Source organism: Enterobacter cloacae complex sp. SHL018 (assembly GCF_049237905.1).
GTDB lineage: Bacteria > Pseudomonadota > Gammaproteobacteria > Enterobacterales > Enterobacteriaceae > Enterobacter > Enterobacter hormaechei_C.
Genome location: NZ_JBMKJE010000002.1, coordinates 1 through 55967, shown reverse-complemented (window position 1 = coordinate 55967; position 55967 = coordinate 1). Strand labels below are relative to the sequence as shown.

Here is a 55967-nt window from a genome sequence, read left to right as displayed (position 1 = left end):
TTCCCGGCGTGAAGCAAGGGTGTCTGGCGCAACGGGCAACGGATTAACGGAAATCAGCGTCAGCCCGTTCACTCTTTCTGGCGCGTCGGCGGCCATTTGCAGCGCGACAATCGCGCCGAGCGAAAAGCCCGCCAGCAGAAAGCGCGGCGGCAGAACCTTCAATAACCGCCGTGACGCCTGCGGCGCGGACTCAGCACCCGTCAGCGTGATGCACAGCACCGCTGAGACGTTCAGCCGTTCAATGACGGGCTGCCAGAGCCGGGCGTTACACAGCGTGCCGCCAAGCAGCACCAGCGGCAGATCGGTATTGTCCAGAAGCGGATATTCCATTGCATCCCTCACGTAGCCGTCCAGCCGCCGTCAACCATCAGGGCGCTGCCGGTGATCAGCCCGGCGGCATCCGAGGCGAGGAACACCACCGGCCCCATAATGTCCTCCAGCCTGCCTGGCCGGCGCAGTTTGATGTTGTCCAGCACATAGCGGCGAAATGCCGGGTCGGCGAGCGACGAACGCGTCAGGTCGGTTTCAATGAAGGTCGGGCACAGCGTATTGACACGGATCCCCGCATCGCCCAGCTCCAGCGCCATCGTTCGGGTTAACCCTTCAAGCGCGAATTTGGAGGCGCAGTACACGCTACGCTCGGGGCCGCCAACGTGTCCCATTTGCGATGAGATGTGAATAATCGATCCCCCCTTACCGCCCGCCCGCATTCTGCGCGCCACGTGCTGGCTGACAAAAAAGGTGGCGCGCAGGTTAAGCGCCATCACCGCATCGAAATTATCCTCGTTCACCTCAAGAAACGGCTGGTGGCGGGCCAGCCCGGCACTGTTCACCAGAATGTCGGGCGTGGGCAACGTCGCCAGCACACGCGCCACCTCCTGAGTGTCGGTAATATCCAGTTCCAGCGGGTGAAATGCGAGACTGTGTTCCGCTGCCAGACCTGTGGCATGCGCCAGCGCCTCGCGGCCTCGGGCGGCGATCCATACCTCTGCTCCCGCCTGTGCGAGGGCGACGGCAGCGGCGAAGCCAATCCCTCTTGACCCGCCGGTCACCAGCGCGCGTTTGCCGTGCAGGGTGAAAGAGGGCGTTTGCAAAAGCGTCATGGCTTACACCTTTTCCCTGACCGGGGCCGGTGTGGCGTAGGGAACTTCCGTCTGGCCATAACGGCGCACGCGAATATTGGCCTGCTCGGCATGCCCGGCGAACCCTTCCAGCAGCGACAGACGGGAACAATAGCTGCCGATTTCGGCAGTGGCTTCGTCGCTGAGGACTTTCTGGAAGGTGCAGGTTTTCATGAACTTGCCCACCCACAGGCCGCCGGTATAACGTGCGGCTTTCTGCGTGGGCAGGGTGTGGTTGGTGCCGATCACCTTATCGCCGTAGGCCACGTTAGTACGCGGTCCAAGGAACAGCGCGCCGTAATTGGTCAGGTTAGCCAGGAACCAGTCGTCCCGGTCGGTCATCACCTGAACATGTTCGGAAGCGATACGATCTGCCTCCAGCAGCATCTCTTCGTGGCTGTCGCAGACGATGATTTCCCCGTAGTCCTGCCACGACTGGCGGGCAATGTCGGCGGTAGGGAGCTTTTCCAGCAGCCGTTCCACTTCGCTGAGCGTCTCTTTGGCAAGTTGAAGCGAGTTCGTCAGCAGGATGGCAGGGGTGGTGACGCCGTGTTCGGCCTGGCCCAGCAGGTCCGTGGCGCACATTTCCGCGTCAACAGTGTCATCGGCAATCACCAGCGTTTCCGTCGGACCGGCAAACAGATCGATACCTACCCGGCCGAACAGCTGGCGTTTGGCCTCCGCGACGAAGGCGTTACCGGGCCCGACCAGCATGTCGACCGGTGCCAGCGAGTCCGTGCCAAGCGCCATGGCGCCTATCGCCTGAATGCCGCCAAGGGCATAGATTTCCGTTGCGCCAGCCATTTTTTGCGCTGCGACAATCGCCGGGGCGGGCTGACCGTTAAACGGCGGGGCACAGCTGATGATTCTTGAACACCCCGCCACGCTGGCAGTGATGATCGACATGTGCGCGGAGGCAAGCAGGGGATATTTTCCGCCTGGCACGTAACATCCTACGGCGTTAATCGGAATATTTTTATGCCCGAGGATCACTCCGGGACGCGTTTCAATTTCCAGGTCCCGCAGGCATTCTTTCTGCGCGCGGGCAAAATTCGCCACCTGCTGTTGGGCAAATTCAATATCCTGAATATCCTGGCGGCTTAACTGTTTTATGCAGCGTTCAATCTCCGCGGACGTCAGACGATAATCCTGACGGTCATAACGATCGAATTTAATGGATAATTCGCGAATGGCTTTATTTCCACGTTTTTCAATATCCGCAAGTATTTGTTCAACCGTTTCTCTTATTTGCTGGTTGGCTTGCTGGCGCTCTTCGGTAGATTTACCGGTTTTTAATTTCCAGGACACTCGCTTCTCCTTACCTTTTTCAGATGTCAGTTGTCCTCCCGGCGAGCCGGGAAAGGGTGTTTACTTCAGAACGGGTTATTGATCCGGCGCGGCAGCGTACGCACCGTTTTTTAATAATTGGGCTGAGGTTTGCGTTTTACGGGCATATACCCATCGAGCGGACAGCGGCGTGGCAATAGCGGCCACAACGGAAAGGGCAGCAATCAATATATAACCGGACGACAGGTTAATATGTTGCATCATTACGCCCATCATTACCGGCCCGACAAACATGCCGCAGGAATAAATGGTCTGGAATAGTCCCATTCGCGTGGATTGTTCATCAGACGAGGTATTCACTACGCTGAGCGACATGAATGCGGCAAAGGCCATACCGAACGAGAACCCCGCCAGCGCCTGCCACAGGTAAATAACATACATATTGCTGGTAAAGGGAATGCCAAAGGTGGAGATCACCTGTAAAACGATGCCGAGCACGGCGGTTTTTACCAGCCCAAGGCGCTGATAAAACACCGAGCTGCACAGGGCGATGGCCAGCCCGTAAAAAAGAAGGTGAATGTTACCCAGCAGCGCGAGGATCCCCGCCCGGGCGCCAAGCTGCTCGGCATAGACCGGCGTCAGCGTGTCGCGGGTGGCGAAGGGCACCAGAATGACAACGGTCGCCAGGATGCCAATCAGCCAGACGGAACGGTCGGCCAGCTGCTGGCGCGCACCGGTAATGCAGGCTTTAAGCGTGGGGGCCCGAACCGGGTCGTGTACGTCCTGAATGCGGGTCGTCAGGATCAACGCCACCAGGGCGGAGATGCAGGAGACAAAAAAGGCGATGTTATTGGCGAAATAGTGAATCAGCACCGCGCCAATACAGTTACCGAGAAACACGCCGATGGGCCCTGCCAGCGCCAGCAGCGCGACGGCGGCAGGCGCTTCGTTGCGACCGAAGTAACGCATGAACAGGATGTTGTACAGTACCCAGGTCGCCGCCGTGACACCGTCTGCCGCTTTCGCCAGATACAGCGTAATGGCGTTGGGTTCAAGCCAGGCAATCGGCCAGGCGATAATTGGCAGCAGCAGGCCAATCTGGATGAAGATCCTGCGGCTTTTAACCACGTCGGAAATAATGCCTAACGGGAAGCGTATCAGAAGGGTTGCCAGACCGGACGCGCCCATGATGATGCCCATGATCTGTGGCTCAATGCCCTGGTTGATCATCATGGGGGCCAGGAATGCATCAATGCTATGAATGCAGATAAAGAACAGGATGCTGATGATGAAAAAGAGCCGGGCTTCCCGACGGCGTAACAGTGCTTGAAACATGGTTTTGAACCTCTTAAGAATTAATGGGTTATAACCAGTCAGGGACGACGTTTACCGGTTCAATCCTTTGGGCGACTCCTGTTCTCTCCGGTACCATTGACGGTATGAAAACTCTTTGCATACGTATTCAAGATTTGAAGTTACGAAAAGGTTTCACATTTGTAAAGTGATCTCGATCTTGTTGTGAGAATTTTAATTTTTTGTGTTGCATACGCATGCAAAGGTGGTGTAAGTATAAAAAACACCCACTTGCTGAGGTGTTTGAAGCACGTGCAAATGGGCAGGACGTTGATAAGGAATCAGGGGTAATGAAACGTAAGACTTTTGCAGCAGTCACATCCCAACAGGTCGCTCAGCTGGCGGGGGTATCGCAATCTGCGGTGTCGCGAACGTTCACGCCGGGGGCCAGCATTTCACCGGCAACGCGTGAAAAAGTGCTGAAGGCAGCGCGCGAGCTGGGCTATCGCCCGAATGCGATCGCCCGTTCGCTCAACACGGCTCGTTCGCGCATTATCGGTGTCGTCATTTCTTACTTTGATAACCCCTTTTACTCGCAGGTGCTGGAGGCGCTGGCGCAAAAGCTGGATACGCTGAACTATCACCTGCTGCTGTTCGTTGGCGATCGGGAAGGTAACGTAGACCGTATTTTTGACCAGATTATGCAGTACCGGGTGGATGGCATTGTGCTGGCCTCGGTGACGCTGTCGCTGGAGTTATCCGAGGAGTGCCTTGCCGCCGGGATCCCGGTAGTGCTGTTTAACCGCAGCGAAGAGAGTGGCATGGCCTCCAGCGTCAACAGTAATAACGAAGCGGCCGCGCGGCAGATTGCCGAGTTTCTGCTGGCGGGGGAGCACAAGCGTTTTGCCTACGTGGGCGGCGTGGCCGATTCCCCGGTCAATATCGCCCGCCAGCGCGGGTTCATTTCCACGCTGGAAGAACATGGCATCACCGATGTCCGGGTGGTGCACGGGAATTACGACGCTCAGCAAACCACCCGGGCAGCCTATACCCTGTTTTCGACGTCGCCAGCGCCGGATGCGGTCTTTGTCGCCAACGATCATATGGCCGTCACGGTAATGGATGTGGCGCGCTATGAGTTTGGTTTGCGCATTCCGGAGGAGGTCTCCGTTGTCGGCTATGACGACATCGGCCCTTCCGGCTGGCCCTCTTATGCGTTGACCTCGGCGTCGCAGCCGGTCGGCGCGATGGTGGATGCCACGGTGGAACTGTTAATGAAGCAAATTGACAGCGGAACCATAGAGCCTGAACAGATTACGGTGCCTGGTACGCTGGTGATACGCCACTCGGCGCGTCGCCCACGCAGCGGCGTTATCGAAACCAATGGTTTAACGCTATTCCAGTCTAAGGAGCGCACATGACCAGATTGCGGGGCTTCAGCCCTCAATTCGACTCTATCCAGCAGTTCATTTTGACGCTGACGCACGTGGTGTGGGAGCAGAAAGATATCGGCCAGCTGGCGGATTTTTACGCCACGCCGGTGGTTTTCACTACCCCTGAAAAACAGCTGCATGAGCTTTCCCAGTTTATGCGCCTGACGCTTGAGGCGATGCACAGCTTCCCGCAGCGAGCGGTGCTGACGGAGGATATTCTGTGCAGCCAGAACCCGGGGGACGAGTACTATGCGGCGCAGCGTACCGTAGCCCGCATTCAGCACCAGGGGGAGGGATTTTTTGGCCCGCCGACCGGGAAAAATGTCTGGGTCCGCACCTGGGCCGATCGCATCTGTGTTGATGGTGCCGTACGCCAGGAGTGGCTGCTTCAGGATCGTGCCGCGATTGTGGCGCAACTGGGGCTGGATGTCCGCGACTTTGCTTTTAACCTGGCGACCATGCGCCAGCAGCTTGGGCTGGAATCTGTGTCTGCTGAGACGCTGGACGCCCGCTGGGCGGGTGGGCCTGAGGGCGACGACGTGGAAGGGGCGCTGGCCGGGGTCGTTGAGCGCTACTTAACGATGTGGGCGGGCGGTAACAGCGGCGTGGTGCCCGGTCTCTATCACCCGGCGGCGACGCTGTACGCGCCGGGGCACTGCCTCTGCACCGGCGAACAGGAAATTGGCGCACAGCTTTCCGGTTATCGCGCTTCATTTGCCGACAGCGAAACGCAGCTTCATCACCTGATTGTGCGTAAAGATCCTAATGAGCCGATTCGACTTTCATTGCGCTGGTCGTTGTTAACCTGGCATGACGGTTACGGCATATTTGGTGCGCCGACCCGTAAACCCATATCAATTACCGGTATCAGCCAGCTTGAATTACGTGATGGTTTAATTTTCCGTGAATATCTGGGGATCGATGAATTAGCGATTTGGTCGCAAATATTTAATTAATGGGGCGGCAGCCCCCTTATTCCGGCTGCAAAAAATAACCGTGTTTAATTCACCCTCACTTACGGGTGCGGGTTCTTATTGTCTGAAAACAGAGCAGGAGTTTATATGTCTTCCACCGAAGCAACAAATAAAGCACCAGCCGTACCCGAAAAAAGCAGCGTGAAATCGCTGAAAGAGGAACCTGTATTACAGGTGGAGCGTCGTGATTTTGTCGATCTGGTACCGGAAAAAAGACCGCGCGTGCAATCATTACGCGGCTTTGATGACTGCTATACCGATATTGTCGATTATATCGTTCGCTGCACCCATAAAATATGGGACGAGCGCGATGTTGGCTTAATTTATTCTCACTATACCCATAACTGCGTGCTGTATAACGCGCTGGGGACTCTCTATAACCGCGAACAGGTGGTACAGGATACGCTGCAACGCTTAATTGCCTTCCCGGAACGGCGCGGAATGGCAACCCAGGTTATCTGGAACGGAAATGATGTTGACGGTTTTTATACCTCTCACCTGGTGACGGGAAGCGGGCGGCATACCCAGCACAGCCATTTAGGTAAGCCGACGAACCGTACGTTTGTGACGCGTACCGTGGCGGATTGCATGATCCACGAGAATAAAATTTATCGGGAGTGGGTGGTCAGCGACAATATGTCACTGATGAAACAGCTTGGCCTGAATACCGATCAAATCGCATTTAATATGGCAAAGGAGCAGTTCGATAAAGGCTTCCGCGTGATGGACATCGGCGAAAACGGCCGCATGCTGGGGCAATATCCGCCGGAGATGGAGTGCGATGTTTCCATTGCGCACACCGATACGGAGGAGCAGTGCCTGCGCTGGCTGCATGAGATCTACAACCGCCGGATGTTTGGCAAGATCAAAGAAGTGTATGCGCCTAACGTACAGTGGCACGGTCCGCTGATGAAAGAGCTGTACGGCACCGCGGCGGTAACCCATCAGACGCTGGCGCTGGTGGGGATGATCCCTGACGGCGCGTGGCTGCCGCAGCATATTTGTTCCAACCCGTGCGATGAAGGCGGCGTCAAAGTGGCCGTACGCTGGATTATCGAAGGACATCACCTGGGTTACGGCGAACTCGGCAAGCCGACCGGAGAACGACTGTTCGTGATGGGCATGTCGCACTACCACATCGTCAACGGAAAAATTGTTGATGAGTGGGTGGTTTATGACCATCTGGCGCTGCTGGCGCAGATCAAACTCGGCCAAATGGAGGACGCGTAAATGTTAAATCAGGTGAGCTGGATTAAGCGTCCGCAGGGGCAGGATGCGCAGGCCGATCGTTCCCTGACGGAGAAGGTCAGCGCCATTATCGAGCGCGTGAAAACCGAGGGCGATACGGCGCTAAGAGCCTTTTCGCAGCAGTTTGATCATGTCGTGCCGGCGCAGTTTGAGGTGAGCGAGCAGGAGATTGCCGAAGCACTGGAGGGGATGGATGCCCAGACGCGCCGCGACAGTGAGTTTGCCATTAATCAGGTGCGTCGTTTTGCGCAGGCGCAGCTGGCGACCATGCTGCCGCTGGAGGTAGAGACGCTGCCTGGCGTGCATCTCGGTCACCGGATCATCCCGGTGCAGACGGTGGGCTGCTACGTGCCGGGCGGACGGTATCCGATTCTCTCCGCACCCGTGATGTCGATTGTTCCTGCGACGGTGGCGGGCTGTGAACAGATTATCGCCTGTCTGCCCCCGGGCGCCCATCCGGCGATGATTGCAGTTTGCCATCTGGCGGGCGCGCACCGCATTTTCAAAGTTGGCGGCGCGCAGGCCATTGCGGCTATGGCCTGGGGAACGGAGAGTATTCCGTCGGTGGACAAAATCGTTGGGCCAGGCAACGCCTTCGTTAACGAAGCGAAACGCCAGGTGTTTGGTCGAGTCGGCATTGATGCCCTCGCCGGGCCGAGCGAGATTTTTACTATCGCCGACGACAGCGCCGACCCGCGCATTCTGGCCGCCGATATGCTGGCGCAGGCAGAGCACGATATTCATACCCGCGTCGGGCTGGCGACAACCAGCCGGGATATCGCTGAGCGTACCCTGGCGGAGGTTGAGCGTCAGCTTGCCAGCCTGCCAACGGCTGCCACGGCGGGCGAGGCGTGGCGTCGGCAGGGTGAGATTGTGCTCTGCGAAGATGAAGCGCAGCTAATTGCGTTTGCTGACCATATGGCGACGGAGCATTTGCAGGTGCATACCCGCGATCCGCACGCGACGGCAGCGAAGATCCGCAACTATGGCTCGCTGTTTATTGGTCAGAACGCCAGCGTGGTGTTCTCCGATAAATGCTGCGGCACCAACCATACGTTACCGACGATGGCGGCGGCACGCTATACCGGCGGTCTGTGGGTAGGGGCATACGTCAAAATCTGTACCCATCAGTGGATTGACGAGCAGGGTATCCCGGCAATCGCAGAACCGGCGATCCGCCAGAGCCGTACCGAGGGGATGCAGGGGCACCGACGGGCGGCGGAAATTCGTCTGCGTCCGCAGGACATTGATGCCATTACTACCGGCATGCGGGACTAAAACGTATCCCGGGCAGCCTTCTGCCCGGTTTTCAGCACGGGGAGCCTGAGACTATGAAGCGCCTGATACCGCCAGACGACTGTCCGGAGGAAATTGCCCGCCGTCTCGACGTCATACAGCAGCACCGGGCGCTCAACGCGATCCTCGGGGTTAACCCTGACGCCATGTCTCAGGCGGAACAGCATCAGCAGCAGCGTCGGCGTGGAGAGCCGATCGGCCCCCTGCACGGCGTGCCGCTGATCGTCAAAGATAATATTGCCTGCGCGCCGATGCCGATCACCCTTGGCTGCCGTGCGCTGGCCTCACTTAACGCGACAGCGGATGCACGGGTCGTGCAGCGATTGCGCAGAGCGGGGGCGATTATTCTTGCCAGGGCCAATATGTCCGAGTTCGCGTTCGATGTGCGCTCGCGAAGCTCGCTGGGGGGCGATGTGGCGAATCCACTTTGCCCGACACTCACCGCCGGAGGTTCCAGCGGAGGATGCGCCGCGGCGGTGGCGGCTGGAATGGCGGATGGCGCATTGGGTACCGATACCGGCGGCTCTATCCGCATTCCCTGTAGCTATACCGGGCTGGTGGGGCTACGGCCTGCCTTTCGCCGTTCACAGCTGGACGGCGTGGCGCCGCTCTCGCCCAGCAAAGATACCGTTGGGCCAATGGTACATAGCGTTGAGGATGCCGCCTTGCTGCATGCGGTGATCCATGGCCTGCCGCCGGTTGCGCTTCCTGTGCGTTCGCTGAAAGGCGTTCGCTTTGGCGTGGTGACCGCGTTACAGGGAGAGGATGAGGTACAGCTGGAGGTCTGGCAGTCGGCGCTGCACACGTTGCGCCGTGCCGGAGCGACGCTGGTGGAGGTTTCACTCCCCTTTCTTGAAGAGGTGAGGCAGGCCACCTGCCTCAGTCTGTATGAATTTCGCGTGGCGATTGACGACTGGCTTAGCAAACAGCCTGGCGCTCCCTCCGGACTGACAAGCATTGTGGACTCCGGCGCTTTCCTGCCAGAGTTTGCGCCGTTTCTACGTCAGATGCTGGCGAGTAACACGCTGAAAACCCCGCTCTGGCTGGCGGGGCGTCGCTTTCAGCGCCTGTTGCGGCAGAACCTTTGCCAGGTGGCGGAGGTGCAGCGCATCGACGGATTTGTGTATCCCACCGTACAACGATTACCAGAAAGTATGGCGAAGATGCCGCCAGGCTGCGCGCCGGAACTGGCCGCCATCAGCGGCCTGCCTGCCATTACGTTGCCCTGTGGCGTAAGCCGTATCGGGCTGCCGGTAGGGATGGAGATGTTATCGGCGCAGGAGGATGAGACAATGCTGATGACGCTGGCGCTGGCGTGTGAGGGGGCATTGCACAGTAAATGTAAGATATAAAAAGCCCGCAAGGCTTGCACCATGCGGGCTTTAATGCGTTCACAGGATGGATTGAGCCAGCATGTTATGACCGCAAACGCTTACCGGTCTGGGCATCAAACAAGAACATTTTTTCCGTGTCTACGGTGAGGAAGACCTTCTGACCCACGTTGATATCCAGCTTTTCATGGGACACCACGATCAGCTCCTGATCGTTGATACGCACCCGGATCTCCTGTCCTTCCCCGGTCATCTCTATCAGCACGATTTCCGCTGGCATCCCTGACTCGCCGAGCCGGATATAGTGCGGTCGGGCGGCGCAGATGATCTCCATCCCTTCAATATGTGAGCGGAGGGGACAGGGGAAGCGGTAGCCGTTGTTGAGCACAATCTCGCCGTGCTGAATCACGCCTTTAAGGGTGTTAATTTCCGGCGTGCCGATAAAGCCCGCGACAAACAGGTTATCCGGGTTACGGTACAGCTCTTCCGGGGTGCCGACCTGCTCAATATGTCCGGCATTCAGCACCACAATCCTGTCCGCCATGGTCATCGCTTCCGTCTGATCGTGCGTTACGTAGATGGTGGTGCGACCCATCCGCTGGTGGATCTTACGAATTTCGCCGCGCATTTTATGGCGCAGTTTGGCGTCCAGGTTGGAGAGCGGTTCATCAAACAAAAAGGCCTTCGGGTCACGCACCAGCGCGCGTCCCATCGCCACGCGCTGACGCTGGCCGCCGGAGAGATCCCGCGGGAGGCGATCGAGCAGATGCGTCAGGCCGAGGATTTCCGCTGCCTCTTCCACGCGCGCCATCCGTTCCGCTTTTGAGACGCTGGCAAGCTTCAGGGCAAAACTCATGTTGTCCCGCACCTTCATGTGTGGATAGAGCGCATAGCTCTGGAACACCATGGCGATATCGCGTTTTTTGGCGGGCAGAGTGTTGACCACCTCGCCGTGCATCAGCAGTTCACCGGAGGTGATGTCTTCCAGACCCGCAATCATGCGCAGCAGGGTGGATTTCCCACACCCGGACGGGCCGACCAGCACAATAAATTCGCCTTCGTGAATGCTCAGCGAGATCCCTTTAATGATGCTGACGTTGCCGTAGGATTTGCCGAGATTATTTAAAACGATTTGGCTCATGTTACTCTCCTCGCCCGGCGGTGTGGCCTGGCTGCAATAATGGCATGACGTGCTGGCGGTAAAGCGCCGCCGCAGCGAGATCCTGCTGGATAATGCTTTGTGCTGATTCGCTGAAGCGCAGCGCGGCCGTACGCAGATCCAGGCGGTTGGCGCTATCAATACCCGCCAGCACCTCAGGTTCGACAATGGCTTCCCCGTGCAGCGCGCCTAAAATCGCGCCGCTCATCACCCCGATAGAGTCGGTATCACGGCCTGAATTGATGGCGTCTTCCACCGCGCCGCGAAACTCGCCTTCGCGCAGCAGGCAGAAGGCCAGCGCCATCGGCAGTTCCTCAATCGACATCAGACGCGAGGGCTGGTAGGCCATGGTCGGGACGCCCGCTTTTTCCGGGCCGTGCATCAGGTCATCACCCATCGGTGAGAAGGGCAAAAGCGCATCGTGCAGGGCGTCAACGACCTGTTGATAATCCCATGCGGTTCCACGGTAGCGACGCGCGACCTCAAGCGTTGCCGCAATGGCCTGGCGGGTGCCGTCTTTAGCCAGTTTCAATGCGATGTTGGTGATAGCCTCAATGGTGATGCCAGGAATAAATGCCGCTGCAACGCAGGCGGCGAAGACCCCAGCGGCCTCCAGCCCATAGCTCTGCTGATGCCCCTGGGTGAAATTAATGGCTTCCTGGTAAGCTGCCTCAGGGTTGCAGGCATTAATAGCTCCGATGGGGGCGGCATACATGGCTGCGCCGCAGTTCACCATATTGCCCACGCCGCCCTGGCGCGGATCGCAGGCGGCCAGTTGCAGACGATGGAAGATCCATTTTTCCGGATAAAACAGGCGCTCAATAACCAGCGCTTCCCGATCCAGTTCCGGCACCCAGCGCGGTTCCCAGGCAATCTTCCGCACAAAAGACTCCCCCATATCCCACGCATCAACGTGACGGCCCAGCTCGCTGTAAACCTCCATCAGGCAGAGCGTCATCAGCGTATCGTCGGTGATGATACCGTTGCCGCGTACGCGGTTGTTGCGCCGTGCGGACGGCTCGTTCATCCGGTGCCAGCGCTGGTGGATGGAGGTGACGCGGCCATATTTCTCCGCGATTTGCCGGGCGGAGAGTTTCTCAACCGGTCCGCCTAAGGCATCACCGAACGCCACGCCATACAGCATGCCCAGAATGCGGGACGTGAACGATAAATCAGCGGCTTGAGTAACGGTCATTTTAATTTTTCCTCTGCATATTCGGTCATGGCGTTTCCACCTGCGGCTTTCCAGGCGCTGACATACTGATCCCACTTGTCAAATGACGCTTTGCCAGAGACAAACTGGTACGCCCACTGGTTATAAATACTGCTGGTTGAGTCGATGGCGGCGGCAAACGACGCCGGGAAGATAAAGGCGTTATCCGCCGTAAAATAACGTTGTGAATTGTCGATATAGCGCAGCATCGCAGGCGTCCGCCACTCCACCGGCGGCTTCCAGTTGGCGGCCTGGATAAACCGCGGATACCAGGCATTAATTTTTGGCGTCACGTTTATCGTGTTGCCCTTACGAACGTAGTGCGTGTTCTCGAAGCCCATCTGCTCCATCATTTGCCCTTCCGGGCTTGCCAGAAAATCGAGCAGGATCATCACTTCCTTTTTATGTTTCGAGAGCGAGGACATGGCAAAGCCGCGCGTTTCCATGGAAACATCTGTCGCCGCCAGCCCTTTACCTGCCGGGCCTTCGGGTGGGTCGAGCAGGGTGAGGGTGGCGTCAGGATGGATCTGGCGCATCTTTTCCTGGTACACGCCGACGTTGCCCGGCGATGAGACGGATACCACGCCAACCTTGCCGGTATAAAACTCATCCTCTTTTAGCTCCCAGTTGGTGGTGATGTACTGGGAGGAGAGCAATCCTTTCTGATACAGCGAATGGTAGAACTCCAGCTTGCTCCGCTCCTGCGGGCTTATCTGGGCGTTGATCAGCTTGCCCTGATCGTCCTTGAGCCAGGTGGCGTGAATGCCAAACGCCGGGTTCATAAAACCGTCGAGATCGCGCAGGTCTTTCTCGGAGGTGATCCCCCAGCTATCCGTCTTACCGTCGCCGTTGTAGTCACCGGCGTGGATCGCATTGAACAGCGTGACGTACTCCGCCAGCGTTTTGGGTGATGCGCTGAATCCGCTCTTCTGTAACCAGTCCTCACGGATCACCGGCTGGCGCGCGCGCAGGGGAAAGACATACAGCAGGGTCGGATGGTTTTGCAGGCGAAGCCGGTTGTGCGGCCACAGCGCCTCTTTCAGATAGCGGGTTTGCGCAATCCACGGACGCCAGTCTTCAAGAATGCCCTGTTCGACCATCTTCTGGTCGCTGCCGTTGAAATAGATCAGATCAGGGATGGTGCCGGAGAGCAGCATCACGTTCAGCACGTCGGAGTAGCCGGAAGACGACAGGTTGACGATCTCAATGTGGATATCGTGTCCCTGGCGTGCCAGCGCCTGCTCGATTCGCTGAATATGCGCGACATCTTCGCGGTTGGTGGTCAGCAGATCTTTTTCCACAATCCGGATAGTGACCGGCTCGGCCCAGGCGGCCTGGCATAACAGCAGGCCGCAGGCGATTGCTGTGAATAATTTCATCGTCATCGCTCCTGTTAACCCTTCACCGCGCCGGACATGGTCCCTTTGGTGAAGAAGCGCAAAATAATCGGGTAGATGGCAATCAGCGGGGCGATGGTTAAGGTGATCATCCCGGCTTTCAGCGCCTTGATGCTGATCTGGCTGGCATCGGTGTAGTTCGACATGCTTTCGACGCCTACCATTGCCAGCTTATCGCCCTCGACGACAAACTGACGCAGCACCACCTGCAACGGCCATTTGTCCGGGTCGTTGAGGTACACCATGGCGCGGAAAAACTCGTTCCAGTGCAGCACCATGTAAAATAACGTGATCATGGCAATGGACGATTTGGCGACCGGCATAATGACGTACCACAGCGTCTGGAACGGGTTCGCGCCATCGAGTTCGGCGGCTTCCAGCAGCTCCTCCGGGATCTCTTCGAACAGGCGAACCAGAATAATCAGGTACCAGGCGAAGACGGCGCGATACAGGATGACGGACCAGTAGCTGTTCAGTAGCCCCAGCTTTTTCATCACCAGAAAATCGGGGATGATGCCCGGCTCAAAGACGATGGTGAACAGGACAAACATAAACAGCCAGCGGCGTCCCGGCAGGCGTTTTTGCGCCAGCGCCCAGGCCAGCAGCACGGTGAAAACTACGTTGATGATGGTGCCCACCACGGTAATCAGCATTGCATTGCCAAACCCGCGCAGCACGGCTTCGTTGGTCAGCAGCAGCTTCCAGACGTCCAGCGAAAAGCCCTGCGGAATAATTTCCAGGCCGCTCATGCCGGGCACGTTTGCCGGGCTGGAGAAGGATATCGCCACCAGGTTGAGGATCGGTTGTAGCGTCACGACAACCAGCAGCATCAGTACCGAGAGAATGAGCACGTATTCGATGCGCTCAAAAGGGGTGCTTCGTGATGAGATGCGCATTACCAGACTCCTTTACCCGTCAGGCGTTTTGAAACGTTATGTGCCAGCACGATAAGGATCATGCCGATCACGCCTTTGAATAACCCTGCGGCGGTCGCCAGCGAGAACTCCCCGGTGCGCAGGCCCATGCGGTAGACGTAGGTGTCGATGATGTCTATCTGACCGTTCACCACGTCGTTGGTCATGTTGAAGACCTGATCAAAACCCTGGCTCAGGAACAGCCCGACGTTGAGGATAAACAGCGTGGCGATGGTCGGGGTGATAGCGGGCAGGGTGATGTGCCAGATTTTGCGCCAGCGCCCGGCACCATCCATTTCCGCGGCTTCATACAGCTGTGGATCGATGGCGAGGATCGCCGCGATGTAAAGTAATGAATCCCAGCCCGCGCTGCGCCACATTTCAGTAAACACCAGCACCCAGCGGATAGAGCCACTGTCGGTCATAAAGGGGATCGGGTCATAGCCCATCGATTTAATGATGTCGTTAACCGCGCCATCAACCGGCGAGAGCGTGGCAATCGCGATACTGGCGATCACCACCCAGGAAAGATAATGCGGCAGATAAATCACCGACTGGACAAATTTACGGTAACCGGATGAGCGCACTTCATTGAGCAAGAGCGCCACGATAATGGGAACCGGAAAAATAAAAATCAGCTTCATTGCGCCGATAATCACGGTGTTCTGTATCACCTGCCAGAAAACAGGGGATGACATCAGCGTGGTAAAATACTGCATCCCGACCCAGATATTCGGCGGGATAATACGGTACTGCTCAAACGCAATTTTGGTTTCCCAAATGGGTAAATAGTGCCAGATAAAAAAATAGATAACCCCAGGCAGGGCCATCACGTAGAACGGCCACCACCGGCGTAACGTCTGGCGGCAACGTGCCATGCGGGATAGTGTTTGCTGGTGAGGCATGTTATTTACCTGCGGTATCGCGCCGCCGGGTTTAGATTCTGTCAGGGCTTTCATCGGACATACTCCCATTACTGAAATGGTTGTCGTGAATATAATCTGTGTTTGCAGAAATATGCGTGCGTTAAATTTTCTCGGTGAGAATGTTTTTATCGTTATATTGCGCGAGGCGGGTCAGGACATCTTTATATTCAGGCATATTTGATGCGCCTTCTTTTTCGACGGCCAAAGACGCGAAAGCACAGGCAAATTTTGCTGCCTGAATAATGGATTCCCCTTTCGCCATCGCGGCGGCGAATGCGCCGTTGAAGGCATCGCCTGCACCGGTGGTATCCACACATACGGCTTTCAGCGCCGGGATATGAATGAATTGCTCACCGTCATAAATAAGCGCGCCTTTCGCTCCCATGGTGATGATGACGTGACCTACCCCTTTCGCTTTAATGGCCCTGGCGGCTTCCTTCGCGCTGGTAAGGTCCACGATATGAATGCCGGACAGCAATGAGGCCTCAGTCTCGTTTGGGGTCAGAAAGTCCACATTCTTCAGGCAGCTAACCACATCAGATGACCAGGGGGCAGGGTTCAAAACCACCTTGATCCCGTTACGGCGGGCAATTTCAATGGCCCGAAAGGTAGCGGGGAGATTATTTTCCAGCTGGGTTAAAAAAATATCTGCGTTTTTCACTTCAGGGGTAATCGCTTCAACTTCATCGGCAGTAATGGACCGATTGGCCCCAGGGCTGATGGCAATCATATTTTCACCATCACTTTGACAAACATAAATAAGCGCGGTGCCGGTTTTCTGATCTTTATCCTGATAAAGCGTGAAGCTGTCGATAGCAGAAGATGAAAGATGTTCAAAGGCCATCTGACTAAACTGATCGTTACCCACCTTACCGACAAAATGGGTTTTAACATTGCATTTGCTTACGGCCAGCGCCTGATTGGCGCCTTTGCCGCCGGGTCCAATAATGGTATTTTCGGAGAAAATAGATTCTCCGCTTTGCGGGAAACGATCGACATTAGCAATAATATCAACGTTGAATGAACCCAGAATACAGACTTTACCTTTCATCTTTCGCCCTTTATGTCGGGATTTGATCGTTTTTCTTGACTGCGCGGAGTCAAAAAAATGAATGATATTGCTATCTAAATTATTGACTGATTGGGTATGAAAAATACGGCGTTTGATAATTGCCCCACCGTGGCATCGCTCAATGCCGCCTTCCTGCGCTAATAAGTTCAGGTCGCTGCGAATCGTTTCCCTGGTGACGTTAAATACTTTCGCAAGCTGATTCACCGTCGCCCGTTCGTACCTGTTAAGCCAGGTCAAAATTGCATAATGCCGTTCTTTATTGAGCATAAGGTCACCTCTGTAGTTATATTATTGTTTCCTTGTTGTTAATGTTTTGGTGTTGTTCACAGATCGTTCGATAAAACAAAAGGAAACGGAAATATATGAGGTGATAACTATTTAATATCAATTGGTTATGTTGATTGCGTGAAGGGGGGTTGGGCTTTGATTTGCAGTGCGGGGATTACAACGATGGCATGGGCCATGACGCAACGTTAGATCTTTCTCGGGCGCTTTAGCACGCAGAACATTGGTGTAGGTCTGGGGGCTGTGGCTGATCCGGCATGAACCGGAATACCTGAACGTATAGCGATAATCGCCGGACTAAGTCGAATGGCTCGGAGAACGACAGACACAAAAAAGCCCGCAGGGCTTGCGCCGTGCGGGCTTTCAGGACTTCATCGGATGACTCTGGTAATCACCGATGGAGAATTTTGGTGGGCTGGCGGAGTCTGAATAATTCACGTAACTATCTGTTATTATGTTACTTTAATCAATTCAACTTTCATTTGTATACCTAAGCGTATACCAATGGCGATTTGTTGCAGCGCTTCCTGTGGTTAAGTGAACCTGTTTTTGGATAGATCACATCAAGAAAAAAACTTTTTTTTAGAAAAACTGTTCACACTGTTCACTAGACATTTTTATTTTTAATATTCAGTATGTTAATCGGTGAATGGTTGGTGAACAGTGAACACTTTACTGTTCACTTTTGCCGTTTTGCAGGTAAAAAAAGACCGGCGATTGCCGGTCAGGTCAGGTTATTTCGCTAGGGGGTCATCACATTTCGGCAGCCAGTCGGCGTTGCTTTCCTCTCTTAGCGCGAGATTGGTCTGTATGCCCTGATTCTTCCGGCGCTTCTCATAACTTAGCCCGTATTCTTTCAGCATGGCTGGCAGTCCTTTACCGAACATTGTTAGGCTCAGGGTATTCCTGTAGCCGTGGGCTTCCATATACGCCAGATAGGCATGGTACAGATACAGGCGCGGCTGACGCGGAATGATGTTGGCATTGCCAATATACATACCCTCAGGCTCCGGCAGTGATTCAAGGTAACCACAAAAATCAAATGTCGGGTCGGCATCGCGCTTGATGCTGAGCGCCTCGTCTGAGTTCTGCTGCGACTGGAGCAGAGTGCGCGCTGCCATCGGGTCGCTGAATTTCTGCATAAGCTGTCGAACAATCACGGCCAGCTCGCGGGCGATTTTGTTCCTGAGCTGCGGGTCGCGTTCCTCCGGGGCAATCTGTTCCGGAAAATGCAGAATCACCCTGCGACGGGAAACACCACCGCTGCGGTCGGTAAAGCGCATCGGGTTATTGTTCACGGCCAGAATCACCGCCGGAATATGGGTGGAGTACGCATCCTTGTATTTCGGGTCTACCGAGACCGCATCCCCGCCAGTGATGGCCTTAAGTCCTGCCCCGTCACCACTCCATTTTTCCTGGTCAGGCAGGCGAATCAGCGAGAAGCCAATCAGCGCCGCACGTTCACGCGGCGACTCCAGCGTTTCGATAGTGGCCGATGTGGCGTTATCTTCCCCGGCAAGCATGGTTGCAATTTCGGCCAGAATACTTTTCCCGCTCCCACCCGGCCCGGTCACCTCAAGAAAGAGCTGCCAGTCGTAGCGGTTCGCCAGCACCATAAACAGGGCGGCAAGTATCACGTCGCGCTTTTCCGGTCTGCCACCGGCGGCACGATCGAGCCAGCGCCAGAAATCCGGTGCATGGGTTTCCAGCGTTTCGCCCTCCACCGGCGGGGTAAAATCAACATCACAGAGTGTGCGCAGCCAGTGTGATTTATGGTGCGGGCTGAATGTGCCGGTGGCGGTATCGAGTACGCCATTGCGAAAGCCAATCAGACGCCGTGCCGGAGCGTCCTGCTGCGGAATAATCAGTTTCAGGGTCTCCACCACTGAGGCAATTTTCCCCGACGAGAACGGGGCGCGCAGTCGCTGGAACAATCCGGCCACGTCGCGGGCAAAATCCGACGGTGGAATGATTTTCCATATCCCGGCCTCATAGCGGGACAGGAGCTGGCCGTTTGCATCCACGGCCAGCGCTTCTCCGTAATGCTCATGCACCCGCATTGCCTTTTCACTGGTGCTCATGGCGGTAAATTCTGCCTCGCTCATGGTAGCGAAAGGGCTGTCAGCCGGTGGCCGGATGGTGTCATAAATCGCTTTTCGTGTCGCCTCTTCGCCTTTTTGCATAAACGCATCATTCCAGTCACCGAACACCGGCGGCAGGGCAACAACACCCTCACAGGCGTCTGCGGCCGCAGCGGCTTTTGTCTGGCCGTCGCCGTTAAGGTCACGGTCGGCGGCGAGGACAATCTGACAGGCCGGGTGTTTCTGACGGACAAGGCTCGCCAGAGAAAGGAGGTTCACGGACGACAGCGCCACCATAACGGTTTCACCGGTCAGGTGATGCACGGTGAGCGCGGTCGCATAGCCCTCTGCAATCCACAGGCGTTTTCCGGCCTGTTTTTTCCCTTCGATGGTATGGCACGCTCCTTTTACCGCCCCGCCTTTCAGGGTGCGTTTGAGACCGTCAGAACTGATAAGCTGAAGGTTAACCAGTGCGCCGGTATCGTCATACAGCGGGACAACCACATCACCGGCGCGGAACGTCACGCCGCCGGTTTTGTGTGTGGCCGACAGTACCGGACATTCCCGGTCGGGGAAGCCCTTGCGGGTCAGGTAGGCATTGCCGCTGGCCGTGCGGGTTTTCTCCATGAGCCTGACGGCCAGCGCGGCCGCCGCTTTGCGGTCAGCCTCCGTTTCAGCCTCGGCGGCCGAAATCACTTCGGGGGCAACCGGCGGCAGGTTGCCGGTCACGGCGTTCACCTTCCCGGCAGCCTCTGATGCGTTCATGCCGAACACTTTCTCTACCAGCTTAAGCCCGTCACCCGCACCGCACTGGTTGCAGAACCACGTCCCGCGCCCCTCTTTATCGTCAAACCGAAAACGGTCAGAGCCGCCGCACACCGGACAGGCCTGATGGCGGTTTTTAAGCACCTTCACACCCAGTGCCGGGAGAATGCGCGGCCAGTGGCCGCACGCCTGTTTTACGGTTTCCGTTACGTTCATTTTCATCGTTATTTTCTCCCTCAGTGCACAACAGGCGATTGCATGTGACGGGCGCAGAGTTCATCCATCACTGCGAGCCCGAGGAAGGACAGCGACGGCGCGGCCTTGAGCGGTCCGGCTTCCATTAAGTCTTCCAGCAGTGAACAGGCAATCAGACGGCCTTTTTCCTCGCCGTGCTGGCGCAGGTAAAAGCCCTCCAGCTCGTCGGCAATGGCGCTTTCCAGCGCGTCGAGGGTGAGGTGCGGGTAGCGGTGCTGATGTTCGCATACTGTCAGCCATGCACATGCCACGGCGCGACGATACAGCGCGGCGCGTAATACGGGGGGTAATGGCTTTTTCATACGTTGCCCCCGGTCAGCCAGCATTGATTGCAGCGCTCTACCACGCCGTCGAGCTGGGCGGTCATGAGGTAAATCACGGAGGTAAGCTGTAACCGCTGCGCAGGGTCACGACGAATGGCCGTGCAGTCCTGCACCTGCATCAGAACGCCGACGAGCTGGCCGACGTTGCGAAGGTGTTCAAGGCATTCAAGGTCTGCCCGGCTGATGGTGGGCTGATTTATATTTTGCGGCCGTTCCGCACTGTTAACAGGCATCATTTCGTCTCCTGAGGTCGTGCGTATCCCTGCGCAGATACGCACATTTAATATTCGTTATCGTTTTTTAATTACAGATAATGGCGGTAGCTGTTATCCGGTTTTATTTCCGTTTCCGGTCTGAAATTATTGCGCCATTTATGCGCTACCGGTGCCGGGCGTTTAACCGGGGGAATATCGTCAGGATATTTATCGATATTCCGCGCCCGATATTTCTGTAATTCCGGATCTGCGGCAAGTTCACTCAGAACAGCATGGCGGTTTTCAGGACTGCGTTTAAATGCATCGGGATACTCGCAGGTAAATTCACGCAAAATACGACCGAGCGGAATTTCTGCCATATCACCAGTAGCGATAATACGAATGAGGATGGTGTAGGTGCGCCGGTAGGGATTCCAGACTTGCCCCGGGCAGCGGTACGGCATATCCCATGGAATACCGTCGGCCAGAATGCCTGACACCACCACGTCAGGAAAGCCTGAACAACGGTATGTTTCACCCGGCTGAGGGAAATCAAACATGGTGCTCCCCTCCGTTTCCCGATGTCGTGGCGAGAAAGTCACGGCACAGGCCTTTGGCTTTCAGCTCTTCCAGTACGTAGCTAACGTCCTCATGGATATAACTAAAAATCTGCGGCAGGTATAGCTGGTGTAGACCGTTCAGTTCACGGTGCAGCAAATCTCCACCGATGAACTGTGAGACGGCGCTTGCGCGATTGAGTTTATGGTACGCCTCTATGCTGAGGTGTTCCTGCATGGGGTTAAGGTCATCACGACGCGCTGAGACGGTCTGAGGTGTGTTTTTATTAGGCATGTGACACCTCCACAACCGGCAAACGGGCGGCAAGAGAAAGGACATAGTCGCGGACAAGGGAACGACGTGCGGTGTGTTCGTCACTGGCAACGGTGCGGAGCATGCAAATATGCGGTTTACACTCAGTGCGGCGAACGGCCGCAAACACAAAGATAAATTCAGGGTGAGACGGGGTGAGGGTCGTAGCCATAAGGCAACCTCCTTCGAGTAGCAAATTATTGCTATCGCCGGAGTTCTCACGCTCAGTGGCGATAGCCCAGACGGGGGTGAGAATACCGGCCTCGAAGAATACCGGCCAGCCCGAGGGCTGCCCCGCCTGAGCTACCATTGACATGATGGCATAATGTACAGAAACGGACAGGTGACGGAGAGTCACACCTGCACGAATGTCCGCACACCACACCACAATCTGGCGCTCTGTGGCGTTGATTGCGACACAAAAAAAGACGCATGGCGCGTCTGGTGTCGCCTTCGAGTTGCTCGGGTTCTCACGCCCGGTTGCCGATTTTGCGGCAACAGCGAAACTGTACCAGGAAACATACAAAGGATGCAAGCCAGAAAAAGGGGCTTTTTGCTGAACAGGTCGCATCATGCGTCATATCCCCGCTTGCGTTGTGCAATACGGTCGGCCATCCATGCGGTGACTTCGGATTGCAGCCAGGCAACATTTTTACCGCCGAGTGTTATCTGCTGCGGAAAGGCATTTTTCTTAATGAGGTCATAAAGCGTGGAGCGGGACAGACCACATAAATGCATCACTTCAGGCAGACGTAAAAAACGCTCCGGAGTGGCATCAGTTACCGATATCAGGGGAGCAGTTGGAGCAGAAGACGGAGAAGAAAAAGCAGTTTGCATTAAGCCACCTCGTAACAATCCATACAGCGCCGGTCGTTTCCGTCCGGCTTCGGGTAGCTCTTTATTTTGTGAATATTTCCCTCTATTGCAACAAGGTGAAATTGTACAGTGCGCAAAACAAATTGCGCTGATTTTTTGCACAAGGCCATTTTAAGGGGCTGGAAGGACTTAGAAGACACTGGGGATTTTAAAAGTGAAATGCAAATCGTTTTAATTGCTCATTTTTTCAATAATTAATAGGAAAAACAATCAAAGAAATCACCCGGAGGTATTCGGAGCGAGTGAACAGTGGTGAACAGTCGGTGAACAGTTACACCCTCAACTGTTCACCCTTTATCTTACTGTATTAATTGTCTTTTTCTTTTCAGTGAACAGTGGTGAATAGTTATAAGTAAAAAAACAAACGATGAGTAAGGTTTTGCTGAGACCTTTCTCTGGCCAGCCGGGTTTTGAGTGCTGTTTGTGCCAGAACTGCCACAACTGCAATGAATCGAGATGTTGTGTGATGAAGGGCAGAATTATTACAGGTTGAATAAACGGAGAGCCTGAACATGAAACCCGAAACACTCATCACCGCCCTGCAAGACGTTGCCGTTCAGCAGTACGCAGAGAACAGTCCGCACATCACCGACAAGCTGAGCGCATTCACTGCTGCCAGAGACACCCACGCGGCCAGCATGCAGGCGCTGAAAGAGATTGATACGTCCATTGAACGCTGTAAGCAGGAGCGGCAGACAGCCCTCGATGAGAGCGCTGAGGCGGAGCAGGACTGGCGCAGCCGCTTTCGCACCCTGCGCGGCAGTCTCACGCCTGAAATGAAAGCTGAGCACAGCAGGCGTATCGCCAGTCGCGAGCTGGCCGACGAGTTTACCGGCCTGATTGCGGAGCTGGAGACTGACCGGACACGCGCCATGCTGAATGCCTGCTCCACCGGCAATAAATACCTTTCAGCGCATGAAGATGCCTTTACCGCTTACGCCGGTGCGGAATGGGCTCAGGCTGTCAATGCGGTTCCTGTCACCCTCATCCGCGCTTTCCTGCTGCGCATTCGTGCCCTCGAAATGAAGGGAGAAAGCGCCCCGCAGTCCGTGGCCACTGGCGAGCTGCGCGATGCGCTGAGCCGTCAGGGCAGCATGTATCGCTTCGACATGACGCAGGAGCCTGTATTGTCCGTGACGGGCATGCACCGGCCGCAGATTACTGACGTTGATACGGAACTGTTACGCAGCCCTGCGAAGAGAATGATGCTCGCCAGAAAACTGGCTGAAAATGGCGAGACAGAAGCGGAGGCGTAAGCATGTTTCACTGTCCGTTCTGCAAAACCAGCGCGCATTCCCGCACCAGTCGTTATCTGTCCGATAACGTAAAACAGCGCTATCACCAGTGCATGAACATCGAGTGCTCGGCCACGTTCCGCACGCTTGAATCCATCGACGGGGTTATTCGTTCACCGACGACAGAGCCTGTTATCCCGGTACCCGCACCGGCGGACACCGTAAACCGTGCCGGTGCGTAAGCACGGCCAGTCATCAGGAGAATCATACGTGACCACACTGACGCTACAGAAAGCCTTTGAGGCCTGTCAGGCAAACAAATCCGCCTGGCTGCAACGCAGGGAAGAACTGACACAGCCCGAAAAGGCATACCGCGAACAGCTTGCAGGCAGCGGGCACAGCGGCCAGAGCCTGCAAACGCTGCGTGAAATTATTGACGTGAAAAAATGGGAAATTAATCAGGCTGCCGGTCGCTACATCCGCTCGCATGAGGAGGTGCAGCGCATCAGTATCCGCGACCGATTAAATGATTTTATGCAGGCGCACGGCGCGGAGCTGGCCGCCGCTCTTGCCCCTGAGCTGATGAATTATTCCGGGCAACATCCCGCAGTTCAGCGCTGCGCCATGCAGCACTCACTCGACTGTCTGCGTGAGGCGCTACAGGTCTGGCTGGCCGCCGGTGAAAAAATTAATTATTCGGCGCAGGACAATGACATTTTAACGGCCATCGGATTCAGGCCTGAGGCGGCTTCTCGCGATGATAATCGTGAAAAATTCACACCTGCACAGAACCTGAATTATACCCGCCGCCGTGCAGAACTGGCCGTGCAGTAGCCCACTTAACAATCCCCGAAAATCCCTCCATTTTTACGTATAAAAGCCATGCATGCATAAGGTGCATGGTTTTGCATGCGTTTTACCGACACGGAATCCCCCGCCAGCGCCAGCACTGGCGCGCCCTGAGGCCGGTCATGCGCCTGCATTAAAAGCGCCCCCTTAAGCGGGCAGGCGGGGCGGGGAGAGCATTGCGCGCCGGGTTAAAGAATGGAAAATCTCTTCTTGGTGCTAAGCGTGCTTGTTGAAAACAGGTTAATAGATACCCTCGGAGTATTGAATTGCGAGTTTTACAACAATTCTTGATGCCAATCTATTGATAGTCTTAAAATAATCACTAACAATGATGCTCAAGGTCAATATTGTTATTTTTATTATGGATGCGTTGAATACATAGAGTAGTAGCCTTCTTGTTATGCGATTAACTTTCAATGTAGGGGTGTGGGAATGGATTGGAATGTTTTTTTTAGTACTGTCAGCCAGACGTCAGGTGCAATTGTCGGAATATTTTCAGCGTTTCTAATTACTAAGATAATATCTAATCAGTCTGATTTTTCAAGAATGAAGGAACGAGTGTCCTTGCTTGTTAATAAATCTAAGGCCTTGAGTTTAGAGGCGAATTCTAGATATTTTGATTGGTATAATAGACGCACGCGAGAGCGAGAATTGGATAAATTAAAAGATATGTTTGATGAAGGTAATGAGTTTTTATCAGATGAGGAATATTATGAAAAGCTTGATTTTTCGCCATTTGAATTAAGGGATAATGTCTTAGTATACATACGCAATGCTATTGAGGTGCGTAAAGAGGAAAATAAAAAAAGACAGACAGGTTATTACGGGGTAATGAACACTTTTAGAACACCTTTAAATATCTTAGAAAATGATGTGCAGGAAGAGTTTGAACTTATTGATGCTCTCAAAGTAAAGATTCTAGCAAATATAAATGACATTATTTATGTCCATGATGAGATTGTAAAAGAAAAGTATGGTAAAAATCTGATAACAATCTCGATTTTAGCATCATCCCTTTTGTTTGTATTGGGCGTTATTTATCCACTTAGTTTTATTCCTAAAGTTATTGGTGAAGATATTAACATTACTTTTATGGCATTTTTCGATGTTTTGTTTTCGATTAAAGGTTTTTTTCTTTCTTTGCTTTCTATTGTTTTTTTGAGCTTGATGATGGCATTTTTATATATTAATGTAACTCTGCGATTTGAGAGTGAGGTAATATCGGAGCTTGAAGGCTATATGAATATAAGCGCCTATTCTGAATACTTTGAAAACGAGTGTAAAAACAGCAGGTCCTTGCAAGACAAGGCCGTGTGATGAGTTAATTGAGGCCGTTTTAATGGCCTCAATAAATGCTAAAGAGAGACAGTCTTAAGGTGTTTTTATTCCAAGTTCAAATTGTTCGCCGTCTCTGACTTTTTCCAGTAGTTCTCGTAGATAGTTTGAATACCTATGGGACTGAATCTCATCACCATTCATTATTGCATAGTGGTATTTGTTATCGAATGTCTTAATATCTACGCCAGTAATGTTTTTGACTACTTCTAATAGCTTGTTAGCATCATGCCAACCTTTGAAGCCAAGTGACTGCCCTAGCGTGGTTAGAGTGAAAGGATAACTGGCATTAAATGCCATACCATCTGATGATGTGGCTATGCCATATAATTTAGCTAGTTCGCCTTCTGATTCGCTGATGCTTGATAAAACGCGGTAATCAACCTGAACAGGATTGCGAGGTATATCAGTTCTGACAAGATCGTAAGTGCGGGCTAGAAGTGCTCGTAATAGCTTGGGATTTATGTTATCAAGTGCTCTATTCGCGCCAAACGCCGAAAACACCCAAGAAAAATCATTTGCAACTATACTTTTAATTCGAATGCTTTTGTTCGCTGATACCTGAATCAATCGTTCGCGGCGAGGGTATTCATTCTCATTTTGTTTATCCGTCCATTCTAAAATGTATATATTAGGAATGACATCCCCATTTTCTGACAGTAATTCATCAATATCCGATAGTATGTTTTTAATATTTGAGTCTTCGGCACTATAACCTATAAATAGGAGAGGGTGCTCTGCAAAAAAAGTAAGCAATTTCGCACTTAAATATTTCTTTTTCTTTATAAAATCATCGTAGTCATTGCGATTTATAATTATGCTTTTAGGCATGGAGCAGCAACCGTGTATTTTAAGTATTTCACCAATGCTACCATGGTTAGCATATAGGATTTTTTGGCCAACAATAGGGGTGAATTCAGGGTAAATTGACTCAAGTAGTTTGTCGTAATTTGTTGTGATGATTGAATGAGGATGGATTTTTCTTAAAAGATCAATCTCCCCATTATCTGCAATTTCTTTTTCTTGTAGTAATGCGTTAAAGACGCTAGATATTTTGTGTTTAAAATAAATGCTTGGTTCGTTCCCTGCTTCAAATAGCTCTTGTGGAAAATCCTTTTCTCCATCCCCCCATGCCCACTCATTATAAGAATCGGAAAAGACACTTCCAATATCAATTAGCTCAGGGTATTTCTGTTTGTAGTAAGCAAATTTTTTATCGATGTTAGGGCATTCATTAGCAAGTTGTTGCAGAAGTTCTTCCCAGTTTGGCCCAGAAATATATCTCTTAGTTAAACCTGAACCAACAAAAAGTATTGGCTGGCATCCCATCCCTTCAAGGCATGTTTTGATATCGTCACTAACGTCTTCGATGTATTGGTGGTAGTTATTTGGCATTTAAGACTCCTTTGCTGTGCAATCTTATTAAATCGCTTGCATGAGGCGGTGGCGATTATGCACAAATTCACCCCACCAATTCATCAAGTCTATACGTTGTTCAAGGTAAGTTGAACGATTGTATGTTCTGCGAACCTCATTTTTATCACTGTGAGCAAGTGCCGCTTCAATTACGTCCGGATTAAAACCAGCTTCATTTAATGCTGTACTTGCTATTGAACGCAACCCATGTGCGACTAGTCTCCCGCCATATCCAATACGCTTTAAAGCAGCGTTAGCAGTCTGACTATTCATCGCTTGCTTTGGATCATTCCTGCTAGGAAAAACATGTTCACGGTGAGCACTGATTGGCTTCATCACCTCCAGAATCTCTAACGCTTGAGGCGATAAGGGAACAATATGTTCACGTTTGGCCTTCATTCGTTCGGCTGGAATAGTCCAAAGCTTTGCTTCGAGATCGATCTCTGCCCACCGAGAACCTGAGGCCTCAGAAGGGCGCACAAGCGTCAGGAGTTGCCATTCAATGAGACAGCGAGTCGGAACAGACAAATTTGACATAACTAGAGAACGCATCAGCTTTGGCAATTCCTCTGGCCGCAGCGTCGGCATGTTTTGCTTCTTGGGCTTCTCAAAGGCCATTCCAACACCTGATGCTGGATTGGCATCAATCAGACCAGTATTTACGGCATAAATCATTATCTCGTTAACGCGCTGCACCAGTCGACGTACAGTCTCAAGCGCCCCACGAGCTTTGATTGGTTCAAGCGCTTCAACCAATGTACGAGCTTTGATTTGCTGAACGGGGATCTCACCGATAGCAGGGAATACATCTTTCTCCAGTGAACGCCAAATGTCTTTTGCGTAATCAGAGGTAACGCTTTTGCTTTTGAGCTGGAACCAATTAGCGGCGACCGTTGAAAAAATACTGTCCAAAGCGATTTGGTGCTGTTCCTCTGCAACTTCGGCCTGTATTTGTGGGTCAATTCCGTTGGCTAACAAGGCAAGGTAATCCGCTCTTAACCCTCGGGCGTCAGCAAGTGAAAGGGCGGGGAAAGCACCTAGCCCCATCATTGTCCGCTGTTTTGTCGCCGGACGTTGATAGCGGAAACGCCAGAGCTTTTTCCCGCTGGTTTTCACTATCAGGAAAAGGCCATCGCCATCATGCAGCGTCAGATCCTTCTCTAACGCTTTAGCGCGCAGAACTTCGGTATTGGTCAGGGGACGTGTTGTCCGTGCCACTGTGGCTGCTCCTTCATGAATTGGTATACGCTTTTAGGTATACATCCTACCGTATACCTAAACGTATACCAATAATCACCGGATTTAGCCGGATGTTCTCGGACAATGACAGACACAAAAAAAGCCCGCAGGGCTTGTGCCATGCGGGCTTTCTGTACTTCACCGGACGCATCCGGATCATTATTTGGTGGAGCTGGCGGGAGTTGAACCCGCGTCCGAAATTTCTACATCCTCGGTACTACATGCTTAGTTTGTCTTTACATTCGCACGCCAGCTGCGGACAAACACGCCACTGACGAACTAGCCTGATTAGTTTTAACGCTTCAACCCCAGGCAGGGTTTCCACGCGATCTCTTTTGGGTTTGACCTCTCTTTGATCCCCGTCTTAAGAGCGGAAGCTAGGGAGAGAGGGCTCTTAGCAGGTTATTAAGCTGCTAAAGCGTAGTTTTCGTCGTTTGCGACTATTTTTTTGCGGCTTTTAACGAGGCAAACCGCCCCTCGGCATGCACCTTGGGTTTCGCAAATCCCGTCGAATCCAGAATCAGCCCCAATAGTGTTGAACTCAGTATACCAGATTTTACTTCCTCGACACCAGCCCGAAACGCTAACTTATTGAATAGTACAATAAGTGCGCAGAATCAACGTCCTGCGTTTTTCATGATACGTGCTTTGTCGAGTTGCCACTCGCGTGCTTTCAGGTCAGTACGCTTGTCGTGCTGCTTCTTACCTTTCGCCACGCCGATTTTCACTTTGCACCAGGCGTTTTTCCAGTACAAAGAGAGCGCCACCACGGTGAAGCCTTCGCGGTTGATGCGTCCGTAGAGGGATTCAAGTTCGCGCTTGTTCAGCAGCAGCTTACGGGTGCGGGTAGGATCGCAGACGTAATGTGAAGAGGCGACGGTCAGCGGCGTAAAGTTCGCGCCGAACAGGAAGGCCTCACCGTCTTTCAGGATCACGTAGCTGTCGCCGATATTGGCTTTCCCGGCACGCAGCGATTTTACTTCCCAGCCCTGCAACGCAAGGCCTGCCTCGAATTCTTCTTCGATGAAATACTCGTGGCGAGCACGCTTGTTAAGCGCAATGGTCGCCGAACCAGGTTTATGTGCTTTTTTCTTCGTCATAAGTGTCGTAAAGCCGTCGGTAATCTGATTTTAAAAAGTCACCTCATTGCGTCCTGTGAGGTCTAACGCGCTATCTTAGCACGAGATAAGGCTTAGCGTTTTTTTAACAGGTGATAAATGTTATTATTTGTCTGTTGTGTGACCATGGAAAATGCTATGCCTCAGATTAGCCGTACCGCGCTTGTTCCCTACAGCGCGGAACAAATGTATCAGTTAGTGAACGACGTTCAGTCCTATCCGGAATTTATTCCGGGATGCACCGGTAGCCGGGTGCTGGAATCCGGCCCGACGCAGATGACTGCGGCCGTGGATGTCTCCAAAGCGGGGATCAGCAAAACGTTCACCACGCGCAATACCCTGACGAGCAATCAGAGTATTTTGATGCATCTGGTGGATGGTCCGTTTAAAAAACTGATGGGGGGGTGGAAGTTTACGCCGCTGAGCGCTGACGCCTGCCGCATTGAGTTTCATCTGGATTTTGAATTTACCAATAAGCTGATCGAACTGGCGTTTGGCCGTATCTTTAAAGAGCTGGCCTCGAATATGGTTCAGGCGTTCACCACGCGCGCCAAAGAGGTTTACAGTGTCGCATAAGATTGCTGTTGAGGTAGTGTATGCGCTGCCAGAGAAGCAGTATTTGCAGCGCGTAATGCTTGAAGAGGGCGCCACCGTTGAGGCTGCTATCCGGGCCTCCGGCATCCTTGAACTTCGCCGTGATATTGACCTGGCGAAGAATAAAGTCGGCATTTATAGCCGTCCGGTTAAGCTTGCTGATGCGCTGAAGGATGGCGATCGGGTTGAGATTTATCGCCCGCTGATTGCTGATCCGAAAGAGCTGCGCCGTCAGCGAGCGGAGAAATCGGGTAAGTAGCGCTTTCTCCCCCGGTGGCGCTTCGCTTACCGGGGCTACGATTCTGCGTAAGAATTCAGATACAAAAAAGGTGCTCATTGAGCACCTTTTTGCGTTGCTGACGCCTGATTATTTGGTCAGGGCAGGCTTGTTGTCGATGTTGGTCAGCACGCCGGCACTGCTGAAGGTCAGCGTCAGGGTTTGCTGGGTCACATCTTCATGACCAGGCTGCTGGCGGAATACATAGAACCAGGTGTTTGTGCCGAACGGATCGGACATCATCGGGGTTCCCAGGGCATAAGCGACCTGCTGTTGTGTCATACCCACGCGGATTTTGGACACATCGTTAGGGGTAAGGTAGTTCCCCTGGTTGATGTCAGGACGGTAAACCACTTTCTCCAGAGTGGAACAGCCTGCGGTCAACATCAGAAGAACCGCTGCGGCAGCGGTCAGCGTTTTACAGCGCATAGTGATTTGATTCCTTTTCGGGCCCGAGCAGTACGCGGCTCATATGTAATATGCCGATGATAATAGACCTTGCCCCACTTTGAAACCGGTCTGGCGGCGTTTTTGTTGTTCTGTATGACCCTGAGATCCCGAAAAAGTTTATGCCGCCAGCAGTTCTTTCGCATTCGCAAGCGTATTGCGGGTGACTTCACTGCCGCCGAGCAGGCGTGCCAGCTCCTGCAAGCGTGAGCGTTTATCCAGCGGCTTCATGTGCGTTTCCGTCATTTCGCCATCGGTTTCCTTGCTGACGATAAAGTGGTGATGACCACAACCGGCGACCTGCGGCAGGTGAGTCACACACATGACCTGCGTCGATTCACCTAACTGACGCAGCAGTTTGCCGACAACGGCCGCGGTCGGGCCGCTGATACCCACATCCACTTCATCGAAAATCAACGCCGGGGTTTCCATTTTACGGGCGGTAATCACCTGAATGGCCAGGGCGATACGCGACAGTTCACCGCCGGAAGCCACTTTCGAAATCGCCTGCAAAGGCTGGCCCGGGTTGGTGGTGACGCGGAATTCTACGCGGTCTGCGCCTTCCGCCGTCAGGTGATTCTCTTCAAAGCGAACATCTATGGTGAACACCCCATGCGGCATCGCCAGCGTATGCATGCTGTCGGTAATGTGCTGGCTAAGCTCCAGCGCATAGTGTTGCCGCACGTCATGCAGCCGTTTCGCCGTTTCCAGCGCCTGCTGATGATGCAGATTGACCGCCAGAGACAAGGTTTCAAGGGAATCGGCCTGATCGTCCAGCTGCTGCTGTTCCTCCAGCAGAGACTGATAGTAATTCGGCAGCTCTTCCGGGGTTACGTGATGCTTACGCGCCAGTGAAATCTGACGGGAGATGCGTTGCTCAAGTTCGAACAGACGGTTCGGGTCGAGATCCAGACGTTCACAATAGTGGCGCAGCTCATCCCCGGCTTCTGAAATCTGAATCGCGGCCTCTTCCAGCATTTCCAGTACGCCAGAAAGCTTATTGTCCATGCCGGTCAGTTCGGTCACAAGCTGACGCACGTTATACAGCTGGCTCTGCAAATTCACGTCTTCGCCATCCGCCAGCATGTTAAGGGCAGTCTGGCTGGTGGAAAGCAGCTGACCGCTGTTGGCCAGACGCTTGTACTCTTCGTCGATTTGCTCAAATTCACCCGCCTGCGGGTTAAATTCGTTCAGCTCTTTCAGCTGATATTCCAGCAGCTCGGCGCGCGCGGTACGCTCCTGGCTTTGCTGCTGATGCTGCGCAAGTTCGCGGCAGCTTTGATGCCACTGACGATAGTGCTCCGCCATGAGTTGAGTAAGCGCGTACTCACCTGCGTAGCCATCAAGCAGGGCTTTCTGCTGTTCGGGTTTGATTAACTGCTGGTGCGCATGCTGACCATGGATCTGGATGAGCAGCTGGCCCAGCTCGCGAAGCTGGGAAAGGGGAACCGCTGTACCATTGATAAAACCGCGGGAGCGGCCATCGCTGCTGATGACGCGGCGAAGTAAACACTCACTTCCGTCTTCGAGCTGGTTCGCTTCCAGCCAGCGCAGGGCGGCAGGTGTGTCTTTCAACGAGAAGCGGGCGCAGAGATCGGCACGGGCGGCGCCTGTGCGCACCATATCCCCCTCAGCACGACCGCCGAGGCACAAGCCGAGGGCATCAATGGCAATGGATTTACCTGCACCGGTTTCTCCGGTAATCGCCGTCATTCCGCTATGGAAGTCGATCTCAAGCTCACGAACAATGGCAAAGTTGCTGATGGTCAGTTGTGCCAGCATAATTGTTTTCCTGTATGAAAAACCATAACTGTGTTTGTATACAGTATAAACTGGTTTTATATACAGTAAAGTGCTGGATGCAAAATCAGAACAATTTTTTTGACCAGCCGAGCTTGGAGCTTAATGTGTTGAAATAGCTGTAATCTTTCGGGTGAATCAGGTTCAGATGGTAATCGCAGCGGCGAATGAGGACATCTTCACCTTCCTGAATGGGGAGCGCAATCTGACTGTCGCAGCTGATCTCCAGGTCGTTACGGCGATGGGAAAAACGCAGGCGGATGGTGCTGTCGCCGTTGATCACCAGCGGACGCGCCGAGAGCGTATGCGGGAACATCGGCACCAGGGTAATGGCATCCAGCGATGGCGTCAGGATTGGGCCTCCGGCTGAAAGCGAGTAGGCAGTTGACCCCGTCGGGGTTGAAATAATCAGCCCGTCAGAACGCTGCGAGAAAGCGAATATTTCGTCGATATAGACTTCGAACTCGATCATGTGCGCCACTTTACCGGGATGGAGAACCACCTCGTTAATGGCGGTGCTGATGCGCTTCTGGCAGTCCTGCTGACACACCTGGGCTTCCAGTAAAAACCGTTTTTCACTGATATAGTGGCCTTCCAGCACGTCCGCCAGCTGCTGCTGCGCATTGTCCGGGTCGAGGTCGGTCAGGAAACCGAGATTGCCACGGTTAATACCAATAACCTTAATATCATAGCGAGCCAGCGTTCGCGCCGCGCCCAGCATATTGCCGTCGCCACCGACCACCACGGCGAGATCCGCCTGCTGGCCAATTTCCGCCAGCGTGCCGGTTCTGACGCTTTTAAGCTGCAACTCCTGGGCGATCTGCTGCTCGACCATCACTTCATAGCCTTTACCACACAGCCAGCGATACAACATTTCATGTGTCGTCAATGCGGTAGGGTGACGCGGATGGCCGACGATCCCAATACACCTGAAATGATTATTCATTTTCTGGAGGTCCTTGTGCCTGATGAATGATGACAATCTGCCTTGTTCCCTTGAATCCAGGAAACTGATCCCCATAATAAGCGAAGTTAGCGAGATGAATGCAGAAAAACGCGGAGAAATTCATGAGTAGTAAAGAACAGAAAACGCCTGAGGGGCAAGCCCCTGAAGAAATTATCACGGAACAGCACGATGAAGTTGAGGCAGTAGAGCCAGACACGTCTGCTGAGCAGGTGGACCCGCGCGATGAAAAAATTGCCAACCTGGAAGCTCAGTTGGTAGAAGCGCAGAATCGCGAACGCGATGGCGTACTGCGTATCAAAGCGGAAATGGAAAACCTGCGCCGTCGTACCGAGCTGGACGTTGAAAAGGCGCACAAATTTGCGCTGGAGAAATTCGTCAACGAACTGCTTCCGGTGATCGACAGCCTGGATCGCGCGCTAGAAGTGGCGGATAAAGCTAACCCGGATAACGCGGCGATGATTGAAGGCATTGAGCTGACGCTGAAATCCATGCTGGATGTGGTGCGTAAGTTCGGTGTTGAAGTGATTGCCGATACGGATGTACCGCTGGATCCAAACGTTCACCAGGCCATTGCGATGGTGGAATCCGAAGACGTTGCCGCGGGTAACGTGCTGGGCGTGATGCAGAAAGGGTATACCCTGAACGGTCGTACTATTCGCGCTGCGATGGTGACCGTGGCGAAAGCGAAAGCATAACGTGCTGCCTGTAGTGCCGGGTGGCGGCGTTCGCCTTACCCGGCCTACATTTTATTCGGCGATACTTTCGCGTAAAGGTTTAACGGGCAGGACCTTCACCTGCTTAATCATGTTGTCCTGAACGTCCAGAATATCAATATCATACTGTTCAATGCGCACGCGCGTGCCTGCCGCCGGGATCTCTTCCAGCGCTTCCAGGATCATTCCGTTCATCGTCCGCGCTTCGTCTTCCGGCAAATGCCAGTTGAACGCTTTATTGATTTCACGAATGTTGGCGCTGCCGTCGATAAGCACTGACCCGTCGTTTTGCGGGGTGACTTCTTCCGCAAGGGAAGGCGACATTGACGTGGTAAAGTCCCCGACAATCTCTTCCAGAATATCTTCGACCGTCACCAGCCCCTGTATATCGCCGTATTCATCCACCACCAGGCCGACTTTCTTCTTGTTTCGCTGGAACTTCACCAGTTGCGTGCTGAGTGGGGTGCCTTCCGGCACGTAGTAAATTTCGTCGGCGGCGCGCAGCATCACCTCTTTGGTGAACTCGTTTTTCTCAGTCATCAGACGATAGGCCTCGCGCACGCGCAGCATGCTGATGGCATCGTCGAGGGAATCGCGATAGAGGACGATACGCCCGTGCGGGGAGTGTGTCAGCTGGCGGACAATGGCCTTCCAGTCGTCGTTGATATCAATCCCGACGATTTCATTGCGCGGCACCATGATGTCGTCAACGCTGACCTTTTCCAGATCCAGCACCGACAGGAGCATGTCCTGATTGCGGCGGGAGATCTGCGAGCGGGATTCATTCACGATGGTACGCAGTTCGTCTTTGCTGAGCGCGCTACTAATGGTGACGTCTGCCTTTATACCGACCATGCGCATCAGCACTCGTGTCACCATATTCAGCAGCCAGACCAGCGGCATCATCAGAATAAGCAGCGGTGCTAACAGGAAGCTGCTCGGGTAGGCGACTTTTTCCGGGTAAAGCGCGGCGATGGTTTTGGGCAGCACTTCCGCAAACACCAGCACCACAAACGTGAGCACACCTGTGGCAATCGCCACGCCTGCGTTGCCGTATAGACGCATCCCGACGATGGTGCCCAGTGCAGAGGCGAGAATATTGACCAGGTTGTTACCGATAAGCACCAGGCTAATCAGCCGGTCCGGCTTACGCAGAAGCTTTTCGACACGACGCGCGGCACGGTTACCCTGCTTGGCGCGATGGCGTAACCGGTAGCGGTTCAGCGTCATCATGCCGGTTTCAGAGCCAGAGAAATAAGCGGAGATGACCACCATGATGACCAGAATGACGATCAGCGTGGTGGTAGAGATGTGTTCCAGGGGGAACTCCTTTTGTTACTTAGCCAGCAAATTGCTGTATGAAGCGGCTACCAAAATAGGCAAGCGTGAGAATGCCCGCACCCGCTACGTTGAACCAGACCACGCGACGACCGCGCCAGCCTTCATGATAATGGCCCCATAACAGGACAATATAGACAAACCACGCGATGATGGAGAGGACCGCTTTATCGATATTCTCCACGCTGAACAGGTTCTTCATATAAAACAAGCCCGTGCACAGCGTCAGCGTCAGCAGAACCACACCGACCTGGGTGATGTGGAACATCTTACGCTCAATCACCATCAGCGGCGGCATTTCGTGGTTAAACGCCAGCTTTTTATTTTTCAGCTGGTAGTCAATCCAGGCGAGTTGCATGGCGTAAAGGGCGGCGATGATCAGCGTCGCGTAGGAGAACAGCGACAGGCCAATATGCACCAGCATCCCCGGCGTGGCTTCCAGGTGAGTAATAAACTCATTGGGCATGAACGTGGCTAACGCCAGGTTGATCAGCGCAAAGGCGTAGACTATCGGCAGCAGCAGCCAGCCACGGTTTTTAGACGCGACAATGGTCATGACCGTACAGATCATCAGGCTGACCAGCGAGCCGACGTTCAGTACGCTCAGATTCTGCACGCTGCCGTCGCCGGGAATGATGCGTGATTCCAGCGCAAACGCATGGCTAATCAGTGCGATCACTGCCGAAAGAATAGCCATGCGCCGCCAGCCGCTGTTTTTTTGCAGCAGGCCAGGAATGATCAGCGCGAGGCTGACAGAGTAGGCAACAAGGGCGATCAGTGCGAAAACAGGCATATAGGCGTCGACAGTTGTCTTAATAAGAAAGAGAAGCAGTATAACGTTACGTGACGCCTGCTCCAACCGTTGCATAACAACAAAGGCGCCTTCATGTTATACTCCGGCAAAATTCTGTGTATGTGTCGCCCAGGCGACCTAACGTTTCTACCCCAGGCGAGAGACAATGTTTGATAATTTAACCGATCGTTTGTCGCGCACGCTGCGCAACATCAGCGGCCGTGGACGCCTCACCGAAGAGAACATCAAGGAAACGCTGCGCGAAGTGCGCATGGCGCTGCTGGAAGCAGACGTCGCGTTGCCGGTCGTGCGTGATTTTATCAACCGCGTGAAAGAGAAAGCGGTTGGCCATGAAGTGAACAAGAGCCTGACTCCGGGTCAGGAGTTCGTCAAAATCGTCCGTAACGAACTGGTTTCGGCGATGGGTGAAGAGAACCAGGTGCTTAACCTGGCGGCTCAGCCGCCGGCCGTCGTGCTGATGGCGGGTCTGCAAGGTGCGGGTAAAACTACCAGCGTCGGTAAGCTGGGGAAATTCCTGCGCGAAAAGCACAAGAAAAAGGTGCTGGTGGTGTCGGCGGACGTGTATCGCCCGGCGGCGATCAAACAGCTGGAAACGTTGGCCGAGCAGGTTGGCGTAGACTTCTTCCCGTCCGACGTGGCGCAGAAGCCTGTCGACATCGTTAACGCGGCGCTGAAAGAAGCGAAGCTGAAATTCTACGACGTGCTGCTGGTGGATACCGCCGGTCGTCTGCACGTTGACGAAGCGATGATGGACGAAATCAAGCAGGTGCATGCCTCTATCAATCCGGTAGAGACCCTGTTTGTTGTTGACGCCATGACCGGTCAGGATGCGGCGAACACCGCAAAAGCGTTTAACGAAGCCCTGCCGTTAACCGGCGTGGTGCTGACCAAAGTCGACGGCGATGCCCGCGGCGGTGCGGCGCTCTCTATTCGTCATATCACCGGTAAGCCAATCAAGTTCCTCGGCGTGGGCGAGAAAACCGAAGCGCTGGAGCCGTTCCATCCGGATCGTATTGCCTCCCGTATCCTCGGCATGGGCGACGTGCTGTCGCTGATCGAAGATATTGAAAGCAAGGTTGACCGCGCGCAGGCGGAAAAACTCGCCAGCAAGCTGAAAAAGGGCGACGGTTTCGATCTGACCGACTTCCTTGAGCAGCTGCGTCAGATGAAAAACATGGGCGGCATGGCAAGCCTGATGGGCAAACTGCCAGGCATGGGCCAGATCCCGGACAACGTCAAATCCCAGATGGATGACAAAGTGCTGGTGCGTATGGAGGCCATCATCAACTCGATGACGCTGAAAGAGCGCGCGAAGCCAGAAATCATCAAAGGTTCCCGTAAACGCCGTATCGCAGCCGGTTGCGGCATGCAGGTGCAGGACGTTAACCGCCTTCTGAAACAGTTCGACGACATGCAGCGCATGATGAAGAAAATGAAGAAAGGCGGCATGGCGAAGATGATGCGCGGCATGAAAGGCATGATGCCTCCCGGTTTTCCTGGGCGTTAATCGCTTTTGAGATTGCTTTTTGCCCGAAAATGAGTAAAATTTTCGGGCTTTTAATATGACACCCGGGCTCCGTTCCTCGATGGGGCCCGGTTGTTTTATTCACACAAGAGGATGTTATGGTAACTATTCGTTTAGCTCGTCACGGCGCTAAAAAGCGTCCGTTCTACCAGGTTGTTGTGACTGACAGCCGTAATGCACGCAACGGTCGCTTCATCGAGCGCGTTGGTTTCTTCAACCCACTGGCCGCTGGCGCAGAAGAAGAAACCCGTCTGGATCTGGATCGTATCGCTCACTGGGTTGGCCAGGGCGCTACTGTTTCCGATCGCGTTGCTACGCTGATCAAAGCAGCAAACAAAGCAGCTTAATCTGTCACGGTGGTCATGATGAGCAATAAAGCACCTGTTGAACCGATCGTATTGGGAAAAATGGGTTCTTGCTACGGTATCCGTGGTTGGCTCAGAGTGTTTTCCTCCACTGAAGACGCTGATAGCATTTTTAATTACCAGCCCTGGTTTATCCAGAAAGCCGGTAAGTGGGAAGAGGTCGAGCTGGAAAGCTGGCGTCACCACAATCAGGACATCATCATCAAGCTGAAAGGCATTGACGATCGTGATGCCGCGAATGCGCTGACTAATTGTGAAATTGTTGTGGATTCGTCGCAGTTGCCACAGCTGGAAGAGGGTGACTACTACTGGAAAGACCTTATGGGTTGCCAGGTAGTGACCACTGAAGGCTACAGCCTGGGGAAAGTCATCGACATGATGGAAACCGGGTCAAATGACGTTCTCGTCATTAAGGCAAACCTGAAAGATGCATTTGGCATCAAGGAGCGGTTGGTTCCGTTCCTCGATGGACAGGTTATCAAGAAAGTCGATCTCACTACTCAAACCATTGAAGTAGATTGGGATCCTGGTTTTTAAATTCTCCGGATAAACGGTAAAAGACGGCGCTATGTGGATTGGCATAATTAGCCTGTTTCCTGAAATGTTCCGCGCGATTACCGATTACGGGGTAACTGGCCGGGCAGTAAAGAATGGCCTGCTGAGCATCCAGAGCTGGAGTCCTCGTGACTTCACGCACGACCGGCACCGTACCGTGGACGATCGTCCTTACGGCGGCGGACCGGGGATGTTGATGATGGTGCAACCCTTACGGGACGCCATTCACACAGCAAAAGCCGCGGCAGGTGAAGGCGCGAAGGTGATTTATCTGTCACCTCAGGGACGCAAGCTTGATCAAGCGGGCGTGAGCGAACTGGCGACGAATCAAAAGCTGATTCTGGTCTGTGGTCGCTACGAAGGGATAGATGAGCGCGTAATTCAAACCGAGATTGACGAAGAATGGTCTATCGGCGATTACGTTCTCAGCGGTGGTGAGTTACCAGCAATGACGCTGATTGACTCCGTTGCCCGGTTCATTCCGGGTGTACTGGGCCATGAAGCTTCGGCGACAGAAGATTCGTTTGCCGATGGATTGCTGGACTGTCCACACTATACTCGTCCTGAAGTGTTAGAAGGGATGGAAGTCCCGGCAGTATTACTGTCTGGAAACCATGCCGAGATACGTCGCTGGCGTTTGAAGCAGTCGCTGGGCCGAACCTGGCTTAGAAGACCTGAACTTCTGGAAAACCTGGCTCTGACTGAAGAGCAAGCAAAGTTGCTGGCCGAGTTCAAAACTGAACACGCGCACCAGCAGCATGAACATGATGGGAATGCGTAATACGCTCCCGAATATCAGTTTACCCAGGATAAGAGATTAAATTATGAGCAACATTATTAAGCAACTTGAACAAGAGCAGATGAAGCAGGACGTACCTTCCTTCCGTCCAGGTGACACCGTGGAAGTGAAAGTATGGGTTGTTGAAGGTTCCAAAAAACGTCTGCAGGCATTCGAGGGCGTGGTTATCGCTATTCGTAACCGCGGTCTGCACTCTGCATTCACTGTTCGTAAAATTTCCAACGGCGAAGGCGTTGAGCGTGTCTTCCAGACTCACTCTCCGGTAGTTGACAGCATTGCTGTTAAACGTCGTGGTGCTGTACGTAAAGCTAAACTGTACTACCTGCGTGAGCGTACTGGTAAGTCTGCTCGTATTAAAGAGCGTCTGAACTAAGATTCGCTTAAGCGACATCCTGTTAGAAAGGGCTGGCCGAAAGGCTGGCCCTTTTTTTATCCCATCGCACCTCTCGCGTTAACCCTTCCGTCATAAATCATTTACAATGTTCGCCTCTTGGGTGGAGGGTAAGTGGATAACGTACTGCATCAGCGTAACTGGAAACGCGCAGCGGCATTGACCGCGCTGTTTGCGATCCTGCTGATCGTCGTGGCGCCGCTGATCTCCGTCTCGCTGCAAAAAGATCCCATGAGCGCCATGCCGGGTATGCACCATGACATGAGCATGATGTCGATGGACGAGCATCATGGTGATATGCCGCATTCTATGCCAGTTGACCATGCGGAAGCATGCGGCTACTGCGTGCTGTTAGCGCATGTGCCGGGCGTGATGCTGGCGCTTATCGTTCTGCTCAGCGTGGTGTTGCAGCGGCTGCGCGTGAAACCGCCTCGTCAGGCGGTCAGCCACTGGCACTTTTTCCCCTGGCTTTACCCCGATACCCGCGCGCCGCCGCGTCGGTCTGCTTTCTCCCTTTAAAACAAAATCACTCACTTTTTGCCTTAAAAAGGAAAAGTATGACTACCTGCACTCCGCGCGCGGCATGGGGAAACCTGCTGCGTCGCCTCCATTTCTATATCGGGCTGTTTGTCGGTCCGTTTATCTTCTTCGCAGCGCTGACCGGAACGCTGTATGTCGCCACGCCGCAGCTTGAAAAGGCGCTGTACCATCATGCACTCCACACGGATGCCGTGGGTGAGGCGCAGCCTCTTGCTGAACAAATTGCCGTGGCGGAAAAGGCCGTGGGTTCAGCGCTGCGTTTACATGCTGTACGTCCGGGGCTGGAAGGGGGCGAAACGACCCGCGTGATGTTTGCCGACCCGGCGCTGGGTACCTCCGAGCATCGGGCTATTTTTATTGATCCCACCAGCCTTGAGATTCGAGGGGATATGACCGTGTACGGCACCAGCGGGATTTTACCGCTGCGTCAGACTATCGATTATCTGCATACCTCGCTGATGCTGGGCAACATCGGGCGGCTCTATAGCGAGTTAGCCGCCTCGTGGATGTGGGTTGCTGCCCTGGGCGGGATCGCGCTGTGGTTCTACACCCGACCGAAGCGCCGTATTAACAATCGTTTCCAGAATCGTCGTCGCCTGCATGTGATCTTAGGCTGGACGTTACTGGCGGGAATGCTGTTGTTCTCAGTCACCGGGTTAACCTGGTCACAATGGGCCGGTGGCAACGTCGATAAGCTGCGTGCAGAGATGAACTGGCTGACGCCGCAGGTAAACACCACCCTTTCCGGTGCGCCGGAAATGAGGGATGAACACGCCGAACATCGTGGTCATCACGGGGGAATGACGATGCCTGAAATGCCAGTCAAACTGTCGCTTTTTGACAACGTATTGCAGGTCGCCCGCCAGTCAGGGATTGATGCGAACAACGTTGAGATCCGTCCGGCAAGCAGGGTCGACCAGGCCTGGACGGTGACGGAAATCGATCGCCGCTGGCCTACGCAGGTTGATGCCGTTGCCGTGGATCCCCACTCACTGAAGGTGCTGGACAGCACTCGCTTCGGGGATTTCCCGCTGATGGCTAAACTCACCCGCTGGGGCGTGGATTTCCATATGGGGATCCTGTTTGGTCTGGCAAATCAGCTGCTGCTCATCGCGTTTGGCGTTGCGCTGTGTGTGTTGATTATCTGGGGATACCGGATGTGGTGGATGCGTCGCCCTGCAACGTCAGCCGCGAACCCGGTACAGACGCTCTGCCAAAGCTGGCTGGCATTGCCGCTGTGGGGAAGGGGAGTGTCGTTCCTGATAAGCCTCCTGCTGGGGCTGGCGTTGCCGGTAATGGGCGTCAGTCTGGCGGTCTTTATTGTGATTGACTGGCTGCGCTGGCGAGCGGTTTCAGGCGTGTCGCTCGCCGGAACATCCGTTAAATAGCCTTAAGGCGTGCTGATGACTACCGCAACCCGGCGGTTTTCAGCGCGCCCCTGCGCAGTGCGGTTGCTGCTGACAGGGTATTTTTTGCCTAAGCCCCGCGTAGTGAGATTGCTGCGCGGGATGTTCGCGCCCTTCGCCCAGGCATCCGCCACAACATTGGCACGTTTTAACGAAAGCGCTTCGTTGTAGCTCTCTTCGCCATAATTATCCGTATGGCCATCCATCCTGGCGTGGTTCAGACCGGTTGCCGCCAGGCGTGAGGCCATAGTCTGGATCTGCGTTTCACTTTCCGGGCGCAGCCTGGCGTCATTTTTATCAAACAGGATCTTATCCGACAGGCCCAGAGACCAGTCGCCATTCAGTTCGTTAAAGCCGTAGGATTTCATGGCCGCAATTTGCTCTGGCGTGAATTTCCCTTCAGGGGATGACTGGCATCCGGACATTACCAGTGATGCCAGTATTAACGGCGCAAAGTATCGCTTTAACATATCGTCTTCCTTTCAGGATATTGTTTTCGAACGCTGGTTTTTGACCAGATACATATTGCGATCGGCTTGCTCCAGTAATGCTTCAACGGAGGCATTTTCCCACGCCAGAGCAAAGCCAATGCTGAGGGACATTGATGCTGTGTGCCCGTTATGCAGATCAAACGGACGGATAAATTGCTGCGACAGCGCAGCGCAAATAAATTCGACCTCACGTGCGGTGTGGACGCCGTAAAGGATCATGGCAAATTCATCGCCGCCAAGACGGTAAGACTGATGACGTTTTTCGCCAAACTCGACCATCCTTTTGGCGGCTTCGATCAGTACGCAGTCACCTGCGGCATGACCCCAAATGTCATTGATAACCTTGAAGTTATCACCGTCCAGGAAGAGCAGGGCAGAATTGGTTTTTGCTGAAGCGTCGTTCATTAATGCCGCAATGTTGTTGCGAAACGCGGCGCGGTTTGCAAGCCCCGTGAGCGGATCGTGCATGGCGGTACGCAACAGTTGAGCGTTTTTCGCCTGTAGCTTGAGCTGCCACTCTTCCATTTCATCCAGCAGGCTGTTGAAGTCTTCACCAAACTGGTGGAACTCTTCAATGCGGCCTTCCGTTACCCGGCGAGAGAAGTTGCGGTTAGTGCGAACGTCATGCACAACGTCAGTGATGTTTTGCATTTCAACAACCATGCCATGATGTAGCGAGCGGGTGATGGTCAATGCGACGGCAGAGGCAAAAAGAATGCAGCCGGTGAGGACCGCAAATGAGAGCCAGATAAAGTGGCTAATCAGGCTGTCTCGCGCGGTCAGACGAATTTCGCCAATCACATTGCCATTATGTATGATGGGCTGTGCGACAGGAACAGGGAACAACCACCGGTTGACCAGCGCGCCCAGCGTGTCGGTATTATCCGCCGGGTTCCATGACCACCAGGCAAACCGTTTATGATGTGCGTTAAGCACTTCCGCCACGGCGAACTGCCCCTGCTTGCCGAGGGTCGCCAGCGTTTCATTTGCCGCCACGGCATCGTTGAACACCAGAGAGGCTTCAAGGCTGTGGCTCATGGTGGCGCCGGTAAGTTCGAGGTTTTTTTGCGCGTATTGCTTTAATGTCACCACGGAAGCGAAACACAGCAGCAACCATATAAACGTCATCGTTATAATGACGCTTATCATGCTGATTCGTCGCAACGTTCTTTTAAACGTCGGACGCGGTGTTGGTGCGACTTCCTTATTCATGCTTCTTATTCCGTGCGAGCATTAATACATCCGGATTGACTCTTACGCCACTGCGCGCCAGCGCATCCAGATTTACGGAAAACCTGACGAGGTTGTGCTCTATTATCAGACAAAATGCGCTGCCAATAACGCATTCAGGATTTTGTTCTGACATTAATAGCAACGCCTGGCCCTGATATTGATTTATTATTTCCTGTTGTTTTGCCGGCGACTCGCTCCCGAAATAGAGGGCATCACACCTTGCTGCGAGTGCTTCCCGATCGCTATGCACAATGACAGGACTATAGGGCAACGGGTTGTGTTCATCTTCACTGCTGAGCGCCTGTCTGTAATGGGAAGAGGCATAAATACAGAGCTTAGGCTGGCCGGACAGTGCTGGCCATCGGGTGTAGCTCACAATGCCAGAAACAATCGAACGTACTGATTTATCCGTTTCCGTGAACGAGCCTGCCGTTGCAGGGGCTACTAAAATGAACAGTATTAGCGCCAGGGGGAGTCGGAGCAAAGCGATCAAGATTGCATTTCTCATCAGAATCCGCCAAACCGCCCCGGAAATAGATGTCCTTAAGAATTGTCGGCAGAATACCATTGTTTATCAAAGCCGTCATTATGTCAGAAATATCCCTGTTTTGACCTAAGCTAAATCTTACAGTGAGCTATATTCAGAGGAATTAAGGCAGGCTCAATTAAGCCTGCTGGAACGCATACTTTCATCCAATCCTTGTTGCCAGGATTCATGCAGTTTTACTGCATTTTCAGTTGCATCGCAGCTGGCAGGAAATGATTTGCCCGCTAATCCCCAGGCGTGAATAAAGCCCTCTTCGCATATTTTTTTCTGTCCGTCAGCGTAGCCACGAAGATATTCCGCTCGATCAACCTGAGGGTCATTAAAACTATCGGCCAGAGCCTGGTTATCTTTAACCGGAACACCATTCATAGCGTCTTCTTTACCGGCCGTGAACCAGTCCGGCCTGGTCCAGTCAGGCTGAAAAGTATAAGGATTGATCTGGCAACCCGACAAAATCAGCGACAACAACATAAAAGCAATTGAACGCATGGCTATTCTCCTTTTTGTGAGCATAGCCTGGCTTACAGGCGTGCGTGTGTAATTTTAACTTTACGATTTTAGGCCATTATTTTTGCAATTAAAGGGCTGATGTAAAGTAATGTGTACGTATTTTGGATTGAAATCTTTACTTAATGTGATATCGTTGTGTCACCTCTTCGAGGAAAACCACTATCGCAAACGAGTTTGACAGGATCGCAATCATGCAAAAAGACGCGCTGAACAACGTACATATCACTGACGAACAGGTGTTAATCACCCCGGATCAACTGAAGGCGGAATTCCCGCTAAGCGTCGCGCAGGAAGCTCAGATTGAGCACTCGCGCCAGACCATTTCTGACATTATCGCTGGCCGCGATCCGCGTCTGCTGGTGGTATGTGGTCCTTGCTCTATTCACGATCCTGAAACCGCCATTGAGTACGCTCGTCGATTTAAAGCATTAGCGGAGGAGTTCAGCGATAGCCTCTATCTGGTGATGCGCGTCTATTTTGAGAAGCCACGTACGACCGTTGGCTGGAAAGGGTTGATCAACGATCCGCACATGGATGGCTCGTTTGATGTGGAAGCCGGCCTGAAGATTGCGCGTCGCCTGCTGGTAGAGCTGGTCAGCATGGGGCTGCCGCTGGCAACCGAGGCGCTGGATCCGAACAGCCCGCAGTACCTCGGCGATCTGTTTAGCTGGTCTGCGATTGGGGCGCGCACCACCGAGTCACAAACCCACCGCGAGATGGCGTCTGGCCTGTCTATGCCGGTTGGTTTTAAAAACGGTACCGACGGCAGCCTGGCCACGGCGATTAACGCCATGCGCGCCGCCGCCATGCCCCATCGTTTTGTCGGGATCAACCAGGCGGGCCAGGTATGCCTGCTGCAAACGCAGGGCAACCCGGACGGGCATGTGATCCTGCGCGGTGGTAAAGCGCCAAACTACAGCCCGGCGGATGTCGCGCAGTGTGAAAAAGAGATGGAACAGGCGGGACTGCGTCCGGCGCTGATGGTAGATTGCAGTCATGGTAATTCGAATAAAGATTACCGTCGCCAGCCTGCGGTTGCAGAATCTGTGATTGCTCAGATTAAAGATGGCAACCGTTCAATTATCGGCCTGATGATTGAAAGTAATATTCATGAAGGCAATCAGTCATCGGAACAGCCGCGTAGCGCGATGAAGCCCGGCGTCTCGGTCACCGATGCCTGCATTAGCTGGGAAACCACCGATGCGCTGCTGCGTGAGATCCACAAAGATTTGAACGGCCAGCTGGCGACGCGTCTGGCATAAGAGGGTAGTTATGGTTGCTGAATTGACCGCATTACGCGATCAAATTGATGAAGTGGATAAGGCGTTGCTGGATCTTCTGGCGCGCCGCATGGCACTGGTTGCTGAGGTCGGCGAGGTTAAAAGTAAATACGGCCTGCCGATTTACGTTCCGGAGCGTGAGGCCTCTATGCTCGCCTCCCGCCGTAAAGAGGCGCAGGCCCTGGGCGTATCACCTGATTTGATTGAGGACGTCCTGCGTCGCGTGATGCGCGAGTCCTATTCCAGCGAAAACGACAAGGGCTTCAAAACCCTCTGTCCGTCGCTGCGCCCTGTGGTTATCGTCGGTGGTGGCGGGCAGATGGGGCGTCTGTTTGAGAAAATGCTGACGCTTTCTGGCTATCAGGTGCGTATTCTGGAGAAAGAGGACTGGTCGCACGCGCCGGAGCTGATGAAAGACGCCGGAATGGTTATCGTCAGCGTGCCGATCCATGTGACGGAGCAAATAATCGCGAAACTTCCTCCGCTGCCGGAAGATTGCATACTGGTGGACCTGGCCTCCGTTAAAAATGGTCCGTTACAGGCAATGCTGGCGGCGCACACTGGCCCCGTGCTTGGGTTACACCCGATGTTTGGCCCGGACAGCGGAAGCCTGGCGAAGCAGGTAGTGGTTTACTGTGACGGACGGCAGCCGGAAGCCTACCAGTGGTTCCTGGAACAGATCCAGGTCTGGGGAGCACGTTTGCACCGCATTAGCGCGGTAGAGCATGACCAGAACATGGCGTTTATTCAGGCGCTGCGCCACTTTGCAACCTTCGCCTATGGGCTGCACCTGGCGGAAGAGAACGTTCAGCTTGAACAATTGCTGGCGCTTTCCTCGCCAATCTATCGTCTGGAGCTGGCGATGGTCGGGCGACTGTTTGCCCAGGATCCGCAGCTTTACGCCGACATCATCATGTCGTCTGAAAATAATCTGGCGCTGATCAAGCGCTATTATCAGCGTTTTGGCGAAGCGATCACCTTGCTGGAACACGGCGATAAACAAGCCTTTATCGACAGTTTCCGTAAAGTGGAGCACTGGTTCGGTGATTACGCCACGCGATTCCAGAGTGAAAGCCGCACGCTGTTGCGCCAGGCAAATGACAGTCGCCAGTAATGCGATGATGTATATACTGAAAGCCAGCAATGCTGGCTTTTTTCATTTTGGGGAACTGTCATGGCTGAACCGCAGCTGCTGTTGAACTATACCGGGCATCTGCCCGAATGCCCGACGTGGAGTGCAGACGAGAAGGCGCTCTACTGGGCGGATATCCTGGAAGGGGAGATCCATCGGTACCATCTGCCCACCGCGGAACACTCGGTGCTCTCATTCCATGAAGAAGTTGGGTGTTTTGCCCTGCGTGAACGCGGCGGATTTATCGTCGCGATGCGAAACGCCATCTGGCTGACCGATAAACACGGCCTGCTCCAGCGTAAGGTTTGCGATAACCCGTCCAACCCGCAGCTTGCACGCTTTAACGATGGCGGTACCGATCATCAGGGACGGTTTTATGCGGGCACGTTCTGGGGGCCGGGAGATTATAACGGCGCCATGCTGATGCGTATCGACAACGACCTGACGCCGCAAGTGATCCAGTGCGATATTCACGGGCATAACGGTTTAGCGTTTAGTCCTGATAAACGGTGGATGTTTACTTCTGATACGCCGAACGGCGTGATCTACCGTACGCCGCTTGATGAGCAGGGGGAACCCGGTAAGCGCGAAGAGTTTCGCCGGTTTAGCGAGGGAGAAGGTATACCCGATGGAGCGGCAATGGATGAGGAAGGCTGCTACTGGAGCGCACTGTTTGACGGCTGGCGTATCGCACGGTTTTCACCGCAAGGCGAACAGCTGGAAGAGTATCGGCTGCCGGTACGCTGCCCGACAATGGTCTGCTTTGGCGGCGACGATATGAAAACGCTGTTTATCACCACCACGCGGGAAAATATGGAGGCGGAGGAGCTGGCGAAATATCCGCTTTCCGGTGCCGTCTTCACCCTGCCTGTAAATGTGGCAGGGATGAAGAAAAGCCGCTTTATCGAACGTTAAGCCGGATCGACCGGGACCACGTTTTCGCTCGGATAGCAGCCCAGCACTTTCATGGAGCGTGTGATCTCGCCCAGTTCGCGCAGGGCTTTCTGCATGGATGCAGACTCCAGGTTGGCCTGAACGTCGAGATAGAACATCTCTTCCCACGGGTTGCCATGGATTGGGCGGGATTCCAGCTTCGTCATGATCAGGTTGTGATTACGCAGCACCAGCAGCGCTTCAACCAGCGCACCCGCCTGCTGGCCGGTCGCCATCAGCAGGGTGGTTTTCGCCGGGACCTGGTCCGACACGTTGATGGCCTTGCGGGCCAGAACCACGAAACGGGTGATATTCTGCGTCTGGTTGGCCAGATTGCGTTCCAGCACCTGTAAGCCATACAGCGCGCCGCCCGCTTCGCTACCGAGAGCCGCGACGGCAGAAGAGTTTGCCTGCGCCACTTTTTCCATCGCCGCCGAGGTGCTTTCGGTGTATTCAATTTTCCAGTGCGGATAACGGTTCAGGAACTGGCTGCACTGCTGGAACGGCTGCGGGTGGCTGTACACCGTTTCGATCTGACTCAGATCGGTTGAGCCAGAGACCAGCACGCAGTGATCGATAGGGATAGTCAACTCGCCGACTAACGACAGGCTGGTGTGCTGGAGCAGATCGTAAACATCGTTGATGGCGCCGGAACTGGTGTTCTCAATTGGCACCACGGCGTAATCGGCCTGGCCGGTTTCGACCTGGTTGAAGATGTCTGCAAATTTCGCGCAGCCGCTCTCAATAAACTCTTCGAAATGGCGGGCTGCGTACTGGCGAGCCGCCAGATGAGAATAGGAGCCTTTCGGGCCGAGGAAAGCGATACGAGCAGAGTGCGGGTTGGTTTTGTTCAGATGCTGCTGGAGCAGGGCTTGTTGCGTCAGAACGGAGTCTTCGATGATGAGCTGGAACAGGCGGGTGATGTAGTGCGCATCCAGATGATGCGCTTTGCCGAGTTGAATCAACCGTTCCAGTAAATCACGTTCGCGATCGATATCGCGCACCGGCCGATGGGACTCGAGCTTGGCTTTGCCCACTTCAACGGCGAGCGCGCGGCGTTCTGCCAGCAGGGCCAGTAATTTTTCGTCGAGTGCACTGATTTTTACGCGTAAATCCAGGAGCGGGTTTTCCGGTGTCATAGTGTTGTCTGTCTCATTTTATCGTTATCAATAAAAAAGGCCTCCCGGTGTGGGAGGCCTTGTTGTTCGTCTTCGCATTCTTTATCACACGACGAAACGCCTCCCGGTCAGGGGAAGGTAAAAAAGAATGCGAAGAAAAACGGCGTCTGTTTCATAAGGTCATCCTGAAATTGATAGGTTAAAGTACCTGCACTGTTTTGATCCTGTCAATAAAAAACGCGCCCGAAGGCGCGTTGTAGGTACACTCAATTTTAGAGGATTACTCTTCTTCAACTTCTTCCGCGAAGCTGGCGTCTTTCACCGAGGTTGCGGCGCGACGTGCTTCACCTTTGTGTTGCACTTTATTGAGCTGCCGTTCCAGCTTGTTGATCAAATCGTTAATTGCGGTGTACATATCCTCGTGTTTTGCGCTGGCGACCAGATGGCCGTTTGGAGTATTGATAGTTGCATCAGCGATGAAACCCTGCGGCTCCTTGGACAGGATGATATGTGGATTAATCAAATGTGTTTGCCATTTATCCAGTTTGGCGAGACGGTCTGCGACGTGCTGGCGGATTGCCGGAGTAATTTCCATTTGTTTACTGGTAATGTTCATTGTCATAAATTTTACCTCTTGTCTTTCCGTCTTGGTGATCCCAGCATACCCGACCTAATGTCAAAATGTGTGATTTAGATCACGTTATTTTGTCGGTTTTTGTCAGGGAATCTTTTTTGTGAGGCAGGGCAGGAAGAGGTGAGATTTACCTTGTCGAAGCCAACAATTGCGGTCATAGTTGAATGGATGTGTTGAAGCTAAACCGCTTCAGCGTAAGTGTGAAAGAATAAAAAAACGGCAGCCCGCGGCTGCCGTTATGCGTTGTAGCGGTATCAGGTGTTGCTGCTGTTCGCGGCGATGATTTTCGCCACTTTGTCAGCCTGAGCCGTCATCTGCATCTGGCGATACGCATTCTCCATCAGCTTAAGGCCATCACGCGTGGCCTGGGTATCCGGATAATCACGCAGCATGCCTTCTACTCGGTTAACCACGGCAACCCATGCGCCACGGCGGGTGTAGTATTCCGCAACGGAGTACTCATATTTCGCCAGACGATCTTTCAGGAACACCAGACGCTTAGTGGCATCGGTAATGTACTGGCTGTTCGGGTAGCTACGCACCAGTTTGGAGAAGTCATTGAAAGCATCACGCGCATGTTGCGGGTCACGGTCGGAACGATCCACCCCGAAGAAGCCCTGCAATGCACTATCATCCAGCGCCATGTTAGTCAGGCCGCGCATGTACATCACGTAATCGATGTTAGGATGGGTAGGGTTCAGACGCATGAAACGATCGATCGTTGCCTGAGCCAGCGGCAGATCGGCATTTTTGTAGTAGGCGTAGATAAGATCTAACTGTACCTGCTGCGAATACGGGCCAAACGGATAGCGATTATCCAACGCTTCCAGTTGCGTTATCGCCTGTTTCCAGTTACCGTCCTGCAACTTTTGTTGTGCAGTCGCATAGATTTCATTCGGCGGATTGTCAGGGACCTGTTCATTCGAACCGGAGCAGCCCACCAAAGCCAGGCTCAACGTGGCCGCTGCCACCAGATATTTCATGCGCGTCATGACGTTTTGACTTTCCTCAAATGTTTGTCCGGGAGAAACTCAGTTCCTGCTCCCGATTAAGACCAGCTACAATAGCACACTATATTAAACGGCAAAGCCGTAAAACCCAACGTTAAACGAAGAAGCAGTTTATGGCACAACGAGTAGAACTCACCGCAACAGTCTCCGAAAATCAGCTCGGTCAACGCTTAGATCAGGCTTTGGCCGAATTGTTCCCTGATTATTCGCGTTCACGCATAAAAGAATGGATCCTTGACCAGCGCGTGCTGGTAAACGGCAAGATCTGGGACAAACCAAAAGAGAAAGTGTTTGGTGGGGAAGCTGTCGCCATCAATGCTGAAATCGAAGAGGAAGTCCGCTTCGAGCCGCAGGATATCCCGCTGGATATCGTCTACGAAGATGACGACATTCTGGTCATCAACAAGCCGCGCGACTTTGTTGTTCACCCGGGCGCGGGCAATCCTGACGGTACGGTACTTAACGCTCTCCTTCATTATTATCCGCCGATTGCCGATGTACCGCGTGCCGGTATCGTTCACCGTCTGGATAAAGACACCACGGGTCTGATGGTGGTGGCGAAGACGGTTCCCGCCCAGACTCGCCTGGTGGAATCGTTGCAACTGCGCGAAATCACCCGTGAGTATGAAGCGGTGGCGATTGGTCATATGACCTCTGGCGGCACGGTGGAAGAGCCTATCAGCCGTCACCCAACCAAGCGTACGCATATGTCCGTACACCCGATGGGCAAACCGGCGGTAACCCACTACCGCATCATGGAACATTTCCGTATTCATACGCGCCTGCGTCTGCGTCTGGAAACCGGGCGTACTCACCAGATCCGCGTGCACATGGCGCATATTACCCATCCGCTGGTGGGTGACCCGGTTTACGGCGGTCGTCCGCGTCCACCAAAGGGCGCATCGGATGAATTCATCTCCGTGCTGCGTAAATTCGATCGCCAGGCGCTGCATGCGACGATGCTGCGTCTTTATCACCCAATTACTGGAATTCAGATGGAATGGCATGCGCCGATCCCACAGGATATGGTGGAACTTATCGACGCGATGCGCGCAGATTTCGAAGAACATAAGGATCACGTGGACTGGTTATGACCAAACTGATTGTCCCGGAGTGGCCACTGCCTGAAGGCGTGGCCGCCTGTAGTTCAACCCGTATCGGTGGCGTGAGCCAGGGCGCGTGGGAGTCACTGAACCTCGGTGCGCACTGTGGTGATAACCTGGAGCACGTTGAAGAGAACCGTAAACGCCTCTTTGCTGCGGGAAACCTTCCTTCAAAACCGGTCTGGCTTGAGCAGGTGCACGGTAAAGCGGTGCTGAAGCTGACGGGGGAGCCCTATGCGTCTAAGCGCGCCGATGCTTCGTACAGCAATACGCCGGGAACGGTTTGCGCGGTGATGACTGCTGATTGCCTGCCGGTGTTGTTCTGCAATCAGGCAGGGACTGAAGTGGCTGCTGCCCACGCCGGATGGCGAGGCCTGTGCGAAGGCGTGCTGGAAGAGACCGTTGCCTGCTTCCATGACGATTCTGCAAATCTCATCGCCTGGCTTGGCCCGGCGATTGGCCCGCAGGCGTTTGAGGTCGGGCCCGAAGTGCGCGATGCCTTTATGGAAAAAGATCCGCAGGCGGTCGAAGCGTTTGTGGCTTCCGGAGATAAATATCTGGCCGATATTTATCAGCTTGCCCGCCAGCGCCTGAATAACGTCGGCGTGACCCAAATCTTCGGCGGAGATCGCTGTACCTTCAGCGAAAAGGGTGATTTTTTCTCCTATCGCCGCGACAAGACGACAGGTCGTATGGCAAGTTTCATTTGGCTGATATAACCTAAAGAATCAAGACGATCCGGTACGCGCTGTTTTCTTTTCACATAATTCAGGTTATTAACCTTGAATAATTGAGGGATGACCTCATTTAATCTCCAGTAGCAAATTTGACCTGTTATGGGAGGAGTTATGCGTCTGGATCGTCTTACTAATAAATTCCAGCTTGCTCTCGCCGATGCCCAGTCCCTCGCACTGGGGCACGACAACCAATTTATCGAACCTCTTCATTTAATGAGCGCCTTGCTGAATCAGGAAGGGGGATCGGTACGTCCTTTATTAACGTCCGCTGGCATTAATGCCGGCCAGTTACGCACCGCCATCGATCAGGCGCTGAGCCGTTTACCGCAGGTAGAAGGTACCGGCGGCGACGTGCAGCCGTCGCAGGATCTGGTGCGCGTGCTGAACCTTTGCGACAAGCTGGCGCAAAAACGTGGGGACAACTTTATTTCGTCAGAGCTGTTTGTTCTGGCGGCGCTTGAATCACGCGGTACCTTAACCGACCTGCTGAAATCCGCCGGTGCAACCACCGCTAATGTGACCCAGGCGATTGAGAAAATGCGCGGAGGTGAAAGCGTGAACGACCAGGGAGCCGAAGACCAACGTCAGGCTTTGAAGAAATTTACGGTCGACCTGACCGAACGTGCCGAGCAGGGCAAACTTGACCCGGTAATCGGCCGTGACGAAGAAATTCGTCGGACTATCCAGGTACTGCAACGTCGTACCAAAAACAACCCGGTGCTGATTGGTGAGCCTGGCGTCGGTAAAACCGCCATCGTTGAAGGGCTGGCGCAGCGTATCGTTAATGGCGAAGTGCCCGAAGGGCTGAAAGGCCGTCGCGTACTGGCGCTGGATATGGGCGCGCTGGTGGCCGGGGCGAAATACCGCGGTGAATTTGAAGAGCGTCTGAAAGGCGTGCTGAACGATCTGGCGAAACAGGAAGGTAACGTCATTCTGTTTATCGACGAACTGCACACCATGGTGGGGGCGGGTAAAGCTGACGGCGCAATGGATGCCGGGAACATGCTGAAACCTGCGCTGGCGCGTGGTGAACTTCACTGCGTTGGCGCCACTACGCTGGACGAGTATCGTCAGTACATTGAAAAAGATGCCGCGCTGGAGCGTCGCTTCCAGAAGGTGTTTGTCGCTGAACCAAGCGTTGAAGATACCATCGCCATTTTGCGAGGACTGAAAGAGCGTTATGAACTGCACCATCACGTGCAGATCACTGACCCGGCCATCGTTGCGGCGGCGACGCTTTCGCATCGTTACATTGCCGACCGTCAGTTGCCGGATAAAGCCATCGACCTTATCGATGAAGCGGCGTCCAGCATCCGTATGCAGATTGACTCGAAACCGGAAGAGCTGGACCGACTCGATCGCCGCATTATCCAGCTCAAGCTGGAACAGCAGGCGCTGAACAAAGAGTCTGACGAAGCGAGTAAGAAACGCCTCGATATGCTTAACGAAGAACTGGACGAGAAAGAGCGTCAGTATTCTGAGCTGGAAGAAGAGTGGAAAGCTGAGAAAGCCTCACTCTCTGGCACCCAGACAATCAAGGCGGAGCTGGAGCAGGCGAAAATTGCCATTGAGCAGGCCCGTCGCGTAGGAGATCTGGCGCGGATGTCCGAGCTACAGTACGGCAAGATCCCTGAGCTGGAAAAACAGCTTGAGATCGCCACGCAGTCGGAAGGCAAAACCATGCGTCTGTTGCGTAATAAAGTGACGGATGCCGAGATTGCCGAAGTGCTGGCGCGCTGGACGGGTATTCCTGTGGCTCGCATGATGGAAAGCGAACGTGAGAAACTGCTGCGTATGGAGCAGGATCTGCATCAGCGCGTCATTGGACAGAACGAAGCGGTCGAAGCGGTATCTAACGCCATTCGTCGTAGCCGTGCGGGGCTGTCCGATCCGAATCGTCCAATCGGCTCGTTCCTTTTCCTGGGGCCAACCGGTGTCGGTAAAACCGAGCTGTGTAAAGCGCTGGCTAACTTTATGTTCGACAGCGATGACGCGATGGTGCGTATCGATATGTCCGAGTTTATGGAGAAACACTCCGTCTCGCGTCTGGTCGGTGCGCCTCCGGGATATGTCGGTTATGAAGAGGGCGGTTACCTGACGGAAGCGGTTCGTCGTCGTCCTTATTCCGTCATCCTGCTGGATGAAGTGGAAAAGGCTCATCCTGACGTGTTTAACATTCTGTTGCAGGTGCTGGATGATGGGCGTCTGACGGACGGGCAGGGAAGAACGGTCGACTTCCGTAACACGGTGGTGATCATGACCTCGAACCTGGGTTCCGATTTGATTCAGGAACGCTTCGGTGAGCTGGATTACAGCCATATGAAAGATCTTGTGCTGGGGGTGGTCAGCCAAAACTTCCGTCCGGAGTTCATCAACCGTATTGATGAAGTGGTCGTGTTCCATCCGCTGGGCGAGAAACACATCGCGTCGATTGCGCAGATCCAGTTGCAGCGTCTGTACAAACGTCTGGAAGAGCGTGGGTATGAAATCCACATTTCCGACGATGCGCTGAAGCTGCTGAGCGAGAATGGTTACGATCCTGTTTATGGTGCGCGTCCGTTAAAACGTGCTATCCAGCAGCAGATCGAAAACCCGCTGGCACAGCAAATCCTCTCTGGGGAGCTGGTTCCGGGCAAAGTTATTCGTCTGGAAGCCAACGACGATCGCATTGTGGCAGTGCAGTAAGTCACAAAACGCAAAAACGGGCCGCTTGCGGCTCGTTTTTGTTTAAAAACCAGGCGAAAATTGAGGTCTGGGATGTGATTTGCCTGGAAAATGAGCGGTCAGTAAATAATTTTCACTTTATCCTTGCAGGTTCGGAATTACTCCCTATAATGCGCCTCCACTGACACGGAACAACGGCACGCAAGCCGCCGGGTCAGCAGAGAAAAGCAAAACAAACGCTTGACTCTGAAGCGGGAAAGCGTAATATGCACACCCCGCGCCGCAGCGAAAACGAAGCGGCACTGCTCTTTAACAATTTATCAGACAATCTGTGTGGGCACTCAAAGTGACATGGATTCTTAACGTCGCAAGACGAAAAATGAATACCAAGTCTCTGAGTGAACACGTAATTCATTACGAAGTTTAATTCACGAGCATCAAACTTTTAAATTGAAGAGTTTGATCATGGCTCAGATTGAACGCTGGCGGCAGGCCTAACACATGCAAGTCGAACGGTAACAGGAAGCAGCTTGCTGCTT

General features: G+C 53.7%; 58 protein-coding genes, 1 rRNA gene, 1 other RNA gene and 1 other annotated feature (1 of these 61 running past the window's edge). Of the genes, 26 read left to right on the top strand and 34 right to left on the bottom strand.

Annotated features, from left to right (window positions below):
- From ACOTY5_RS10095 to ACOTY5_RS10080, 4 genes are all read right to left on the bottom strand, one after another.
- Positions 1–330: the start of an alpha/beta fold hydrolase gene (locus ACOTY5_RS10095; protein ID WP_015571633.1), read on the bottom strand. 414 nt of this gene lie to the left of the window's left edge; only the first 330 of its 744 coding nucleotides appear in the window; its start codon is at positions 328–330; the stop codon falls past the left edge of the window.
- Positions 331–338: 8 nt separating this feature from the next.
- Positions 339–1103 (bottom strand): SDR family NAD(P)-dependent oxidoreductase, encoded by a 765-nt coding sequence (locus tag ACOTY5_RS10090; protein WP_045141889.1) that lies wholly within the window; start codon positions 1101–1103, stop codon positions 339–341.
- 3 nt (positions 1104–1106) lie between these two features.
- Complete coding sequence (gene hisD / locus ACOTY5_RS10085) at positions 1107–2429, bottom strand: histidinol dehydrogenase (protein ID WP_045141890.1); 1323 nt, start codon at positions 2427–2429, stop codon at positions 1107–1109.
- Positions 2430–2504: 75 nt separating this feature from the next.
- Complete coding sequence (locus tag ACOTY5_RS10080) at positions 2505–3743, bottom strand: MFS transporter (protein WP_421631905.1); 1239 nt, start codon at positions 3741–3743, stop codon at positions 2505–2507.
- 308 nt (positions 3744–4051) lie between these two features.
- Between ACOTY5_RS10080 and ACOTY5_RS10075 the strand changes: the two genes are divergently transcribed.
- The 5 genes from ACOTY5_RS10075 to ACOTY5_RS10055 all read left to right on the top strand — a co-directional run bounded on the left by ACOTY5_RS10075 (position 4052) and on the right by ACOTY5_RS10055 (position 10004).
- Positions 4052–5122, top strand: a complete 1071-nt coding sequence (locus ACOTY5_RS10075; protein ID WP_003862277.1) for a LacI family DNA-binding transcriptional regulator — start codon at positions 4052–4054, stop codon at positions 5120–5122.
- Positions 5119–6090: a nuclear transport factor 2 family protein gene (locus ACOTY5_RS10070; protein ID WP_045141892.1), complete on the top strand. Its 972-nt coding sequence runs from the start codon at positions 5119–5121 to the stop codon at positions 6088–6090. Before ACOTY5_RS10075 ends, ACOTY5_RS10070 begins: the two co-directional genes overlap by 4 nt.
- Positions 6091–6195: 105 nt before the next feature.
- A complete protein-coding gene (locus ACOTY5_RS10065; protein WP_015571629.1) occupies positions 6196–7338 on the top strand; it encodes an ester cyclase in 1143 nt (380 codons plus the stop codon).
- Positions 7339–8634 carry a histidinol dehydrogenase gene (hisD, locus tag ACOTY5_RS10060; protein WP_015571628.1) on the top strand — a complete coding sequence of 432 codons (1296 nt, stop codon included), beginning with the start codon at positions 7339–7341 and terminating at the stop codon, positions 8632–8634.
- Positions 8635–8687: 53 nt separating this feature from the next.
- Positions 8688–10004 (top strand): amidase, encoded by a 1317-nt coding sequence (locus ACOTY5_RS10055; protein WP_045141893.1) that lies wholly within the window; start codon positions 8688–8690, stop codon positions 10002–10004.
- 64 nt (positions 10005–10068) lie between these two features.
- Here ACOTY5_RS10055 and ACOTY5_RS10050 read toward each other — a convergent pair whose 3' ends face one another.
- The 13 genes from ACOTY5_RS10050 to ACOTY5_RS09990 all read right to left on the bottom strand — a co-directional run bounded on the left by ACOTY5_RS10050 (position 10069) and on the right by ACOTY5_RS09990 (position 22274).
- Positions 10069–11124 carry an ABC transporter ATP-binding protein gene (locus tag ACOTY5_RS10050; RefSeq protein ID WP_045141894.1) on the bottom strand — a complete coding sequence of 352 codons (1056 nt, stop codon included), beginning with the start codon at positions 11122–11124 and terminating at the stop codon, positions 10069–10071.
- Between the two features lies 1 nt (position 11125).
- Positions 11126–12337, bottom strand: a complete 1212-nt coding sequence (locus tag ACOTY5_RS10045; protein ID WP_047716675.1) for an ADP-ribosylglycohydrolase family protein — start codon at positions 12335–12337, stop codon at positions 11126–11128.
- Positions 12334–13734, bottom strand: a complete 1401-nt coding sequence (locus ACOTY5_RS10040; protein ID WP_045341444.1) for an extracellular solute-binding protein — start codon at positions 13732–13734, stop codon at positions 12334–12336. Before ACOTY5_RS10040 ends, ACOTY5_RS10045 begins: the two co-directional genes overlap by 4 nt.
- 14 nt (positions 13735–13748) lie before the next feature.
- Entirely contained in the window at positions 13749–14648 is a 900-nt protein-coding gene (locus tag ACOTY5_RS10035; RefSeq protein WP_017692842.1) for a carbohydrate ABC transporter permease, read from the bottom strand.
- A complete protein-coding gene (locus ACOTY5_RS10030; protein WP_227789148.1) occupies positions 14648–15571 on the bottom strand; it encodes an ABC transporter permease in 924 nt (307 codons plus the stop codon). The genes ACOTY5_RS10035 and ACOTY5_RS10030 overlap by 1 nt, the downstream gene beginning before the upstream one ends.
- A gap of 121 nt (positions 15572–15692) precedes the next feature.
- The gene (gene rbsK, locus ACOTY5_RS10025; RefSeq protein WP_062934061.1) at positions 15693–16931 is read right to left on the bottom strand and encodes a ribokinase; all 1239 of its coding nucleotides are present in this window, start codon (positions 16929–16931) and stop codon (positions 15693–15695) included.
- Between the two features lie 752 nt (positions 16932–17683).
- Positions 17684–20017 carry a primase-helicase zinc-binding domain-containing protein gene (locus ACOTY5_RS10020; protein ID WP_062934060.1) on the bottom strand — a complete coding sequence of 778 codons (2334 nt, stop codon included), beginning with the start codon at positions 20015–20017 and terminating at the stop codon, positions 17684–17686.
- 14 nt (positions 20018–20031) lie between these two features.
- Positions 20032–20352 (bottom strand): DUF5375 domain-containing protein, encoded by a 321-nt coding sequence (locus tag ACOTY5_RS10015; RefSeq protein WP_062934059.1) that lies wholly within the window; start codon positions 20350–20352, stop codon positions 20032–20034.
- Positions 20349–20606, bottom strand: a complete 258-nt coding sequence (locus tag ACOTY5_RS10010) for a hypothetical protein (protein WP_062934078.1) — start codon at positions 20604–20606, stop codon at positions 20349–20351. The genes ACOTY5_RS10015 and ACOTY5_RS10010 overlap by 4 nt, the downstream gene beginning before the upstream one ends.
- Before the next feature lie 71 nt (positions 20607–20677).
- The gene (locus ACOTY5_RS10005; protein ID WP_062934058.1) at positions 20678–21127 is read right to left on the bottom strand and encodes a hypothetical protein; all 450 of its coding nucleotides are present in this window, start codon (positions 21125–21127) and stop codon (positions 20678–20680) included.
- Complete coding sequence (locus tag ACOTY5_RS10000; RefSeq protein ID WP_017694617.1) at positions 21120–21419, bottom strand: hypothetical protein; 300 nt, start codon at positions 21417–21419, stop codon at positions 21120–21122. The genes ACOTY5_RS10005 and ACOTY5_RS10000 overlap by 8 nt, the downstream gene beginning before the upstream one ends.
- Positions 21412–22011 carry a host cell division inhibitor Icd-like protein gene (locus tag ACOTY5_RS09995; protein ID WP_062934057.1) on the bottom strand — a complete coding sequence of 200 codons (600 nt, stop codon included), beginning with the start codon at positions 22009–22011 and terminating at the stop codon, positions 21412–21414. The genes ACOTY5_RS10000 and ACOTY5_RS09995 overlap by 8 nt, the downstream gene beginning before the upstream one ends.
- The gene (locus ACOTY5_RS09990) at positions 22008–22274 is read right to left on the bottom strand and encodes a helix-turn-helix transcriptional regulator (protein WP_045907689.1); all 267 of its coding nucleotides are present in this window, start codon (positions 22272–22274) and stop codon (positions 22008–22010) included. The genes ACOTY5_RS09995 and ACOTY5_RS09990 overlap by 4 nt, the downstream gene beginning before the upstream one ends.
- A 551-nt stretch (positions 22275–22825) precedes the next feature.
- On the opposite strand from ACOTY5_RS09990, the gene ACOTY5_RS09985 reads away from it, so the two are divergent.
- The 4 genes from ACOTY5_RS09985 to ACOTY5_RS09970 all read left to right on the top strand — a co-directional run bounded on the left by ACOTY5_RS09985 (position 22826) and on the right by ACOTY5_RS09970 (position 25714).
- The gene (locus tag ACOTY5_RS09985) at positions 22826–23569 is read left to right on the top strand and encodes a hypothetical protein (protein WP_062934056.1); all 744 of its coding nucleotides are present in this window, start codon (positions 22826–22828) and stop codon (positions 23567–23569) included.
- 2 nt (positions 23570–23571) lie between these two features.
- Positions 23572–23790: an ogr/Delta-like zinc finger family protein gene (locus ACOTY5_RS09980; RefSeq protein WP_062934055.1), complete on the top strand. Its 219-nt coding sequence runs from the start codon at positions 23572–23574 to the stop codon at positions 23788–23790.
- 28 nt (positions 23791–23818) lie between these two features.
- Positions 23819–24382 carry a phage polarity suppression protein gene (locus tag ACOTY5_RS09975; RefSeq protein WP_062934054.1) on the top strand — a complete coding sequence of 188 codons (564 nt, stop codon included), beginning with the start codon at positions 23819–23821 and terminating at the stop codon, positions 24380–24382.
- A 447-nt stretch (positions 24383–24829) separates the two neighbouring features.
- Positions 24830–25714: a hypothetical protein gene (locus tag ACOTY5_RS09970; RefSeq protein WP_062934053.1), complete on the top strand. Its 885-nt coding sequence runs from the start codon at positions 24830–24832 to the stop codon at positions 25712–25714.
- Positions 25715–25768: 54 nt separating this feature from the next.
- Here ACOTY5_RS09970 and ACOTY5_RS09965 read toward each other — a convergent pair whose 3' ends face one another.
- From ACOTY5_RS09965 to smpB, 4 genes are all read right to left on the bottom strand, one after another.
- The gene (locus ACOTY5_RS09965; protein ID WP_062934052.1) at positions 25769–27127 is read right to left on the bottom strand and encodes an SIR2 family protein; all 1359 of its coding nucleotides are present in this window, start codon (positions 27125–27127) and stop codon (positions 25769–25771) included.
- A gap of 27 nt (positions 27128–27154) precedes the next feature.
- Positions 27155–28366 (bottom strand): integrase domain-containing protein, encoded by a 1212-nt coding sequence (locus ACOTY5_RS09960; protein WP_062934051.1) that lies wholly within the window; start codon positions 28364–28366, stop codon positions 27155–27157.
- Between the two features lie 185 nt (positions 28367–28551).
- Positions 28552–28915, bottom strand: a transfer-messenger RNA (tmRNA) gene (ssrA, locus tag ACOTY5_RS09955).
- 89 nt (positions 28916–29004) lie between these two features.
- Positions 29005–29487, bottom strand: a complete 483-nt coding sequence (gene smpB, locus ACOTY5_RS09950) for an SsrA-binding protein SmpB (protein ID WP_003863115.1) — start codon at positions 29485–29487, stop codon at positions 29005–29007.
- 156 nt (positions 29488–29643) lie between these two features.
- Here smpB and ACOTY5_RS09945 point away from each other — a divergent pair, with 156 nt between their 5' ends.
- Positions 29644–30081: a type II toxin-antitoxin system RatA family toxin gene (locus ACOTY5_RS09945; RefSeq protein ID WP_003863117.1), complete on the top strand. Its 438-nt coding sequence runs from the start codon at positions 29644–29646 to the stop codon at positions 30079–30081.
- Positions 30071–30358: an RnfH family protein gene (locus ACOTY5_RS09940; protein ID WP_017383006.1), complete on the top strand. Its 288-nt coding sequence runs from the start codon at positions 30071–30073 to the stop codon at positions 30356–30358. Before ACOTY5_RS09945 ends, ACOTY5_RS09940 begins: the two co-directional genes overlap by 11 nt.
- Positions 30359–30466: 108 nt before the next feature.
- Here ACOTY5_RS09940 and bamE read toward each other — a convergent pair whose 3' ends face one another.
- The 3 genes from bamE to nadK form a co-directional block, all read right to left on the bottom strand.
- Complete coding sequence (gene bamE, locus ACOTY5_RS09935) at positions 30467–30805, bottom strand: outer membrane protein assembly factor BamE (RefSeq protein ID WP_003863121.1); 339 nt, start codon at positions 30803–30805, stop codon at positions 30467–30469.
- 138 nt (positions 30806–30943) lie between these two features.
- Positions 30944–32605, bottom strand: coding sequence for a DNA repair protein RecN (gene recN / locus ACOTY5_RS09930; protein ID WP_062934050.1), 1662 nt, complete (start codon positions 32603–32605; stop codon positions 30944–30946).
- Positions 32606–32690: 85 nt separating this feature from the next.
- Positions 32691–33569 (bottom strand): NAD(+) kinase, encoded by an 879-nt coding sequence (gene nadK, locus ACOTY5_RS09925; protein WP_017383004.1) that lies wholly within the window; start codon positions 33567–33569, stop codon positions 32691–32693.
- Between the two features lie 122 nt (positions 33570–33691).
- On the opposite strand from nadK, the gene grpE reads away from it, so the two are divergent.
- On the top strand, positions 33692–34285 hold the full coding sequence (grpE, locus tag ACOTY5_RS09920; RefSeq protein ID WP_003863126.1) for a nucleotide exchange factor GrpE: 594 nt from the start codon (positions 33692–33694) through the stop codon (positions 34283–34285).
- Positions 34286–34336: 51 nt separating this feature from the next.
- On the opposite strand, the gene ACOTY5_RS09915 is transcribed toward grpE, so the two are convergent.
- Together ACOTY5_RS09915 and ACOTY5_RS09910 are read right to left on the bottom strand one after the other, a co-directional pair.
- Positions 34337–35623, bottom strand: coding sequence for an HlyC/CorC family transporter (locus ACOTY5_RS09915; protein ID WP_026094274.1), 1287 nt, complete (start codon positions 35621–35623; stop codon positions 34337–34339).
- Between the two features lie 19 nt (positions 35624–35642).
- Entirely contained in the window at positions 35643–36434 is a 792-nt protein-coding gene (locus ACOTY5_RS09910; RefSeq protein ID WP_014832951.1) for a cytochrome C assembly family protein, read from the bottom strand.
- Positions 36435–36600: 166 nt separating this feature from the next.
- Between ACOTY5_RS09910 and ffh the strand changes: the two genes are divergently transcribed.
- The 7 genes from ffh to ACOTY5_RS09875 all read left to right on the top strand — a co-directional run bounded on the left by ffh (position 36601) and on the right by ACOTY5_RS09875 (position 42018).
- On the top strand, positions 36601–37962 hold the full coding sequence (gene ffh, locus ACOTY5_RS09905; protein ID WP_003863132.1) for a signal recognition particle protein: 1362 nt from the start codon (positions 36601–36603) through the stop codon (positions 37960–37962).
- 116 nt (positions 37963–38078) lie between these two features.
- Entirely contained in the window at positions 38079–38327 is a 249-nt protein-coding gene (gene rpsP / locus ACOTY5_RS09900; protein WP_003863133.1) for a 30S ribosomal protein S16, read from the top strand.
- A gap of 15 nt (positions 38328–38342) precedes the next feature.
- Complete coding sequence (gene rimM / locus ACOTY5_RS09895; protein ID WP_015571575.1) at positions 38343–38882, top strand: ribosome maturation factor RimM; 540 nt, start codon at positions 38343–38345, stop codon at positions 38880–38882.
- A gap of 31 nt (positions 38883–38913) precedes the next feature.
- Positions 38914–39681, top strand: a complete 768-nt coding sequence (gene trmD / locus ACOTY5_RS09890) for a tRNA (guanosine(37)-N1)-methyltransferase TrmD (RefSeq protein ID WP_014832949.1) — start codon at positions 38914–38916, stop codon at positions 39679–39681.
- 43 nt (positions 39682–39724) lie between these two features.
- Positions 39725–40072: a 50S ribosomal protein L19 gene (rplS, locus tag ACOTY5_RS09885; RefSeq protein ID WP_002914145.1), complete on the top strand. Its 348-nt coding sequence runs from the start codon at positions 39725–39727 to the stop codon at positions 40070–40072.
- Between the two features lie 132 nt (positions 40073–40204).
- Positions 40205–40609, top strand: a complete 405-nt coding sequence (locus ACOTY5_RS09880; RefSeq protein ID WP_023304265.1) for a DUF2946 domain-containing protein — start codon at positions 40205–40207, stop codon at positions 40607–40609.
- Between the two features lie 38 nt (positions 40610–40647).
- A complete protein-coding gene (locus tag ACOTY5_RS09875; protein ID WP_023304264.1) occupies positions 40648–42018 on the top strand; it encodes a PepSY-associated TM helix domain-containing protein in 1371 nt (456 codons plus the stop codon).
- A gap of 2 nt (positions 42019–42020) precedes the next feature.
- Here the strand turns inward: ACOTY5_RS09875 and ACOTY5_RS09870 are convergent, their stop codons facing one another.
- The 4 genes from ACOTY5_RS09870 to ACOTY5_RS09855 form a co-directional block, all read right to left on the bottom strand.
- Positions 42021–42506: an OmpA family protein gene (locus ACOTY5_RS09870; RefSeq protein ID WP_017382956.1), complete on the bottom strand. Its 486-nt coding sequence runs from the start codon at positions 42504–42506 to the stop codon at positions 42021–42023.
- Between the two features lie 12 nt (positions 42507–42518).
- Complete coding sequence (gene dgcN, locus ACOTY5_RS09865) at positions 42519–43739, bottom strand: diguanylate cyclase DgcN (protein WP_045141908.1); 1221 nt, start codon at positions 43737–43739, stop codon at positions 42519–42521.
- The gene (locus ACOTY5_RS09860; protein WP_032619208.1) at positions 43732–44268 is read right to left on the bottom strand and encodes a YfiR family protein; all 537 of its coding nucleotides are present in this window, start codon (positions 44266–44268) and stop codon (positions 43732–43734) included. Before ACOTY5_RS09860 ends, dgcN begins: the two co-directional genes overlap by 8 nt.
- A 153-nt stretch (positions 44269–44421) precedes the next feature.
- The gene (locus ACOTY5_RS09855) at positions 44422–44796 is read right to left on the bottom strand and encodes a DUF2799 domain-containing protein (protein ID WP_032649145.1); all 375 of its coding nucleotides are present in this window, start codon (positions 44794–44796) and stop codon (positions 44422–44424) included.
- A 212-nt stretch (positions 44797–45008) separates the two neighbouring features.
- Here ACOTY5_RS09855 and aroF point away from each other — a divergent pair, with 212 nt between their 5' ends.
- The 3 genes from aroF to ACOTY5_RS09840 are packed head-to-tail and all read left to right on the top strand — an operon-like array spanning position 45009 to position 48144.
- Positions 45009–46079, top strand: coding sequence for a 3-deoxy-7-phosphoheptulonate synthase AroF (gene aroF, locus ACOTY5_RS09850; RefSeq protein WP_421631904.1), 1071 nt, complete (start codon positions 45009–45011; stop codon positions 46077–46079).
- Positions 46080–46089: 10 nt separating this feature from the next.
- The gene (gene tyrA / locus ACOTY5_RS09845; RefSeq protein ID WP_006811631.1) at positions 46090–47211 is read left to right on the top strand and encodes a bifunctional chorismate mutase/prephenate dehydrogenase; all 1122 of its coding nucleotides are present in this window, start codon (positions 46090–46092) and stop codon (positions 47209–47211) included.
- Between the two features lie 60 nt (positions 47212–47271).
- Entirely contained in the window at positions 47272–48144 is an 873-nt protein-coding gene (locus tag ACOTY5_RS09840; protein ID WP_045141909.1) for an SMP-30/gluconolactonase/LRE family protein, read from the top strand.
- Here ACOTY5_RS09840 and pheA read toward each other — a convergent pair.
- The 4 genes from pheA to bamD form a co-directional block, all read right to left on the bottom strand.
- Positions 48141–49301 (bottom strand): bifunctional chorismate mutase/prephenate dehydratase, encoded by a 1161-nt coding sequence (gene pheA / locus ACOTY5_RS09835; protein WP_015571567.1) that lies wholly within the window; start codon positions 49299–49301, stop codon positions 48141–48143. The genes ACOTY5_RS09840 and pheA overlap by 4 nt on opposite strands.
- A 30-nt stretch (positions 49302–49331) precedes the next feature.
- Positions 49332–49457 (bottom strand) — a sequence feature (Phe leader region).
- Complete coding sequence (pheL, locus tag ACOTY5_RS09830; protein WP_100229775.1) at positions 49409–49456, bottom strand: pheA operon leader peptide PheL; 48 nt, start codon at positions 49454–49456, stop codon at positions 49409–49411. Its footprint overlaps the feature before it by 48 nt.
- 103 nt (positions 49458–49560) lie before the next feature.
- A complete protein-coding gene (raiA, locus tag ACOTY5_RS09825) occupies positions 49561–49902 on the bottom strand; it encodes a ribosome-associated translation inhibitor RaiA (RefSeq protein ID WP_003863162.1) in 342 nt (113 codons plus the stop codon).
- 266 nt (positions 49903–50168) lie between these two features.
- Positions 50169–50906, bottom strand: coding sequence for an outer membrane protein assembly factor BamD (gene bamD / locus ACOTY5_RS09820; protein WP_003863164.1), 738 nt, complete (start codon positions 50904–50906; stop codon positions 50169–50171).
- A 131-nt stretch (positions 50907–51037) separates the two neighbouring features.
- Between bamD and rluD the strand changes: the two genes are divergently transcribed.
- The 4 genes from rluD to ACOTY5_RS09800 all read left to right on the top strand — a co-directional run.
- Positions 51038–52018 (top strand): 23S rRNA pseudouridine(1911/1915/1917) synthase RluD, encoded by a 981-nt coding sequence (gene rluD, locus ACOTY5_RS09815; RefSeq protein ID WP_017383977.1) that lies wholly within the window; start codon positions 51038–51040, stop codon positions 52016–52018.
- A complete protein-coding gene (gene yfiH, locus ACOTY5_RS09810) occupies positions 52015–52746 on the top strand; it encodes a purine nucleoside phosphorylase YfiH (RefSeq protein ID WP_045141910.1) in 732 nt (243 codons plus the stop codon). Before rluD ends, yfiH begins: the two co-directional genes overlap by 4 nt.
- Positions 52747–52875: 129 nt before the next feature.
- Complete coding sequence (clpB, locus tag ACOTY5_RS09805; RefSeq protein WP_017692862.1) at positions 52876–55449, top strand: ATP-dependent chaperone ClpB; 2574 nt, start codon at positions 52876–52878, stop codon at positions 55447–55449.
- A gap of 426 nt (positions 55450–55875) precedes the next feature.
- Positions 55876–55967 (top strand): 16S ribosomal RNA (locus tag ACOTY5_RS09800); the annotation flags it as partial.

Coding starts and splice junctions, on each gene's coding strand:
- ACOTY5_RS10040 (WP_045341444.1), bottom strand. CDS start 13,734: ATGAAATTATTCACAGCAATCGCCTGCGGCCTGCTGTTATGCCAGGCC.
- ACOTY5_RS10050 (WP_045141894.1), bottom strand. CDS start 11,124: ATGAGCCAAATCGTTTTAAATAATCTCGGCAAATCCTACGGCAACGTC.
- clpB (WP_017692862.1), top strand. CDS start 52,876: ATGCGTCTGGATCGTCTTACTAATAAATTCCAGCTTGCTCTCGCCGAT.
- grpE (WP_003863126.1), top strand. CDS start 33,692: ATGAGTAGTAAAGAACAGAAAACGCCTGAGGGGCAAGCCCCTGAAGAA.
- ACOTY5_RS10080 (WP_421631905.1), bottom strand. CDS start 3,743: ATGTTTCAAGCACTGTTACGCCGTCGGGAAGCCCGGCTCTTTTTCATC.
- ACOTY5_RS09840 (WP_045141909.1), top strand. CDS start 47,272: ATGGCTGAACCGCAGCTGCTGTTGAACTATACCGGGCATCTGCCCGAA.
- ACOTY5_RS09965 (WP_062934052.1), bottom strand. CDS start 27,127: ATGCCAAATAACTACCACCAATACATCGAAGACGTTAGTGACGATATC.
- ACOTY5_RS10070 (WP_045141892.1), top strand. CDS start 5,119: ATGACCAGATTGCGGGGCTTCAGCCCTCAATTCGACTCTATCCAGCAG.
- ACOTY5_RS09985 (WP_062934056.1), top strand. CDS start 22,826: ATGAAACCCGAAACACTCATCACCGCCCTGCAAGACGTTGCCGTTCAG.
- rimM (WP_015571575.1), top strand. CDS start 38,343: ATGATGAGCAATAAAGCACCTGTTGAACCGATCGTATTGGGAAAAATG.
- rluD (WP_017383977.1), top strand. CDS start 51,038: ATGGCACAACGAGTAGAACTCACCGCAACAGTCTCCGAAAATCAGCTC.
- rplS (WP_002914145.1), top strand. CDS start 39,725: ATGAGCAACATTATTAAGCAACTTGAACAAGAGCAGATGAAGCAGGAC.
- ACOTY5_RS09990 (WP_045907689.1), bottom strand. CDS start 22,274: ATGCAAACTGCTTTTTCTTCTCCGTCTTCTGCTCCAACTGCTCCCCTG.
- ACOTY5_RS10075 (WP_003862277.1), top strand. CDS start 4,052: ATGAAACGTAAGACTTTTGCAGCAGTCACATCCCAACAGGTCGCTCAG.
- bamD (WP_003863164.1), bottom strand. CDS start 50,906: ATGACGCGCATGAAATATCTGGTGGCAGCGGCCACGTTGAGCCTGGCT.
- trmD (WP_014832949.1), top strand. CDS start 38,914: ATGTGGATTGGCATAATTAGCCTGTTTCCTGAAATGTTCCGCGCGATT.
- ACOTY5_RS09995 (WP_062934057.1), bottom strand. CDS start 22,011: ATGATGCGACCTGTTCAGCAAAAAGCCCCTTTTTCTGGCTTGCATCCT.
- ACOTY5_RS09875 (WP_023304264.1), top strand. CDS start 40,648: ATGACTACCTGCACTCCGCGCGCGGCATGGGGAAACCTGCTGCGTCGC.
- ACOTY5_RS10010 (WP_062934078.1), bottom strand. CDS start 20,606: ATGCCTGTTAACAGTGCGGAACGGCCGCAAAATATAAATCAGCCCACC.
- ACOTY5_RS10045 (WP_047716675.1), bottom strand. CDS start 12,337: ATGACCGTTACTCAAGCCGCTGATTTATCGTTCACGTCCCGCATTCTG.
- ffh (WP_003863132.1), top strand. CDS start 36,601: ATGTTTGATAATTTAACCGATCGTTTGTCGCGCACGCTGCGCAACATC.
- ACOTY5_RS10000 (WP_017694617.1), bottom strand. CDS start 21,419: ATGCCTAATAAAAACACACCTCAGACCGTCTCAGCGCGTCGTGATGAC.
- ACOTY5_RS09945 (WP_003863117.1), top strand. CDS start 29,644: ATGCCTCAGATTAGCCGTACCGCGCTTGTTCCCTACAGCGCGGAACAA.
- ACOTY5_RS09855 (WP_032649145.1), bottom strand. CDS start 44,796: ATGCGTTCAATTGCTTTTATGTTGTTGTCGCTGATTTTGTCGGGTTGC.
- ACOTY5_RS10055 (WP_045141893.1), top strand. CDS start 8,688: ATGAAGCGCCTGATACCGCCAGACGACTGTCCGGAGGAAATTGCCCGC.
- hisD (WP_015571628.1), top strand. CDS start 7,339: ATGTTAAATCAGGTGAGCTGGATTAAGCGTCCGCAGGGGCAGGATGCG.
- ACOTY5_RS09870 (WP_017382956.1), bottom strand. CDS start 42,506: ATGTTAAAGCGATACTTTGCGCCGTTAATACTGGCATCACTGGTAATG.
- smpB (WP_003863115.1), bottom strand. CDS start 29,487: ATGACGAAGAAAAAAGCACATAAACCTGGTTCGGCGACCATTGCGCTT.
- ACOTY5_RS09860 (WP_032619208.1), bottom strand. CDS start 44,268: ATGAGAAATGCAATCTTGATCGCTTTGCTCCGACTCCCCCTGGCGCTA.
- aroF (WP_421631904.1), top strand. CDS start 45,009: ATGCAAAAAGACGCGCTGAACAACGTACATATCACTGACGAACAGGTG.
- ACOTY5_RS09980 (WP_062934055.1), top strand. CDS start 23,572: ATGTTTCACTGTCCGTTCTGCAAAACCAGCGCGCATTCCCGCACCAGT.
- rpsP (WP_003863133.1), top strand. CDS start 38,079: ATGGTAACTATTCGTTTAGCTCGTCACGGCGCTAAAAAGCGTCCGTTC.
- dgcN (WP_045141908.1), bottom strand. CDS start 43,739: ATGAATAAGGAAGTCGCACCAACACCGCGTCCGACGTTTAAAAGAACG.
- bamE (WP_003863121.1), bottom strand. CDS start 30,805: ATGCGCTGTAAAACGCTGACCGCTGCCGCAGCGGTTCTTCTGATGTTG.
- ACOTY5_RS09910 (WP_014832951.1), bottom strand. CDS start 36,434: ATGCCTGTTTTCGCACTGATCGCCCTTGTTGCCTACTCTGTCAGCCTC.
- tyrA (WP_006811631.1), top strand. CDS start 46,090: ATGGTTGCTGAATTGACCGCATTACGCGATCAAATTGATGAAGTGGAT.
- yfiH (WP_045141910.1), top strand. CDS start 52,015: ATGACCAAACTGATTGTCCCGGAGTGGCCACTGCCTGAAGGCGTGGCC.
- nadK (WP_017383004.1), bottom strand. CDS start 33,569: ATGAATAATCATTTCAGGTGTATTGGGATCGTCGGCCATCCGCGTCAC.
- ACOTY5_RS10090 (WP_045141889.1), bottom strand. CDS start 1,103: ATGACGCTTTTGCAAACGCCCTCTTTCACCCTGCACGGCAAACGCGCG.
- ACOTY5_RS10015 (WP_062934059.1), bottom strand. CDS start 20,352: ATGAAAAAGCCATTACCCCCCGTATTACGCGCCGCGCTGTATCGTCGC.
- ACOTY5_RS10035 (WP_017692842.1), bottom strand. CDS start 14,648: ATGCGCATCTCATCACGAAGCACCCCTTTTGAGCGCATCGAATACGTG.
- ACOTY5_RS10065 (WP_015571629.1), top strand. CDS start 6,196: ATGTCTTCCACCGAAGCAACAAATAAAGCACCAGCCGTACCCGAAAAA.
- ACOTY5_RS10030 (WP_227789148.1), bottom strand. CDS start 15,571: ATGCCTCACCAGCAAACACTATCCCGCATGGCACGTTGCCGCCAGACG.
- pheA (WP_015571567.1), bottom strand. CDS start 49,301: ATGACACCGGAAAACCCGCTCCTGGATTTACGCGTAAAAATCAGTGCA.
- rbsK (WP_062934061.1), bottom strand. CDS start 16,931: ATGCTCAATAAAGAACGGCATTATGCAATTTTGACCTGGCTTAACAGG.
- recN (WP_062934050.1), bottom strand. CDS start 32,605: ATGCTGGCACAACTGACCATCAGCAACTTTGCCATTGTTCGTGAGCTT.
- ACOTY5_RS09970 (WP_062934053.1), top strand. CDS start 24,830: ATGGATTGGAATGTTTTTTTTAGTACTGTCAGCCAGACGTCAGGTGCA.
- raiA (WP_003863162.1), bottom strand. CDS start 49,902: ATGACAATGAACATTACCAGTAAACAAATGGAAATTACTCCGGCAATC.
- ACOTY5_RS10005 (WP_062934058.1), bottom strand. CDS start 21,127: ATGTTTGATTTCCCTCAGCCGGGTGAAACATACCGTTGTTCAGGCTTT.
- ACOTY5_RS10020 (WP_062934060.1), bottom strand. CDS start 20,017: ATGAAAATGAACGTAACGGAAACCGTAAAACAGGCGTGCGGCCACTGG.